At 73.7% G+C, this 47,728-nt stretch carries 47 protein-coding genes and 3 riboswitches (1 of these 50 running past the window's edge); of the genes, 29 read left to right on the forward strand and 18 right to left on the reverse strand.

Going from position 1 to position 47,728, the window contains the following annotated elements:
- The 3 genes from AB0C76_RS21945 to AB0C76_RS21955 all read right to left on the reverse strand — a co-directional run.
- Positions 1 to 138 carry the 5' portion of a Rieske 2Fe-2S domain-containing protein gene (locus AB0C76_RS21945; protein WP_359967866.1) on the reverse strand. 915 nt of this gene lie to the left of the window's left edge, so 138 of the gene's 1,053 nt are visible here — the first part of the coding sequence; it begins with the start codon at positions 136 to 138; the stop codon falls past the left edge of the window.
- A gap of 8 nt (positions 139 to 146) precedes the next feature.
- Complete coding sequence (locus AB0C76_RS21950; RefSeq protein ID WP_329928395.1) at positions 147 to 956, reverse strand: c-type cytochrome; 810 nt, start codon at positions 954 to 956, stop codon at positions 147 to 149.
- A gap of 187 nt (positions 957 to 1,143) precedes the next feature.
- A complete protein-coding gene (locus tag AB0C76_RS21955; RefSeq protein WP_030301107.1) occupies positions 1,144 to 1,764 on the reverse strand; it encodes a heme-copper oxidase subunit III in 621 nt (206 codons plus the stop codon).
- A 397-nt stretch (positions 1,765 to 2,161) separates the two neighbouring features.
- Here AB0C76_RS21955 and AB0C76_RS21960 point away from each other — a divergent pair, with 397 nt between their 5' ends.
- The 3 genes from AB0C76_RS21960 (at position 2,162) to AB0C76_RS21970 (ending at position 5,449) form a co-directional block, all read left to right on the forward strand.
- Complete coding sequence (locus tag AB0C76_RS21960) at positions 2,162 to 2,587, forward strand: hypothetical protein (RefSeq protein WP_359967869.1); 426 nt, start codon at positions 2,162 to 2,164, stop codon at positions 2,585 to 2,587.
- A 117-nt stretch (positions 2,588 to 2,704) separates the two neighbouring features.
- Positions 2,705 to 3,781 (forward strand): anthranilate phosphoribosyltransferase, encoded by a 1,077-nt coding sequence (gene trpD / locus AB0C76_RS21965; RefSeq protein WP_359967872.1) that lies wholly within the window; start codon positions 2,705 to 2,707, stop codon positions 3,779 to 3,781.
- Between the two features lie 121 nt (positions 3,782 to 3,902).
- A riboswitch (SAM riboswitch) is annotated at positions 3,903 to 4,020 on the forward strand.
- A gap of 52 nt (positions 4,021 to 4,072) precedes the next feature.
- On the forward strand, positions 4,073 to 5,449 hold the full coding sequence (locus AB0C76_RS21970) for an aminotransferase class V-fold PLP-dependent enzyme (protein ID WP_359967875.1): 1,377 nt from the start codon (positions 4,073 to 4,075) through the stop codon (positions 5,447 to 5,449).
- A gap of 21 nt (positions 5,450 to 5,470) precedes the next feature.
- On the opposite strand, the gene AB0C76_RS21975 is transcribed toward AB0C76_RS21970, so the two are convergent.
- Positions 5,471 to 5,752, reverse strand: a complete 282-nt coding sequence (locus tag AB0C76_RS21975; protein WP_329928391.1) for an Lrp/AsnC ligand binding domain-containing protein — start codon at positions 5,750 to 5,752, stop codon at positions 5,471 to 5,473.
- A gap of 41 nt (positions 5,753 to 5,793) precedes the next feature.
- The gene (locus AB0C76_RS21980; protein WP_359967878.1) at positions 5,794 to 6,576 is read right to left on the reverse strand and encodes a rhomboid family intramembrane serine protease; all 783 of its coding nucleotides are present in this window, start codon (positions 6,574 to 6,576) and stop codon (positions 5,794 to 5,796) included.
- Between the two features lie 200 nt (positions 6,577 to 6,776).
- Between AB0C76_RS21980 and AB0C76_RS21985 the strand changes: the two genes are divergently transcribed.
- The 6 genes from AB0C76_RS21985 to AB0C76_RS22010 all read left to right on the forward strand — a co-directional run bounded on the left by AB0C76_RS21985 (position 6,777) and on the right by AB0C76_RS22010 (position 13,954).
- Positions 6,777 to 7,040, forward strand: coding sequence for a hypothetical protein (locus AB0C76_RS21985; RefSeq protein WP_359967880.1), 264 nt, complete (start codon positions 6,777 to 6,779; stop codon positions 7,038 to 7,040).
- A gap of 140 nt (positions 7,041 to 7,180) precedes the next feature.
- Positions 7,181 to 8,620, forward strand: a complete 1,440-nt coding sequence (locus tag AB0C76_RS21990; RefSeq protein WP_359967883.1) for an NYN domain-containing protein — start codon at positions 7,181 to 7,183, stop codon at positions 8,618 to 8,620.
- Between the two features lie 200 nt (positions 8,621 to 8,820).
- A complete protein-coding gene (locus AB0C76_RS21995) occupies positions 8,821 to 9,858 on the forward strand; it encodes an NlpC/P60 family protein (RefSeq protein ID WP_359967886.1) in 1,038 nt (345 codons plus the stop codon).
- Positions 9,859 to 10,207: 349 nt separating this feature from the next.
- A riboswitch (cyclic di-AMP (ydaO/yuaA leader) is annotated at positions 10,208 to 10,361 on the forward strand.
- Between the two features lie 10 nt (positions 10,362 to 10,371).
- The gene (locus tag AB0C76_RS22000; RefSeq protein ID WP_359967889.1) at positions 10,372 to 11,496 is read left to right on the forward strand and encodes an NlpC/P60 family protein; all 1,125 of its coding nucleotides are present in this window, start codon (positions 10,372 to 10,374) and stop codon (positions 11,494 to 11,496) included.
- 227 nt (positions 11,497 to 11,723) lie between these two features.
- Entirely contained in the window at positions 11,724 to 12,770 is a 1,047-nt protein-coding gene (locus tag AB0C76_RS22005) for an NlpC/P60 family protein (RefSeq protein WP_359967892.1), read from the forward strand.
- Positions 12,771 to 12,808: 38 nt separating this feature from the next.
- Positions 12,809 to 13,954: a hypothetical protein gene (locus AB0C76_RS22010; protein ID WP_359967895.1), complete on the forward strand. Its 1,146-nt coding sequence runs from the start codon at positions 12,809 to 12,811 to the stop codon at positions 13,952 to 13,954.
- Positions 13,955 to 13,978: 24 nt separating this feature from the next.
- Here AB0C76_RS22010 and AB0C76_RS22015 read toward each other — a convergent pair whose 3' ends face one another.
- Positions 13,979 to 15,340 carry a glycosyltransferase family 87 protein gene (locus AB0C76_RS22015; RefSeq protein WP_359967898.1) on the reverse strand — a complete coding sequence of 454 codons (1,362 nt, stop codon included), beginning with the start codon at positions 15,338 to 15,340 and terminating at the stop codon, positions 13,979 to 13,981.
- A gap of 213 nt (positions 15,341 to 15,553) precedes the next feature.
- Here AB0C76_RS22015 and AB0C76_RS22020 point away from each other — a divergent pair, with 213 nt between their 5' ends.
- Positions 15,554 to 16,696, forward strand: a complete 1,143-nt coding sequence (locus AB0C76_RS22020; protein WP_359967901.1) for a glycosyltransferase family 4 protein — start codon at positions 15,554 to 15,556, stop codon at positions 16,694 to 16,696.
- Positions 16,697 to 16,760: 64 nt separating this feature from the next.
- On the opposite strand, the gene AB0C76_RS22025 is transcribed toward AB0C76_RS22020, so the two are convergent.
- Complete coding sequence (locus AB0C76_RS22025; RefSeq protein ID WP_359967904.1) at positions 16,761 to 18,554, reverse strand: long-chain fatty acid--CoA ligase; 1,794 nt, start codon at positions 18,552 to 18,554, stop codon at positions 16,761 to 16,763.
- Positions 18,555 to 18,889: 335 nt separating this feature from the next.
- Between AB0C76_RS22025 and AB0C76_RS22030 the strand changes: the two genes are divergently transcribed.
- From AB0C76_RS22030 to AB0C76_RS22050, 5 genes are all read left to right on the forward strand, one after another.
- Entirely contained in the window at positions 18,890 to 19,351 is a 462-nt protein-coding gene (locus AB0C76_RS22030; protein ID WP_329928380.1) for an SRPBCC family protein, read from the forward strand.
- 25 nt (positions 19,352 to 19,376) lie between these two features.
- Complete coding sequence (locus AB0C76_RS22035; RefSeq protein WP_359967907.1) at positions 19,377 to 20,549, forward strand: ArsA-related P-loop ATPase; 1,173 nt, start codon at positions 19,377 to 19,379, stop codon at positions 20,547 to 20,549.
- Between the two features lie 91 nt (positions 20,550 to 20,640).
- Positions 20,641 to 21,099 (forward strand): DUF5304 family protein, encoded by a 459-nt coding sequence (locus tag AB0C76_RS22040; RefSeq protein WP_359967910.1) that lies wholly within the window; start codon positions 20,641 to 20,643, stop codon positions 21,097 to 21,099.
- 192 nt (positions 21,100 to 21,291) lie between these two features.
- A complete protein-coding gene (locus AB0C76_RS22045; protein ID WP_359967913.1) occupies positions 21,292 to 22,236 on the forward strand; it encodes an ROK family glucokinase in 945 nt (314 codons plus the stop codon).
- A 141-nt stretch (positions 22,237 to 22,377) separates the two neighbouring features.
- A complete protein-coding gene (locus AB0C76_RS22050; RefSeq protein WP_359967916.1) occupies positions 22,378 to 23,127 on the forward strand; it encodes an endonuclease/exonuclease/phosphatase family protein in 750 nt (249 codons plus the stop codon).
- Here the strand turns inward: AB0C76_RS22050 and AB0C76_RS22055 are convergent, their stop codons facing one another.
- Both AB0C76_RS22055 and AB0C76_RS22060 read right to left on the reverse strand, forming a co-directional pair.
- Positions 23,128 to 23,817 carry a hypothetical protein gene (locus AB0C76_RS22055; RefSeq protein WP_359967919.1) on the reverse strand — a complete coding sequence of 230 codons (690 nt, stop codon included), beginning with the start codon at positions 23,815 to 23,817 and terminating at the stop codon, positions 23,128 to 23,130.
- Positions 23,810 to 24,604, reverse strand: coding sequence for an alpha/beta fold hydrolase (locus AB0C76_RS22060; RefSeq protein WP_359967922.1), 795 nt, complete (start codon positions 24,602 to 24,604; stop codon positions 23,810 to 23,812). The genes AB0C76_RS22055 and AB0C76_RS22060 overlap by 8 nt, the downstream gene beginning before the upstream one ends.
- Positions 24,605 to 24,803: 199 nt before the next feature.
- On the opposite strand from AB0C76_RS22060, the gene AB0C76_RS22065 reads away from it, so the two are divergent.
- The 3 genes from AB0C76_RS22065 to AB0C76_RS22075 all read left to right on the forward strand — a co-directional run bounded on the left by AB0C76_RS22065 (position 24,804) and on the right by AB0C76_RS22075 (position 27,587).
- Positions 24,804 to 25,640 carry a lysophospholipid acyltransferase family protein gene (locus AB0C76_RS22065; protein WP_359967925.1) on the forward strand — a complete coding sequence of 279 codons (837 nt, stop codon included), beginning with the start codon at positions 24,804 to 24,806 and terminating at the stop codon, positions 25,638 to 25,640.
- Between the two features lie 110 nt (positions 25,641 to 25,750).
- On the forward strand, positions 25,751 to 26,917 hold the full coding sequence (locus tag AB0C76_RS22070) for a DUF5931 domain-containing protein (protein ID WP_359967996.1): 1,167 nt from the start codon (positions 25,751 to 25,753) through the stop codon (positions 26,915 to 26,917).
- Positions 26,895 to 27,587 (forward strand): response regulator transcription factor, encoded by a 693-nt coding sequence (locus tag AB0C76_RS22075; RefSeq protein WP_359967928.1) that lies wholly within the window; start codon positions 26,895 to 26,897, stop codon positions 27,585 to 27,587. The genes AB0C76_RS22070 and AB0C76_RS22075 overlap by 23 nt, the downstream gene beginning before the upstream one ends.
- A gap of 84 nt (positions 27,588 to 27,671) precedes the next feature.
- Here AB0C76_RS22075 and AB0C76_RS22080 read toward each other — a convergent pair whose 3' ends face one another.
- Positions 27,672 to 29,630, reverse strand: a complete 1,959-nt coding sequence (locus tag AB0C76_RS22080) for an anthranilate synthase family protein (protein ID WP_359967931.1) — start codon at positions 29,628 to 29,630, stop codon at positions 27,672 to 27,674.
- A gap of 307 nt (positions 29,631 to 29,937) precedes the next feature.
- On the opposite strand from AB0C76_RS22080, the gene AB0C76_RS22085 reads away from it, so the two are divergent.
- Together AB0C76_RS22085 and AB0C76_RS22090 are read left to right on the forward strand one after the other, a co-directional pair.
- Entirely contained in the window at positions 29,938 to 31,272 is a 1,335-nt protein-coding gene (locus AB0C76_RS22085; RefSeq protein WP_359967933.1) for a class II 3-deoxy-7-phosphoheptulonate synthase, read from the forward strand.
- A gap of 185 nt (positions 31,273 to 31,457) precedes the next feature.
- A complete protein-coding gene (locus tag AB0C76_RS22090) occupies positions 31,458 to 31,730 on the forward strand; it encodes a (2Fe-2S)-binding protein (RefSeq protein WP_359967936.1) in 273 nt (90 codons plus the stop codon).
- Between the two features lie 13 nt (positions 31,731 to 31,743).
- Here the strand turns inward: AB0C76_RS22090 and bfr are convergent, their stop codons facing one another.
- Positions 31,744 to 32,223, reverse strand: a complete 480-nt coding sequence (bfr, locus tag AB0C76_RS22095) for a bacterioferritin (protein ID WP_218198113.1) — start codon at positions 32,221 to 32,223, stop codon at positions 31,744 to 31,746.
- 220 nt (positions 32,224 to 32,443) lie between these two features.
- On the opposite strand from bfr, the gene AB0C76_RS22100 reads away from it, so the two are divergent.
- Complete coding sequence (locus tag AB0C76_RS22100; RefSeq protein ID WP_359967940.1) at positions 32,444 to 33,073, forward strand: sulfite oxidase-like oxidoreductase; 630 nt, start codon at positions 32,444 to 32,446, stop codon at positions 33,071 to 33,073.
- A 13-nt stretch (positions 33,074 to 33,086) separates the two neighbouring features.
- Here the strand turns inward: AB0C76_RS22100 and pknB are convergent, their stop codons facing one another.
- The 4 genes from pknB to thiO all read right to left on the reverse strand — a co-directional run bounded on the left by pknB (position 33,087) and on the right by thiO (position 37,180).
- Positions 33,087 to 34,907, reverse strand: a complete 1,821-nt coding sequence (gene pknB / locus AB0C76_RS22105; RefSeq protein WP_359967944.1) for a Stk1 family PASTA domain-containing Ser/Thr kinase — start codon at positions 34,905 to 34,907, stop codon at positions 33,087 to 33,089.
- Between the two features lie 81 nt (positions 34,908 to 34,988).
- Complete coding sequence (locus tag AB0C76_RS22110) at positions 34,989 to 35,786, reverse strand: thiazole synthase (protein ID WP_359967947.1); 798 nt, start codon at positions 35,784 to 35,786, stop codon at positions 34,989 to 34,991.
- A 3-nt stretch (positions 35,787 to 35,789) separates the two neighbouring features.
- Complete coding sequence (gene thiS / locus AB0C76_RS22115) at positions 35,790 to 35,999, reverse strand: sulfur carrier protein ThiS (protein WP_359967950.1); 210 nt, start codon at positions 35,997 to 35,999, stop codon at positions 35,790 to 35,792.
- Positions 35,996 to 37,180: a glycine oxidase ThiO gene (gene thiO / locus AB0C76_RS22120; RefSeq protein ID WP_359967953.1), complete on the reverse strand. Its 1,185-nt coding sequence runs from the start codon at positions 37,178 to 37,180 to the stop codon at positions 35,996 to 35,998. Before thiO ends, thiS begins: the two co-directional genes overlap by 4 nt.
- Positions 37,175 to 37,287, reverse strand: a riboswitch (TPP riboswitch). (Overlaps the previous gene by 6 nt.)
- 128 nt (positions 37,288 to 37,415) lie before the next feature.
- Here thiO and AB0C76_RS22125 point away from each other — a divergent pair.
- The 3 genes from AB0C76_RS22125 to thiE are packed head-to-tail and all read left to right on the forward strand — an operon-like array spanning position 37,416 to position 39,670.
- Positions 37,416 to 38,612 carry an FAD-dependent oxidoreductase gene (locus tag AB0C76_RS22125; protein WP_359967956.1) on the forward strand — a complete coding sequence of 399 codons (1,197 nt, stop codon included), beginning with the start codon at positions 37,416 to 37,418 and terminating at the stop codon, positions 38,610 to 38,612.
- A gap of 42 nt (positions 38,613 to 38,654) precedes the next feature.
- Positions 38,655 to 39,020 carry an Rv2175c family DNA-binding protein gene (locus AB0C76_RS22130; protein ID WP_359967959.1) on the forward strand — a complete coding sequence of 122 codons (366 nt, stop codon included), beginning with the start codon at positions 38,655 to 38,657 and terminating at the stop codon, positions 39,018 to 39,020.
- The gene (gene thiE / locus AB0C76_RS22135) at positions 39,020 to 39,670 is read left to right on the forward strand and encodes a thiamine phosphate synthase (RefSeq protein ID WP_359967962.1); all 651 of its coding nucleotides are present in this window, start codon (positions 39,020 to 39,022) and stop codon (positions 39,668 to 39,670) included. The genes AB0C76_RS22130 and thiE overlap by 1 nt, the downstream gene beginning before the upstream one ends.
- Before the next feature lie 30 nt (positions 39,671 to 39,700).
- On the opposite strand, the gene AB0C76_RS22140 is transcribed toward thiE, so the two are convergent.
- The gene (locus AB0C76_RS22140) at positions 39,701 to 40,807 is read right to left on the reverse strand and encodes a polyprenyl synthetase family protein (RefSeq protein WP_359967965.1); all 1,107 of its coding nucleotides are present in this window, start codon (positions 40,805 to 40,807) and stop codon (positions 39,701 to 39,703) included.
- A gap of 175 nt (positions 40,808 to 40,982) precedes the next feature.
- Here AB0C76_RS22140 and metF point away from each other — a divergent pair, with 175 nt between their 5' ends.
- Complete coding sequence (metF, locus tag AB0C76_RS22145; RefSeq protein WP_359967968.1) at positions 40,983 to 41,897, forward strand: methylenetetrahydrofolate reductase [NAD(P)H]; 915 nt, start codon at positions 40,983 to 40,985, stop codon at positions 41,895 to 41,897.
- 161 nt (positions 41,898 to 42,058) lie between these two features.
- The gene (locus AB0C76_RS22150) at positions 42,059 to 42,925 is read left to right on the forward strand and encodes a hypothetical protein (RefSeq protein ID WP_359967971.1); all 867 of its coding nucleotides are present in this window, start codon (positions 42,059 to 42,061) and stop codon (positions 42,923 to 42,925) included.
- Between the two features lie 30 nt (positions 42,926 to 42,955).
- On the opposite strand, the gene AB0C76_RS22155 is transcribed toward AB0C76_RS22150, so the two are convergent.
- Complete coding sequence (locus AB0C76_RS22155; RefSeq protein ID WP_359967974.1) at positions 42,956 to 44,449, reverse strand: FAD-dependent oxidoreductase; 1,494 nt, start codon at positions 44,447 to 44,449, stop codon at positions 42,956 to 42,958.
- A gap of 10 nt (positions 44,450 to 44,459) precedes the next feature.
- The gene (locus tag AB0C76_RS22160) at positions 44,460 to 45,080 is read right to left on the reverse strand and encodes a DUF4126 domain-containing protein (protein ID WP_359967977.1); all 621 of its coding nucleotides are present in this window, start codon (positions 45,078 to 45,080) and stop codon (positions 44,460 to 44,462) included.
- A gap of 452 nt (positions 45,081 to 45,532) precedes the next feature.
- Here AB0C76_RS22160 and AB0C76_RS22165 point away from each other — a divergent pair, with 452 nt between their 5' ends.
- The 3 genes from AB0C76_RS22165 to AB0C76_RS22175 form a co-directional block, all read left to right on the forward strand.
- Positions 45,533 to 46,081, forward strand: coding sequence for an SAV_6107 family HEPN domain-containing protein (locus tag AB0C76_RS22165; RefSeq protein WP_359967980.1), 549 nt, complete (start codon positions 45,533 to 45,535; stop codon positions 46,079 to 46,081).
- Positions 46,082 to 46,153: 72 nt separating this feature from the next.
- On the forward strand, positions 46,154 to 46,906 hold the full coding sequence (locus AB0C76_RS22170) for a methyltransferase domain-containing protein (protein ID WP_359967983.1): 753 nt from the start codon (positions 46,154 to 46,156) through the stop codon (positions 46,904 to 46,906).
- 430 nt (positions 46,907 to 47,336) lie between these two features.
- On the forward strand, positions 47,337 to 47,728 hold a 392-nt coding region (locus AB0C76_RS22175), incomplete at its 3' end, for a DUF3040 domain-containing protein (RefSeq protein WP_359967986.1).

A 47,728-nucleotide genomic window follows, 5' to 3' on the forward strand; every position in this document is an offset into this window, starting at 1 on the left:
GGCGCGCTTGGCGGCCCGCTCGTCGATGTCGGTGCGACGGGGCTCGTGGGCCGGCAGGCCCGGGTCGGCGAACGGGTCGCCGTGGTGGGCCACCTCGCCGGCGGAGCCGTGGTGCTCCGGAAGCTTCTCTTCTGACATGTCGTGGCTCATGACTTCTTGGCCTTGGTGGTGTGGGCGGCGACCCAGATCGCGACCGCGATGAGCACGCCGAGACCGAAGATCCAGCCGAACAGGCCCTCGGTCACCGGACCGAGGCTGCCGAGCGTGAGACCGCCGGGGTTGGGCTCATCGTTGGTGGTGTGGCGGACGAAGGCCACGATCTGCTTCTTCTGCTCCTCGGGCATGGTGGTGTCCGGGAACGACGGCATGTTCTGCGGGCCGGTCTGCATGGCCTCGTAGATGTGCTTGGCGTCCACGCCCTCCAGCGACGGCGCGTACTTGCCCTTGGTCAGGGCACCACCCTGGCCGGCGAAGTTGTGGCACTGGGCGCAGTTGGTGCGGAACAGCTCGCCACCCTTGGAGATGTCCTCGGGGTTGGTCGAGGTGTACTGCTCCTGGGTCGGCGTCACCGGGCCGGGGCCGAGCGAGGCCACGAAGGCGGCGAGCTGGTCGATCTCCGCCTGCGAGTAGATGTTCTTCTTGCGCGGGACCTGCGCGCCGGGCTGCTGGGCCGGCATGCGGCCGGTGGCGACCTGGAAGTCGACGGCGGCGGAGCCGACGCCGACCAGGCTCGGGCCGTCGCTGCTGCCCTGGCCGTTCAGGCCGTGGCAGGAGGAGCAGCCGACGGCGAAGAGCTTCTTACCCTCGTCGATCGCCAGCGACTGCGCGGCGACGTCGGCCTGCGCCTTGTCGGCGGGCGCGAACACGGCGTACAGCCCCCCGGTTGCCGCCAGGGCGAGAAGTAGGACGACCAGCGCCGCCAATGGGTGGCGCCGTCGTGCGGAGAGCTTTTTCACGGAATAACCCCGGTGTCAGGATCTGGTCGACTGGTGGGTGCACCCGGCTGCCGGTCTGGCCGGCACGAGGCGGCCCGGCTAGGGCTGCGCGCGCGGTCGGTCGGTGGGAGCGTCGGCACCGGCAGAAGCGGCCCTGCGCCGGTGAGGGCGGGGGCCGCAGCCGGTGGCCAGCGACCTGATCAGCTGGTTACTTGATCAGGTAGATGGTCGCGAACAGGCCGATCCACACGACGTCGACGAAGTGCCAGTAGTACGACACCACGATGGCGGCGGTGGCCTGCTCGTGCGTGAAGCGCTTGGCTGCGTACGTCCGTCCCAGGACCAGCAGGAAGGCGATCAGACCACCCGTCACGTGCAGACCGTGGAAGCCGGTGGTCAGGTAGAACACCGTGCCGTACGGGTCGGAGGACAGCGAGAGGCCGTCCTTCTTGACCAGCTCGGTGTACTCGAAGATCTGACCGCCGATGAAGATCGCGCCCATCACGAAGGTGATGACGAACCACGAGCGGAGCTTCTTCACGTCCCCGCGCTCGGCGGCGAACACGCCGAGCTGGCAGGTCAGCGAGGAGAGCACCAGGATCGTGGTGTTGACCGAGGAGAAGGGCACGTTGAGGGCGTGCGCCTTCTCGGTCCAGAACTCCGGCCCCTTGACGGAGCGGAGCGTGAAGTACATCGCGAAGAGGGCCGCGAAGAACATCAACTCGGAACTGAGCCAGACGATCGTTCCGACGCTGACCATGTTCGGCCGGTTGACCGATCCGTGCGCGTGCCCGGTTTCTACTGCTGTTGCTGTCGCCACGACGGACATTATGTCGGTCCCTTATTCCGTCTTCACGCCGGGGGGTCTCCCTCGGAGTGTCCGGTGCGTGCGGTATGCCCGCTTGGGGGGCGGCTGGGTGCCCGGACGGTACCTGAGCAGCGGCGTGTCCCTTTTCTGACGGTTCCTCGGAGGGCCCTTCGACCCCGTTGCCCAGCGTGTCGATGCACGGTCGGCGCAGTGCCCGGAGGTAGGGGGCGGGCCCGGCTGTCGGCCGTCCGGGTGGACTGCGCGGGTCCGGGTGACGGGACCTCCTCCGGGCGGGTGAGCCCCGGGCGCGGCGCCTTGAGAAGGAACGCGCGCGGGGGAGGGCTCGCCCGGGGGTGATCCGGAGTAGCATCCGGGTCAGGCGAACGTGGTCCGGATCACACTTGAGGGAGCAGGGTCAATGGCGTACACGACCGATGAGACGCTCACCGTCCTCGTCTACAGCGACGACCGCAACACCCGCGAGCAGGTGCTGACGGCGCTCGGCCGCCGGCCCGCCGAGGATCTGCCGGAGCTGTCCTATCTGGAGTGCGCGACCACCCCCGCGGTGCTGCGGGCGCTGGAGAAGGGCGGCGTCGACCTCTGCATCCTCGACGGCGAGGCGGTGCCGGCCGGCGGGCTCGGGCTCGGGCGGCAGCTCAAGGACGAGATCTACGGCTGCCCGCCGGTGCTGGTGCTGATCGGCCGGCCGCAGGACTCCTGGCTGGCCGCCTGGAGCCGGGCCGACGCGGCGATCTCGCGCCCGGTGGACCCGGTCGCGCTGGCCGGGGCGGTGGCCACGCTGCTGCGGGCGCGCCTGGCCAAGCGGGCCCCGGCGACGCGCTGAGCGGCGCCGTCTCAGTACTAGAGAAGACGGGGCGGGAGGTACCCCGCCGCTCGATAGGCTGACTCCATCCGTACGGGCGTCCCTCCCCGGGGGAACCGACAACAGCTGGAGTCAGCCATGGTGAACGTGAACCCTGCGAACGGTGGTACCGACCCCGTGCAGGTGGTCCGCACCTGGCCGGACCTCCTGGCGGCGCTGTTGAAGGGGGAGGACCTCGACCGCTCGGCCACCGCGTGGGCGATGGACCGGATCATGAGCGGCGAGGCGTCCCCCGTCCAGGTCGCCGGGTTCATGGTGGCGCTGCGGGCCAAGGGCGAGACGGTCGACGAGATCAGCGGCCTGGTGGACGCGATGTACGCGCACGCCGAGCCGCTGGACATCCCGGGCCCGGCGGTGGACATCGTCGGCACCGGCGGCGACCGCGCCAAGACCGTCAACATCTCCACGATGTCCGCGATCGTCGCGGCGGCGGCCGGCGCCAAGGTGGTCAAGCACGGCAACCGGGCGTCCTCCTCGGCCAGTGGCTCGTCGGACGTGCTGGAGAAGCTCGGCGTCGCCCTGGACCTGTCGGCCCGGCGGGTGGCCGAGGTGGCCGAGGAGGTCGGGCTCACCTTCTGCTTCGCGGCGAAGTTCCACCCGTCGATGCGGCACGCCGCCACCGCGCGGCGCGACCTCGGGGTGCCGACCGCGTTCAACATCCTCGGCCCGCTGACCAACCCCGCGAAGGTCACCGCGCACGCGGTCGGCTGCTTCGACACCCGGCTCGCCGGGCTGATCGCGGGCGTGCTCGCCCGGCGCGGCTCCACGGCGCTGGTCTTCCGCGGCGACGACGGCCTGGACGAGCTGACCGTCACCACGACGTCGCGGGTGTGGATCGTGCGGGACGGCACCGTCACCGAGGCCGCCTTCGACCCGCGGGACGTCGGCATCGAGCTCGTCGGCATCGAGGCGCTGCGCGGGGCGGACGCCTCCTACAACGCCGAGGTCGCGCGCCGGCTGCTGGCCGGGGAGCGCGGGCCGGTGCGGGACGCCGTCCTGCTCAACACGGCGGCGGCGCTGGTGGCGCTGGACCTGACGGACGCGCCGCTCGCCGAGCAGCTGGCGGCCGGCATGGAGCGGGCCGCGGCGGCCGTCGACTCGGGCGCGGCGCAGGAGCTGCTGCGGCGCTGGTCGGAGGCCACCGGCCGGGACTGACAAGCGAGTCGAGGGGCCCGTGGCAGCCGCGACATCGCGTGGGCTGCCGCGGGCCCCTCGGCTGTCCGGATGGTGGATGCCTGTTTGACCACCCGGTGGACGCGACCTAGAGTCTTCGCCAGGTCATGAGTGACAGCGACAAGCCCCAGCTTGCTGTCCGGCAACCCTCCGTCCGTGGCGGGGTGCCCTGGGTGAGGACCGGGCCGCGCGGCAAACCGTCCGCGAGGCAAGCGCGGACGCCCGACGACTAGCACTCCCGGGGTCCCTCGACCTCCGAAGGAGTGCATCCCCATGTCTCTGGCCACCGAAATCTGCGCCCCCCTCGCCGTCCTCGGCCACGACGTCCAGGTGCCGCTCGCCAACGGCGAGAAGGTCGGCTACGCGCCGCTCGACTACGCGGCCAGCGCGCCGGCCCTGCAGCGGGTGTGGGACGACGTCGCCGCGTACGCCCCGTACTACGGCAGCGTGCACCGCGGCGCCGGGTACCTCTCGCAGCTGTCCACCGACCTGTTCGAGCAGAGCCGCCGGACCGTCGGCGAGTTCCTCGGCCTGCGAGAGGGCGACCAGGTGGTCTTCACCCGGGCCACCACCGACTCGCTCAACCTGCTCGCCGCCGCGGTGCCCGCCGGCACCCGGGTGTTCGCCTTCGAGACCGAGCACCACGCCTCGCTGCTGCCCTGGGCCCACGCCGGGCTGGACGTCACCTACCTGCGCGCCCCCCGCTCGCACGCCGAGGCCGTCGCCGTGCTGGACGCCGCGCTCGCCGGGGCGCCCGGGGGCCGGAAGCTGCTGTGCGTCACCGGCGCCTCGAACGTCACCGGTGAGCTGTGGCCGGTCGCCGAGTTGACCGCGACCGCGCACCGGCACGGCGCCCGGGTGGTGCTGGACGCCGCCCAGCTCGCCCCGCACCACCGGGTCTCGGTGGCCGAGCTGGACGTCGACTGGATCGCCTTCTCCGGTCACAAGATCTACGCGCCGTTCGGCGCCGGGGTGCTGGCCGGCCGGGCGGACTGGCTGGACGCGGCCGAGCCGTACCTGGCCGGCGGCGGCGCGACCCGGACGGTGGCCCGGGAGGCCGACGGCTCGGTGGCCGTCCAGTGGCACACCGGCCCGGCCCGGCACGAGGCCGGCTCGCCGAACGTCATCGGCGCCTACGCCATCGCATCCGCCTGCCGGGCGCTGAGCGAGGCCGGCTTCGACGCGCTGGAGGCCCGCGAGCAGGCGCTGATCGCCCGGCTCACGGCCGGGCTGGCGGAGATCCCGCAGGTCAAGGTGCTGAACCTGTTCGGCGAGGACTCCGCGCGGGTGGGTGTGCTGTCCTTCGTCGTCCGGGGCTGGAACAGCTCGCACTTCTCGGCCGCGCTCTCCGCCGAGTACGGCATCGGGGTGCGCGACGGGCTGTTCTGCGCGCACCCGCTGGTGCGCACGCTGATCGGTGACGCGTCCGGCGTCGCGCCGAGTCCTGTTTCCGAGTGCGGGGCGCCGGAGCCGTCGCTGCCGGGCGAGCGGAGCCTGAACGCCATCCGGGTCAGCTTCGGCGCCGGGACCCCGGACGAGCACGTCGACCGCTTCCTGACCGCCGTCCGCGAGCTGGTCACGGACGGCGCGGCGTGGAACTACCGGAACGAGGGCGGCCGCTGTGTCGCCGACACTCGTCGCGAGGACTGAGAGGGGCGGGCCGACCGAGGACTACTCGTCCAGGCCGAGCGCGAACGCGGCCTCCAGGTCGTGCTGGGAGTAGGTGCGGAAGGCGATCTGGGTCTCGGTGTGGGCGACGCCCGGGACCTTGTTCAGCCGGCCCGGGATGACGTCGGCCAGGTCGTCGTGCTTGCGCACCCGCACCATCGCGACCAGGTCGTAGCCGCCGGTCACCGAGTACACCTCGCTGACGCCCTCAATGGAGGCGATGGCCTCGGCGATCTCCGGGATGCGGTCGACACTGGTCTTGATCAGGACGATGGCGGTGATCACTGTTCGGGCTCCTTCGTGGGGTGGCGCCAGCGTATCGGGCCTCAGCCGGGCCGTCTCAGGGGGTGACCGACGACGGTGCAGGCGTAGAGGAAGCCGGCGCAGAAGCCGATCACGTGGACCAGGTAGGCGACCCCGGGCCCGGCCGAGTGCACCGACCACCACTGCAGGGCGAACCAGAGGCCCAGCACCAGCCAGGCCGGGAACCGCAGCGGCAGGAAGAGCAGCAGCGGGACGAGCGTCGTCACCCGGGAGCGCGGGTGGAAGCGCAGGTAGGCGCCCAGGACGGCGGAGATCGCGCCGGAGGCTCCGATCAGGACGCGGGTGGAGTCCGCCGAGTGCGCCTCGGCGAGGGCGAAGCCGTACGTCGCGAGGCTCCCGGCGGCCAGGTAGAAGAGGAGGAAGCGGGCCCGGCCGACCCGCCGCTCGACGGTGGGGCCGAAGACGTGGAGGAAGAGCAGGTTGCCGGCCAGGTGCAGCCAGCCGGCGTGCAGGAAGAGGCCGGTGAGGACGGAGACGGCGGGGCGCTTGCCCGGGGTGGGGGCGGCCGGGCAGCCGGGGACCGGATCCGGGGCCTCGGCGAGCTGTTCCGCCGTCAGCGGGCGCCCGGCCAGCAGTTCGGCGGGGACGGCACCCCAGCGCTGCTCGTACCGTTGCTCGGAGCAGACCCGGGCCTGCCCGGTGCCGTACAGGGGGTTGAGTCCGGCGGCCGGGCCGAGGAGGAAGACCAGCGTGTTGACCGCGATCAGGGCGTAGGTGACCGCCGGAGCGGGCCCCGCGGGGCCGCCGTCCCGCGTGTCGGTGTGGCCGGGGGCCGCGAGCGCCATGCGGCCAAGCATCCCTCCGCGGGCCTTCCGCGACACCGTGCTGTACGGCAGGTGGACTAGGGCTCGATCGCCCGAACCGGTGGCCGCGACGGTTGCCCCAGGCAATAGGCTTGGGGCGGGCATTCCCGCCTCCCGCCGCCGATGCCGGGGCTCCGGGGGGAGCGCCTAGCCCACCCAGGGACCACCCGAGAGGACCCCCGATGACCGTCCCCGCCCTGACCGCCGAGACGCGTTGGCGCTGCACCCTGTGCGGCAACCTCACCCGCTTCGACGTGACCCGCACCGCGCGGGTCACCGAGTTCCTGCACTTCGACCTGGCCGGCGAGTCCAAGGTCGAGGAGACCCAAGTCCTGAGCGAGACGATCGAGACGGTGCGCTGCCGCTGGTGCAACGCGGTGGACCAGGTCGAGCTGGTCGCCCGTCCGGGCGCGGAGGACGCGGCGGTCGAGGCCGAGCAGGGTTGATGCCCCGCCGGTGCGGCGGACGGTGCACGGCACGGCCGTCCGCCGCACGGGACAATACAGACAGAACGCACGGAGCGTGACGACAGGGACGGCGGCCGCGGGGCCGTGCCCGTTGGACCAGGATCGGAGCCGAGGACGTGGTGGACGCAGCGAGGGAGCCCGCCGGACCGCAGGGGCAGCCCGCTGCGGAGCCGGCCGCCGGGGCGGCGGGGGCCGCCGACGGTGCCGCCGCGTCCGGAACCGCAGCGGAGCCGGAGGCCGGTCGTCCCGTCGAGAAGCTCGACCGGCCGCTGCCGGAGGGCGTGCGCCGGCGGGTGGTCGGCCTGGCCGCGGACGCGCTCGGCGGGCTGCCGCCGGGCGAGCTGCCGCAGAGCCTGCGTCAGTACGCCAAGTTCACCCCGGCCCGGCGGGCCAAGTACGCGGCCACGGCGATCGCGGCGGCGCTGGAGTCGGAGCCGGCCTTCCGGGTGCGGATAGCGGAGCGGCTGCGGTTGGGCCAGCCGGACCTGGTGAAGGCGCTGGAGTCGGGCAGCGTCCCCGGCGCCGCCGATCCGATGGACGTCGCCGCCGCCGCCTACCTGGTGCGGTCGGCCGGCTGGAGCCGGCTGGTCGCCGAGGCCGGTGAGGAGGCCGAGCGGGCCGGCGCCGAGGGCGCGGCCGCGGAGGCGGCCCGCCTGGTGGAGAAGCTGCAGGCCGAGCTGGCCGAGGTGCGGGCCGGGGCGCGCGCGGACCTGGACCGGCAGCGGGCCGAGTCCGAGGACGTCCGGCGGGAGGCCGACTCGCTGCGCAAGAAGGTGCGTTCGCTGGAGAGCGACACGCGCCGGGCGCAGGCCGAGACCCGTCGGCTGGCCGCCGAGCTGGAGGCGCTGCGCGCGCAGGCGGCGACCGAGCGCAGCGCGGCCGAGAGCGAGGCGCGGCGGCTGCGGCACCGCGTCGGCGAGCTGGAGACCGCCGCCGAGCAGGGCCGGCGCTCGGCCCGCGAGGGGCGCAGCGTGGAGGACATGCGGCTGCGGCTGCTGCTGGACACCGTGCTGCAGTCGGCTCAGGGGCTGCAGCGCGAGCTGGCACTGCCGGTGTCGCAGATCCGTCCGGCGGACCTGGTGGAGGCGGTGGTGCCGGGTTCGGCCTCGCCGCACGACGTGGCCCGGCGGGGGCTCGCGGAGGACGATCCGGCGCTGCTGGACCAGCTGCTGGCGATCCCGCAGGTGCACCTGGTGGTGGACGGCTACAACGTGACGAAGACCGGCTATCCGACGCTGCCGTTGGAGCAGCAGCGGCTGCGGCTGCTGGGCGGGCTGGCGATGCTGGCCCAGCGCACGCAGGCGGAGGTCACATGCGTGTTCGACGGGCAGGACCTGGACGTGCCGGTGATCATGGCGCCGCCACGTGGGGTCCGGGTGCGCTTCAGCCGGACCGGCGAGACGGCGGACGAGCTGATCAGGCGCCTGGTGCGGGCCGAGCCGCAGGGCCGTCCGGTCGTGGTGGTCTCCGCCGACCGTGAGGTCGCGGAGGGCGTGCGGAAGGCCGGCGCGCGCCCGGTCGCCTCGGTTCTGCTGCTCAACCGGCTGGCGCGGCCCTGATTCCGTGCCGATGGGGATGACGGCTGCTCAGCGCCCGGTTTGCGGCGATGTGCGGATTCGGTGAAGCAGCGTGGGGGAGCGGAGTTCACGCCTTTGGGGGAGTGGCGTAACGCCTGGATGTTCACTAGGGTCTGGCGTCAAACCTATTTTCCGGATTTCTCACCCGAACCGGTGAGTCCATGGAAGAAGGAGCCGGTCTTTTGGCCTCCCACCGCCGTCCCAAGCAGCCGAGTCGCGCGCGGGTCTCCGTGCTCACCGCTGCTGCTGCGACCGCGGTCGCGCTCTCCGCCCAGGTGGCCGCGCACGCCGCGCCGCAGCCGAACAAGACGGACGTCAAGGCGCAGATCGACGAGCTGCAGCAGGAGCAGGAGCAGGCCGCCGAGAAGTACAACGGCGCCAAGGAGCGGGCCGACCAGCTGCGCAAGCAGGCCGACCAGCTCCAGGACCAGGTGGCTCGCGGTCAGGAGCAGATGACCCAGCTTCAGACCGGCCTCGCCGGCGTGGCGGGCGAGCAGTACCGCACCGGCGGCATCGACCCGTCCGTCCAGCTGATGCTCTCCTCCGACCCGAACAACTACCTGGCCAAGGCCTCCAGCGTGCAGCAGGCCACCGCCACCGAGACCGACGCGCTCAAGGGCCTGCTGGACCAGCAGCGCCGCCTGGACCAGGAGAAGGCCGAGGCCGCCGCGGTGCTGGCGTCCCTGGACTCCACCACCAAGGACCTGAACCAGGCCAAGGCGGACGTCAACACCAAGCTCAAGGCGGCCCAGGACCTCCTCAACTCGCTCAGCGCCTCCGAGCGCGCGGCGCTGAAGGCCCAGCAGGCCCAGGACGACCGCGCCTCGCGCGGCACCGACCGGGTCGACCTCAGCAGCCTGCCGCCGGCCAGCGGCTACGCGGCCGTGGCCGTGGCCAAGGCGATGAGCAAGCAGGGCTCGCCGTACGTGTGGGGCGCCACCGGGTCGACGACCTTCGACTGCTCGGGCCTGATGGTCTGGTCATACGGTCAGGCCGGCGTCTCGCTGCCGCGCACCTCCCAGGAGCAGGGCCACTACGGCACCCGGGTGCCCTCGCTGGACCAGGCCCAGCCCGGTGACCTGGTGATCTACGGCCCCGACATGCACCACGTCGCGATGTACATCGGCAACGGCATGGTGGTGCACGCGCCGCACACCGGCGACGTGGTCAAGGTGATGAAGGCCGACGCGATGCCGATCAACACCATCCGCCGGGTCTGACCCCCCGACACGCCGGGGGCCGGCGGAAACGGCCCTGTGATCCGCGCCACCTCCCGACCGGGGGTGGCGCGTTCGCTTGAGCGCGTTTCACTGCGTTTCACCACGTTCGCGTGACAAGTGATCAGCCTTGCGTACTGCCGCGATCACCTTCTGTCATCTTCACAAAAGAACTTGGTTATTCTTCCGCCTTTTTTCTGACAAGGATTTGAACCGATCACGGTTCAGTTACTAGGGTCGTGCCCCGAACCACCGCACTGTCGATCGCCCAGCCAGGGTGGCGGCGGTGGTTCCCGCCGAGTTCGTGAAACAGCGGGACGGGTCGAAGCGACCGTCCGACAGGGGAGCCCAGTGATTGGGGGCGCTGTGGAGCGGAGCCGGGGAACCACGTTCCTCCGGGGTGAATCGGCGCCAGGTCGGCCGGTGGAACGGCCGTGAGGCGTCGTAGGGCATGCTTCCGGCCCGAACCCGTCAGCTCACCCGGTAGGCGGACGTAGGAAGAAGGAGTCCGCCTTCGTGGCGTCCCATCGTCGTCCCAAGCCCGCCGGCCGTGCCCGAGTTTCCTTCCTGACCGGAGTTGCCGCCGCGGCCGTCGCCCTCTCCGCGCAGTCCGGCGCCCACGCCGACCCCGCGCCGACCAAGGACCAGGTCAAGGAGCAGGTCGACCAGCTCAACGAGCAGGCCGAGGTGGCGACCGAGCAGTACAACGCCGCCCAGTCCAAGCAGCAGGAGCTGCAGAAGCAGGTCAGCGGCCTGCAGGACCAGGTGGCCCGCCAGCAGGAGCAGGTGACCGACCTCCAGGGCGGCCTTGCCCAGATCGCCGGTGAGCAGTACCGCAACGGGGGCATATCCCCGACCGTCCAGCTGATGTTCTCGTCCAAGCCGGACAACTTCCTCAGCCAGGCCGACGCCCTGAACCAGGCCGGCAGCACCCAGAAGGGTCAGCTGAAGGAGCTCCAGGACCAGCAGCGCAAGCTGGACCAGGACCGCAACGAGGCCCAGGGCAAGCTCGCCGAGCTGGACGCGACCACCCAGCAGCTGAAGGCGTCCAAGGAGCAGATCCAGGCGAAGCTGAAGGCCGCCCAGGACCTCTTCAACACCCTGTCCGAGCAGGAGCGCCAGGCCATCAAGGCGGCCGAGGACAAGGCCGCCGCCGATGCCAAGGCCAAGGCCGACGCCGCGAAGGCCCAGCAGGCCGCCGCCGATCGCGCCTCCCGCGACAGCAGCCGCACCGACCTCGGCTCGGCCCCGTCGTCCTCGCCGGTCGCCAAGCCGCCGGCGCCGGGCAGCTCGCGCGGTGCCGCCGCGCTGTCCTACGCCGCCACCAAGATCGGCAGTCCGTACGTCTGGGCCGCCACCGGCCCGAACTCCTTCGACTGCTCGGGCCTGATGGTCTGGGCCTTCGACCAGGCCGGCGTCTCGCTGCCGCGCACCTCGCAGGAGCAGGCCAACGCCGGGACCCGGATCGGCACGGACCTCTCCCAGGCCCAGCCCGGCGATCTGCTGATCTTCTTCAGCGACGCCCACCACGTCGGCATCTACGCCGGCAACGGCCAGGTGCTGCACGCGCCCAAGCCGGGTGCGAGCGTCCGCTACGAGGCGGTCACCAACATGCCGCTCACGTCCATCGTGCGGGTCTGATTCCCCGCTCGGCGTCCCGCAGGCCCGGCCCTCCTCCACGGAGGTCCGGGCCTGCGGCGTTTCCTTTCCTCGGGCTGGTGTCCGATTGGGGGTCAAATATTCGGGTTGGGAGAGGTTTGGACTCGGTTGCCCGGACTCGCTAACGTCTGCCACCGGACTCCCGCTCCAGGACCGCCCGCTTGGGTGCGGCGGCGGGACCGGTCCGCAGGATTGGAGCAGCCGCCGCCATGCCCGTGCACCGCCGTTCCCAACTGCTCGCCCGTGCGCTGGTGCTGACCGCTGCCGCCACCACCGCCCTGGGCGTCACGACGGGCGGCAGCGCCCAGGCCGCCCCCGGCAACCCGGACGCGTCCAGCCGCAAGGACGTCAAGGCGCAGGTCGAGCAGCTGTACAACGAGGCCGAACAGGCGTCGGAGAAGTACAACGCCGCTCAGGAGGCCCAGCAGCGGCTCCAGGGCGAGACGACCGTCCTCCAGGGCGAGATCGCCGCCGCCCAGGACCAGCTCAACCAGCTGCGCGGCGACCTCGCCACCGTGGCCGGCGCCGAGTACCGCTCCGGCGGCATGGCGCAGACCGTCCAGCTGATGCTCGCCACCGACCCGGAGGGCTACCTCGCCCGCGCCCGGAGCCTCGACCAGGCGACCGAGCGGCAGAACGAGACCCTGCACGAGCTGGTGTCCCGTCAGCGCGGGCTCGACCAGCGCCGCACCGAGACCGCCGCCAAGCTCGCCGAGCTGGACCAGGCCCGCCGGACGCTCGCCGACAGCAAGCAGGAGATCCAGCAGCGGCTGGCCAAGGCCCAGCGGCTGCTCAACAGCCTGGGCGCCGCCGAGCGCTCCCGGATGGCCGCGCAGGACGCCCAGGAGGCCGAGCAGCGCGCCACCCGCGGCACCGACCGGCTGGACCTCGGCACCACCCCGCCCGCCTCCGAGCGCGGGGCGGCGGCGCTCGCGGCGGCGGTGCGGATGATCGGGTCGCCGTACGTGTACGGATCCACCGGCCCCCGCGCGTTCGACTGTTCCGGTCTGATGTACTACAGCTGGCGGCAGGCCGGAGTGAGCCTGCCGCGCACCTCGCAGGCCCAGGCCTACGCCGGCCAGCGGGTGAGCCTGTCCGAAGCGCGACCGGGAGACCTGGTGATCTTCTACCGGGACATGCACCACGTCGGCATGTACGCCGGCGGCGGGGTGATCGTGCACGCCCCGTACCCGGGGGCCAGGGTGCGGTACGAGAGCGTCAACGCGATGCCCGTCGCGGGGGTGGTCCGGCTCTGAGCCCGACCCCGTCCGGACCGGACGCGATACGGCCCTGCGTGCTGTCCCGGCGCGGCGCCCTGCTGCTCGCCGCCGGAGGGCTGACCCAGCTGTCGCTGCCGCCCGTCGCCCCCTCGGCGACCGGCCGGGGGTTCGCCGGGGCGGACGAGCGGACCGAGGTGGCGGCGGTGCTGGACGAACGCGCGCGCGAGCTGCCGGCGACCACCGGACTGCCGCTGACCGCCGGCTACCGCAACCTGGTCGTCTCCCCGGGCACGGGCCCCGGCCGGCTGACCGCCACGGCCGACCTGGACGTCCGGGTCACCGGCTACGACGAGTACCCCGCCGTCTTCCCCCGCCGCCTCACGCTGACGCGGGCCGGCGGCTGGCGGGTCGAGCGCGAGGACGCCGCGAGCGGGCCGCCGGCGCTCTGGGACTTCGGGCCGGGACGGTCCGCGCGCGGCGCGCAGTGCCTGGTGCTCGGCCTTGCCACCGGACCGGACCCGGCCGGGCCGGCCGCGATCGGCGACCGTGCCGTCCCCGCGGTGAGCGCGGTCTGGGGCACCGGCTGGGCGGGCCGACTGCTGCTGGAACTGCCCGCCACCGAGCCGCAGTTCGCCCGCCTGCTGGAGGCCGACCCAGCCGGCTGGACGGGCATGGCGGCGGTCACCGTGGCCGCCCCCGGGGCGCCCTCGCACACCCCGGCCGACCGGGTGCTGATCAACCCCGAGGCGTTCGGGCGGCTCAGCGACTTCGGTCGCCAGGTCGTCGTCACCCACGAGGCCACCCACGTCGCGACCCGGGCCGACACCCGGGCCTGGACGCCGCTGTGGCTCTCCGAGGGCGTCGCCGACTGGACGGCCTACCGCGACTCCGGCCGCACGGACCGGCAGATCGTCCCCGAGCTGGCCCGGGACGTGGCCGCCGGGAGGGCGCCCACGGCGCTGCCCGCCGATCGCGACTTCGCCGCGGGCGCCACCGGCATCGCCCAGGCCTACGAGCAGGCCTGGCTCGCCTGCCGGCTGATCGCCGCCCGCTTCGGCACCGACCGCCTGGTCGCGTTCTACCGGGCGGTGGGCGGGGCGGACGGCGCGGGGGAGGATCGCGACCAGCGGATGGACCGGCTGTTCCGGGCCGAACTGGGCGTCGGGAAGGACGAGTTCACGCGGCTGTGGCTGGCCGAGGTGGCCGCCCTCAACGCCTAGGACGGGGCGCCGGCGGCCACGGCACTAGCGCCCGGCCGGGGTGTTGGGCCGGTCGATCCCGTCGAGCAGGTCCTGCTCGTAGGCGATGCCCGGGCGGACCGGGTAGGAGCCGGCCGGGACGGGCTCCGGCTGCGTCAGCACCACGGTCGGCGGCAGCCGGTCCGCGCCGCGCGTGGAGCGCCAGAGACGGACGCAGGACAGGACCGTCGCCGCCAGCAGGAGCAGGTTGCGCGCGGACAGGACGGCGATGGCCACCGGGTCGCTCGCGAGGACCTGGGTGAACATCAGCGGGAATTCGAGCAGCGTCAGCGGCGCCGCGAGCAGGATCAGCAACGCCACCGGCCGCTGGCTGCTGCCGCGGACCGTCAGGCAGACCGCCGCGACGCCGATCAGCCAGACCAGGTACTGCGGGCTGATCACCCGGCTGGTGACGGTGAAGATCAGCAGCGCGGTCAGCGCCGCGTCGTACATCGTGGCCGCGTTGCGGCGCTTGGCGGTGTAGCGCCAGAGCAGCAGCCACGCGAAGCCCAGCACGGTGCCGGCCATCATGACCTTGCTGACGACGGTGACCCACGGCCCGAGCATCTCGGCCGAGCCGTAGTTCATCGTCACCCGGCCGTTCCAGCCGCCCGCGATCCGCGCGTAGTGCAGTGGCAGCGCGCCGAGCGACTCGACCTCGACGCCGCGGTCCTTCTGGAACGCCAGGAACCCGAAGGCGCCGTTCATCCCGGCGGCCAGCAGGAAGCCCAGCGAGACGGCGGTGGCCGCCGCGAGCGTCCAGGAACGGCCGGTGCGGCGGCCGGAAGGGGTGCCGATCAGGCCGAGCAGCGGCCAGATCTTGACGATCCCGCCGAGGCCCAGCAGCATCCCGCCGACGGCCGGGCGGCGGATCAGCGCCAGCAGGCCGGCCACGGCGATCGCGGTGACGATGATGTCGAAGCGGTTGTAGATCATCGGGCCGAGCAGCGGCACGGCCACCACCCACAGCCAGGCGCCGGTCAGCGCCCGGCCCCGGCGCAGGCCGGTGCGGACCAGCAGGGCCATCACGAGGGCGTCTGCGACCCCGCAGATCACCCAGAACGAGACCACGTACGACCACGGCAGCAGGCCGGGCAGCAGGATCACCAGGGCGGCGCCGGGCGGGTACTGCCAGGTGACGTCGTCGAACGGGAAGGTGCCGGTCTGCAGGACGCCGTACCAGGCGTGGTAGATCATCCAGACGTCCGCGGTGACGTCGCCGCCCGGCGAGCGCAGCACACCGGTCACGAACAGCACCAGCAGCGTCCGGGTGGCCGCCCAGGTGGCGACGAGTGCCGCGAGCGCCCCGAGCGGGCGGCCCGTGCGGGCACGGGAAGTACCGGTCTCGATGGCCGGGGCCAACTCCACAGCGCTCCCTCGTTCGTCTCGGACGTCCCCACCGGAGGCGTCGCGCGACGGACGCCCGGGCCGCCGTCCTCAGCGGCTCAGGTACTAGGACTGACCCGGGGGTGGAACGGTTGCCGTGCGCGGTTCCGTTCCCGGCGGGTCATGGTGTTGACCTATCGTACGGATCACCCAGCGGTACACCGAGCACCCCCCGACCGAGCGAGCCGTGGCCTGATGCACAGAACCTTGATCGTCACCAACGACTTCCCGCCGCGACCCGGCGGCATCCAGGCCTTCGTGCACAACATGGCCGTCCGTCAGCCGGCCGGGAGCATCGTGGTCTACGCCTCGACCTGGCGCGACGGCGCCGAGGTCGCGCGCTTCGACGCCGAGCAGCCGTTCCCGGTGATCCGGGACCGGACGAAGGTGATGGTTCCCACACCGCGGGTCACCCGGCGGGCCGCCGAGATCCTCCGTGCGGAGAAGTGCGACTCGGTCTGGTTCGGCGCCGCCGCGCCGCTCGGCCTGATGGCGCCCGCGCTGCGCCGCGCCGGGGCCGGGCGGCTGCTGGGCATGACGCACGGGCACGAGGCCGCCTGGGCCCAGCTGCCGGCCGCCCGGCAGCTGCTGCGCCGGATCGGCGCGGGCACCGACGTGCTGACGTACCTGGGCGAGTACACCCGCTCCCGGATCGGGGGCGCGGTGGGACCGGAGGCCGCCGGCCGGATGGTGCAGCTGCCGCCGGGAGTGGACGAGTCGACGTTCCACCCGGCCTCCGGGGGCGCCGAGGTGCGCCGCCGACTGGGGCTGGCGGACCGGCCGGTGGTGGTGTGCGTCTCGCGCCTGGTGCCGCGCAAGGGCCAGGACACCCTGATCGAGGCGATGCCGCAGATCCTCGCCGACGTGCCGGACGCGGTGCTGCTGATCGTCGGCGGCGGCCCGTACCGGGCGGACCTGGAGAAGCTGGCCGACGCCAAGGGCGTGCGCGCCTCGGTGCGCTTCACCGGCTCGGTGCCGTGGGAGGAGCTGCCCGCCCACTTCGGAGCCGGGGACGTCTTCGCGATGCCCTGCCGGACGCGACGCGGCGGGCTCGACGTCGAGGGCCTCGGCATCGTCTACCTGGAGGCCTCGGCGACCGGCCTGCCCGTCGTGGCCGGCGACTCCGGCGGCGCGCCGGACGCGGTGCTGGAGGGCGAGACCGGGTACGTCGTGCCGGGCGGCTCGGCGTCCACGGCGGCCGAGCGGATCGTCCGGCTGCTGCACGACGAGGAGCTGCGGCGGCGGATGGGCGAGGCCGGGCGGCGCTGGGTGGAGCGCTCCTGGCGCTGGGACCTGCTGGCCGGGCGGCTGACCTCGCTGCTCGCGGTGGAGCGGTAGCGGGCACGGACGGCGAGGGCCCGCCTCCTTCCGGGAGGCGGGCCCGTTCGCGCGTCCGGGGCGGCTACTTCTGGTAGATCGCCTCGACGTCGGCCGCGAAGTCCTTCAGGACGACGTTGCGCTTGAGCTTCAGGGACGGCGTGAGGTGGCCGCTCTCCTCGGAGAACTCGGTGTCCAGCAGACGGAACTTCTTGACCGCCTCGGCGTGCGAGACGGCCGCGTTGCCGTCGTCGACCGCGGTCTGGAGCGCGGCCAGCAGGTCCGGGTCCTCGCGCAGCTCGGCGACCGTCGCGGTGGCGGGCTTGCCGTTGAGCTCCTTCCACTTGGGGAAGAAGTCCGGGTCGACGGTGATCAGGCAGCCGATGAAGGGCTTGCGGTCGCCGACCACCATGACCTCGCCGACCAGCGCGTGCGCCCGGATCCGGTCCTCGATCACCGCCGGGGCGACGTTCTTGCCGCCCGCCGTGACGATGATCTCCTTCTTGCGGCCGGTGATGGTCAGGTAGCCCTCGGAGTCCAGCGAGCCGAGGTCGCCGGTGGCCATCCAGCCGTCCTTGAGGCTGTCGGCGGTCGCCTGCGGGTTGTTCCAGTAGCCGGTGAAGACGTGCGGGCCCTTGAAGAAGACCTCGCCGTCCTCGGCGATCCGCACGGAGGCGCCGGGCACCGGCTGGCCGACCGTGCCGATCTTCGGCTTGTCCCACGGGTTGAAGGCGGTGGCCGCGCAGGTCTCGGTCAGGCCGTAGCCCTCCAGGACGGTGAAGCCGATGCCGCGGTAGAAGTGGCCGAGGCGCTCGCCGAGCGGGGCGCCGCCGGAGATGGCGTGGGTGGCCCGGCCACCGAGGGCGGCGCGCAGCTTGCTGTAGACCAGCTTGTCGAAGACCGCGTGCTTGATCCGCAGGCCGAGGCCGGCGCCGCCGGCGTCCAGGGCGCGGCTGTAGGCGATCGCGGTCGCGGCGGCCTTGTCGAAGATCTTGCCCTTGCCGTCGGCCTGGGCCTTGGCGCGGGCGGTGTTGTAGACCTTCTCGAACACCCGCGGCACGCCGAGGATGAGGGTCGGGCGGAAGGAGGCCAGCTCGGCGGTGACGTCCTTGATGTCGGAGACGTGGCCCAGCTTGATCGGGGCCATCGCCGGGGCGATCTCGACGATCCGGCCGAGCACGTGCGCCAGCGGGAGGAACAGCAGCACGGAGCTCTCGCCGGTGCGGAACAGCGGGGCGAGGCGCTCGACGATGTTGCCGCACTCGGCCAGGAAGTTGCCGTGCGTCAGCTGACAGCCCTTCGGGCGGCCGGTGGTGCCCGAGGTGTAGACGATGGTGGCGATCGAGTCCTCGGTGGCGGTCGAGCGGCGCTCCTGGACGGTCGCGTCCGCGACGCCCTCGCCCGCCTCGGCCAGCGCGGCGATCGCGCCGCCCTCGATCTGCCAGACGTGCTCCAGCTCCGGCAGCCGGCCGCGGACCTCCTCGACCACCTTGAGGTGCTGGCCGGTCTCGGTGAACACGGCGACCGCGCCGGAGTCGCCGAGGATCCACTCGACCTGCTCGGCGGACGAGGTCTCGTAGACCGGCACGGTGATCGCGCCGGCCGTCCAGATCGCGAAGTCCAGCAGCGTCCACTCGTACCGGGTGCGGGACATGACGCCCACCCGGTCGCCGGGCCGGATGCCCGAGGCGATCAGGCCCTTCGCCGCCGCGTGCACCTCGACCAGGAACTGGGTCGCGGTCAACTCCTGCCAGCGGCCGTCCACCTTCCGGCTGAGCACCACGACGTCCGGGTACCGCTCGGCGTTCTGGTGCACGAGGTCGGAGAGGTTACCGCCGCTCGGTACCTGATAGAGGGCCGGAAGGCTGAAGTCGAGCAAGACTGCTCCTCGTTCGCGACGCTGCGGGACGGCAGGACGTTACTGCCCGGTAGGCAGCTTCGACCAGGGGGGTCGGCTCCGGTGTTCGAAGTGTCACACCCGGCCGGGTCGGACCAGGCCGTGACCGGGTCGTTCGACTGGCACCCTACGGCAGGGCCGGGCGACCGGCCGGTAACATGCGCCGCCGCCGGGTGCCCGCGGGCGTCCGCCGTCCGTCGCCCGGTGCCCGTGCGGCCGAGTCGATCGCCGGTCGCGATAGCCTGCTCCGGGCGCACCCGGGCGAGCACGCCTCGACCGGAGCGGCAGGCAGAGGGACTGAGTCGGAGGGCCATTCCATGGCGGAGCACACCAGGTCGAGCATCACCATCGACGCGACCCCGGCCACGGTCATGGCCGTGATCGCCGACTTCGCCGCCTACCCGGCCTGGACCGGCGAGGTCAAGGAGATCGAGGTCCTGGAGGCCGCCGAGGACGGCCGCGCCTCGAAGGTCCGCCTGCTGCTCGACGCCGGCGCCATCCGCGACGAGCACGTCCTCGCCTACACCTGGGACGGCGACCGCGAGGTGAGCTGGACCCTCGTGCGCAGCCAGATGCTCCGCTCGCTCGACGGCTCCTACACCCTCGCCCCGCTCGGCGCCGACCGCACCGAGGTCACGTACCAGCTCGCCGTGGACGTCAAGATCCCGATGCTGGGCATGATCAAGCGCAAGGCCGAGAAGGTCATCATCGACCGCGCGCTGGCCGGCCTGAAGAAGCGCGTCGAGGACGGCGGCGGCAAGAAGCCCGCCCAGGGCTGACGGCGCGGAACGGGGGCTCGACGGCATGACGGCGACACGCACCATCCTGGTCAGCGGCGACGCGGGCGCGCCCGCGGTGGCCGCCGCCACCGCCCTGCACGCCGCCCGCGGCGGCCGGCAGGTCTGGCTGCTGGCCGCCGACGATCCGCACCGGGCGCTGGACTCCGTGCTCGGTGTCCGCCTGGAACCCGAACCGCTGCGGTACGCGCCCGGCCTGACCGTCTCCCGGATCGACGAGCAGGCCGCCTTCCGGCACGCCCTCGGCGAGATCGCCGGGCGCCTCAAGCCCGCCCTCGACCTGCTCGGCGCCGAGCCGCTCGACCCCGAGGAGCTCACCGCCCTCCCGGGCATCGCCCGGATCGCCCTGCTGCGCGCCCTGCCCGCCGCCGACGGGGACGTCCTGGTCGTGCTCGCCCCGCCGCCCGCCGAGCTGATCGGCGCCCTCGCCCTGCCGGAGCAGCTGGAGCGCTACCTGGACCGGCTGGTCCCCGAGCAGCGCCAGGCCGCCCGGGCGCTGCGCCCGCTGCTGGCCGGACTGGCCGGCGTCCCGATGCCCGCCGACTGGCTGTACGAGAGCCGCGGCAAGGCCGCCGGCGTGCTCGCCGAGTCCCGGGCCGCGATCAACTCGCCCGGCACCAGCGTCCGCCTGGTCGTGTCGGCCGACGGCCATCCGTTCGACGACCTGCGCCGGATCCGGGCCGGGCTGGCCCTGCACGGGCACCGGCCGGACGCCGTCGTGGTGCACGGCGCGCTGCCGGACGCCGCGTCGGAGTCGCCCGACCCGTGGCTGGCCGCGCTGGCCGGGCGCCGCCGCGAGGAGCTGGCCGCGCTGGCCGCGGCGAGCGACGCCCCCGTCCTCGTCACCGGGCTCGCCGACGTCACCCTGGAGGCCGTCGCCGACCGCCTCTACGGGGACGGGCCCGGCCCCGAGCCGCTCGCCGCCGAGCCCTGGCCGGTGGAGGACCGGCTCGCCGAGGAGGGCCTGCTGCTGTGGCACCTCGCGCTGCCGGGCGCCGAGCGGGCCGACCTCGACCTCGTGCGCCGCGGCGACGAGCTGGTGGTCGGCCTCGGCGCCCACCGCCGGGTGCTCACCCTGCCGTCGGCGCTGCGCCGCTGCACCGTCGCGGGCGCGGGGCTGACCGACGGGGTGCTCACGGTGCGGTTCGCGCCCGATCCGGCGCTCTGGCCCCGGGGCTGACGGGCTCCTGCGTCGCGGGGCCGCGTCGCGCCTCGGGTAGCGTCGGTGGCCGGTGGCCGCGGGGTGCGGCCGCAGCAGAGGAGGCCCCGCGATGACCAGCACCGACCGCACCGAGCCGACGCACGAGCCGACGCACGACGCGACGAGCAGGCCGGCGGGCGAGGCGACGAACGGGCCGGCGGACGCCGACGCGAACGGCGCGGCGGGCGGTCCCGGGGACGCGCAGGCCCACCCCTTCGGCCCGGAGCTCGGCCCGCTGGTGGACGAGGTGCGCCGGTTCGCCGGAGCCGTCGGCCAGAAGGCCCAGGAGGCGAGCGCGGACACCCTGATCACCCTGGCCGGCTTCGCCGACCGGCTGCGCGAGCAGAAGCCGGAGGTCTACGGGCACCTCGCGGCCGCCGGCTCCGGGCTCGCCGCCGCCGGCGCCGAACTGCTGGCGGCCTACCGCGCCGCCGTGGCCGGCCACGAGCGCCGCTGGACCGCCGGCGACGCCGCCGCCACCGAGCGGATCGACCTCGACAGCCCCGACGAGCCGTCCACCAAGCAGTGAATCCGTAACCCCTGAGGGGTGACGACATCATCCCCGTGCGTGACGAACCGGGCATATTCGTAAGACTTTTGAAGTGTCCCGGCCCGGTTTGTCCAGGATTGTCTTCGGCTAATGTATGCGAGGCTGTGTACGAGGGCGTGTTTGGGCGGTACCGTTCCGTCCAGCGGGAACGAGTGAATAGCTGAGGGACACATGGCTCTGACCATCGGCGTCGATGTCGGCGGGACCAAGATCGCGGCAGGTGTGGTCGACGAGGCGGGTGCGATCCTCGCCAGGACCAGGGTGCCCACCCCGGCCGACCCCCAGTGGGCCGTCGACGCCATCGCGCAGGCCGTGCGCGAGCTCAAGGAGCAGCACCCCGACGTCACCGCCGTCGGCGTCGGCGCCCCCGGCTTCGTCGACCGCAACCGTTCCACGGTGATCTTCGCGCCCAACATCGACTGGGAGAACGAGCCGCTGCGCAGCCGGATCGAGGAGCTCACCGGCCTCGACACCGTCGTGGAGAACGACGCCAACTGCGCCGCCTGGGCCGAGTTCCGCTTCGGCGCCGCCGCCGACCACGAGGACATGGTCCTGATCACCGTCGGCACCGGCATCGGCGGCGGCATCGTCCTCGACGGCCGGCTGCACCGCGGCCGGTTCGGCGTGGCCGGCGAGATCGGCCACCTCAACATGGTCCCCGACGGCCTGCCCTGCGGCTGCGGCGGCAAGGGCTGCTGGGAGCAGTACGGCTCCGGGCGCTCGCTGCGCCGCTACGGCCGGGAGAAGGCCGCCGCCGACCCGGTCCGGGGCCGGCGGATGCTGGAGCTCAACGACGGCGTCGCCGAGACCATCCGCGGCATCCACATCACCGAGGCCGCCGAGGCGGGCGACCCGCTCGCCCTGGAGTGCTACGCCGAGCTCGCCGACTGGCTGGGCCGCGGCATGGCCGACCTCGCCGCGCTCTTCGACCCGGGCGTCTTCGTCCTCGGCGGCGGCGTCTCCGACTCCGGCCGCCTGCTGCTCGACCCGGTCGCCAAGGCCTTCGAGCACTACCTGACCGGCGGCGTGCACCGCCCGCGCGCCGAGGTCGTCCTGGCCTCGATGGGCTCGGCCGCCGGCATCGCCGGCGCGGCCGACCTCGCCCGCACCGTCTGACCCGCCCCACCCGCTCGAAGTAGAGAAGAGCCCGCCGGCGGCGGTGCGACCGGACCCCGACCAACTCCGGACGCGCCGCCGCCGTCGCACGTCCCGGGGCTGCCGTACGGTCGGTCCCACCGATCACGGACGGGGAGGAACATGACGACGGCACCCACCGCACCGCTGCCCGGGCCCGGCCCGCGCCGACTGCGGCTGCTCGGCTACAACGTCCGCTCGCTGCGCGACGACCGCGAAGCACTCGTCCGGGTGATCCGGGCGTGCGAGCCGGACGTCGTCTGCATCCAGGAATCGCCGCGCTACTGGCGCCCCGAGGGCCAGGCCGGGTGGCTCGCGCGGCGCACCGGGACGGCCGTCCTCGCCGGCGGCGGCCGGACGGCGGCCGGGCCGCTGCTGCTCGGCCGGCCCGGTGCCGTCGAGGTGCTCGGCGTGCACGACCGCTTCCTGCCCAAGACCCGCGGCCTGCACGCCCGCGGCTTCGCCACCGCGCTGCTGCGGCTGCCCGGTTCGGCACCGTTCACCGTCACCAGCTGCCACCTGAGCCTGGACGCCGACGAGCGGTACGGGCAGTTCGAGCTGCTGCTCGACCAGCTCGGGATCGCCGAACTCGGCGTCATCGCGGGCGACTTCAACGAGCACCCGGACGGCAAGGGGTGGCGGCTGCTGGCCTCTCGGCTCCAGGACGGGCACGTCACGGCGCCCTGGGGCGGCGAGTTCACGTCGGTCCCGGAGCGCCCCTACCAGCGGATCGACGCCGTCTTCGCCACGCCCGGGATCACCGTGCTCGCCTGCGGCGTGCCGCACAGGCTGCCCGGCGTCACCGAGGCGGACCTGCGGGCCGCGACCGACCACCTGCCGGTGCTCGCCGTGCTGGAGATCCCCGCGGCCTAGCTACACGACCGCGCCGTGGTCCGGGTCCTCCGGCTCGTCCTCGTCGCGGTCCTTCATCCGGACCACCAGGGTGACGAAGCCCCCCAGGAAGGCGCTGAACCCGACCCAGGCCGGCCAGCCGGAGATCTCCCGCCACACCACCGCGTCGAACAGCAGCAGTGCCGGGCCGCCGAGCACCGCGAGCCACGCGAACTTGGTGGTCACGTCCGCCGGCGGCAGCGGCTCCGGCTCCGGCGGGATGTAGTGGCCCTCGTCCGTCTCCTCGGACAGCTCGAAGTCGCGCGGGCCCCCGCCGGCGGCCGGCAGCACCGGGCCGCCCGACCGGGAGCGGGGCTGCGGGGCCAGGTCGGAGAGGTCGTCGGGGGCGCCGTCCTTGCGGCCGCCCTTCAGCTCGCCCCGGGCCCGGAGGTTCTCGATCTCCGGCCAGTTCGGGTTGTTCAGGTCGACGGGGTCGTCGAACTGGGCCACCAGGGCGGCGAAGATCTCGTCCTGTTCGGCCTGGCTGCGCTCGGGCGCGCGCCGCGGCCGGGGTTCCGCGGGGGCCTCGCCGGCCGCGTCCGCCACCGGGCCGCCGTCGGCGCCGCTCCCGGTCGTGTGGTTCGTCGCCTCGTCGGTCGCGCCGTCCTCGCGGGGTGCCTCGTCCCCGCCGCCCGCCGTGCTGCTCTCGTGCACTTCCGGCCCTTCAGCCATGGTGATCGTCGGATTCGACCCGGTTGACGCCCGCCGCGTGCGCGGGAGCCAGCCGTCGGATGAAGTCCAGGCCGCCCCTGAATATTTCCGCCGCGTCGTGGTCCAGCGTCGCGACGTGGAAGCTGCGCTGGCACAGCCGCTCCGTCACGTCGGTCGAGGATATCCGGGCCAGCACCAGTGCCGAGTTGGCCGGCGAGACCACGTGGTCCTGCGGGCTGCGGAACAGCAGCACCGGCTGGGTCACCTCCGGCAGCCGCCGCTGGACCTCCTGCCACAGCTTGCCCAGGGACCAGGCGGCGTTCAGCGGCGTCCGGTCGTAGCCGCCCTCGGTGACGCCGGGCCGGGCGATGTCGTCGGTGATCCCCGGGACGCTCGGCACGAGGTGGCGCAGCACCGGAAGCAGCACACTCGCGGGGTTGTCCGAGCGCACCGACGGGTTGACCAGCACCAGTCCGGAGACCGTCGGGCCGTGCAGCGCGGCCAGCCGCAGGGCCAGCGCACCGCCCATCGACAGCGCGAAGACGAAGACCTGCTCGCACTCCTCGGCGAGCACCCGCAGCTCCCGGTCGACCTCGGCGTACCAGTCCTCCCACCGGGTGACCTGCATGTCCTGCCAACGGGTGCCGTGCCCCGGCAGCAGCGGCAGGGAGACCGTGAACCCGGCCGCCGCCAGCTGCTCCGCCCACGGGCGCATCGACTGCGGCGACCCGGTGAAGCCGTGGCACAGCAGCACCCCCACCGGTCCGCCCCGGTGGCGGTACGGTTCGGCACCGGGCAGCAACGGCATGGCGGGCTCCTTCACGGGCGGCGGCGCTGGGGGAGGGGACGCTGGAACTGGAGGCTGCGGAATTCGCATCGTCCCACGCACTCCGCCGGGTCGTACACCCCCGGGCGTGCGGCCCGCGCCCACCCGGCGAGCGGGGCGGGGCGCGGGCCGCGCTCACGGGGCATTAGGATCGACCGGTCCGCAATACAGGAGGCCCGGGTTGTTCTACCGACTGATGAAGATGATCGTCGCGCCACTGCTTCGGATCTTCTTCCGGCCGTGGATCGAGGGTGAGGAGAACATCCCCACCGAGGGTGCGGCGATCATCGCGAGCAACCACCTGTCCTTCTCGGACTCGTTCTTCTTCCCGGCACTGATCAAGCGCCGGGTCACCTTCATCGCGAAGGCCGAGTACTTCAACACACCGGGCCTCAAGGGCCGGCTGACCGCCGCCTTCTTCAAGGGCGTCGGCCAGCTGCCGGTCGACCGATCCGGGGTGCGCGGCGCCGGCGAGGCCGCGATCCGCAGCGCGATCGCGGTCCTGGACCGCGGCGAGCTCTTCGGCGTCTACCCCGAGGGCACCCGCTCGCCCGACGGCAAGCTGTACCGCGGCAAGGTCGGCGGCCTGGCCCGCGTCGCGCTGGCCACCGGCGCGCCGGTCATCCCGGTCGCCATGATCGACACCGAGAAGGTGCAGCCGCCCGGCCAGGTCGTCCCCAACTTCGGCATCCGCCCCGGCATCCGGATCGGCCGCCCGCTGGACTTCTCCCGCTACCACGGCATGGAGAACGACCGCTTCATCCTCCGTTCGGTGACGGACGAGGTGATGTACGAGATCATGCGCCTCTCGGGCCAGGAGTACGTCGACATCTACGCGACGGCCGCCAAGCGGCAGATCTCCGACGACAAGAAGCGCGCCGACGCCGAGCGCAAGGCCGCCGCCAAGGCGGAGAAGGCCGAGGCGGAGAAGGCGGCCGAGGCGGAGAAGGCCGCGGAGGCCGAGAGGGCCGCCGAGGCGGAGAAGGCGCAGGAGCAGAAGGACACCGGGTCGGCCTGACGGACCACCCGGAGGCCCAGGGGAGGGGCGGGCGGATGACGGACGGCGGCAGAACCGGGGCGGTCGGCGCCGGAGGCACGGGGCTCGGCGGCACCGTCGCGGCCGGCGGAATGTCGGTCGAACTCCCGCTCTGGCGGGCGATGTCCTACTTCCGCGTCCTCGCCCTCTGCTACGCCCTGCTCCGCTACTTCCACTCCTACCTGCACGTCCTGCACCCCGTCGCCGGCTGGATCTACCTGGGCGCGCTCACCCTCTGGACCCTCGCCAGCACCCGGGCCTTCGCCGGCCCGCAGCGCTGCACGTGGTACGTCCTCGGCACCGACCTCGCGATGGCCGTCACCGGCATCGTGATGAGCGGCCAGACCGACGACCCGGTCCGGATCAGCCACGGCTCGACCACCCTGCCGACGATCTGGGCCGCGGGCACGGTGCTCGGCTTCGCCGGGAAGGGCGGCTGGCGCTGGGCCGCGGCGTCCGGCTCGGTGATCGGCGTCGCCAACATCCTCGGCCACGGCGGCATCACCGCCGACAACGTCCACAACATCGTGCTGCTGATGGTGGCCGGCTGCGCGATCGGCTACGTCATCGAACTCGCCCGCGCCAGCGAGGCCGCGCTCACCCGCGCCCTCCAGGTCGAGGCCGCGACCCGCGAGCGCGAGCGGCTCTCCCGGGACATCCACGACGGAGTCCTCCAGGTGCTCGCGCTGGTCCAGCGCCGGGGCGCCGAGCAGGCCGAACACCCCGGCGGCAGCGCCGACTTCGCCGAGCTCGGCCGTCTCGCGGGCGAACAGGAGCGCGCACTGCGGACGCTGATGACCGGCGGCCCGGTCCCCGCCCGGCGCTCGCCGCGGGCCGGGGAGGAGCCGGGTGACCTCACCGCGCTGCTGCGCCCGTACGCGGACGAGCGGATCACGCTCTCCGCCCCCGGCACGCCCGTCCTGCTGCCCGCGCCCGCCGTCGGCGAACTGGCCGCAGCGGTCGGCGCCGCCGTCGACAACGTCCGCAAGCACGCCGGTCCCGCCGCCCGCGCCTGGATCCTGGTCGAGGACGAGCCGGAGGCCGTCACCGTCAGCATCCGCGACGACGGCCCCGGTTTCGCCTCCGGGCGGCTCGGCGAGGCGGAGCGGGCCGGACGGCTCGGCGTCAGCCAGTCGATCCGCGGCCGGCTGGTGGACCTCGGCGGTACCGCCGAGCTGTACTCGGTGCCCGGGGAGGGCGTCGAGGTCGAACTGCGCGTCCCGAGGAAGGGTTCCGATGACCGACCAGCCGACGACTGACCCGGCGGCCGAACGGCCGTTGCGGGTGATGGTCGTGGACGACCACCCGATGTGGCGCGACGCCGTCTCGCGCGACCTCGCCGAGGCCGGGCTGGACGTGGTGGCCACCGCGGGCGAGGGCGAGGAGGCCGTCCGCCGGGCCCGCGCCTGCACGCCGCAGGTGGTCGTGCTCGACCTCAACCTGCCCGGCCTGCCCGGCGCCGAGGTGTGCCGGCAGGTCGTCGCGCACGACCCGTCGGTGCGGGTGCTGGTGCTCTCGGCGAGCGGCGAGCACCAGGACGTGCTGGAGGCGGTGAAGTCCGGCGCGACCGGCTACCTGGTGAAGTCGGCCGGGCGGGAAGAACTGCTGGACGCGGTGCGGCGCACGGCCGTCGGCGACGCGGTCTTCACCCCGGGCCTGGCCGGCCTGGTGCTCGGTGAGTTCCGCCGCCTGGCCGCCGAACCGTCCCCGGCCTCCGCCCCGGCCGTGCCCCAGCTGACCGCCCGCGAGACGGAGGTCCTGCGGCTGGTGGCGAAGGGCCTGTCGTACCGCCAGATCGCCGAGCGCCTGGTGCTGTCGCACCGGACGGTGCAGAACCACGTGCAGAACACCCTGGGCAAGCTGCAGCTGCACAACCGGGTGGAGCTGGTGCGGTACGCGATCGAGCAGGGGCTGGACGACGAGATCTGAGCGGCGCCCCGGCGGTTCGGCGGAGGGTCGGGGCGGTCGGGGCGGGCCCGGCGACGATGCGCTCGGGGCCCGCCTCCGTCCCCCTCAGTGGCGCGCGGCCGCCGTCTGGCGGAGCAGGGCGGCGACGATGTCCACGCCCTCGCGGGTCAGCACCGACTCCGGGTGGAACTGGAGGCCGGCGAAGCCGCGCCCGCGGAGCGCGTGCACGTCGCCGGTGGCCGCGTCGCGCGCGAGTTCGACGCCCTCGGCGGCGAGCCGGGCCTCGTCGGCGTCCGTGCAGCGCGCGGTGAACGTGTTGTAGAAGCCGACCGTGCGCTTCGTTCCGAAGAGGTCGACGGTCTCCTGCGCGCCCTGGTACGGGACGGCCTTGCGCGCCAGCCCGAGCCCGAGCTCGGCGGCGAGCAGCTGGTGGCTCAGGCAGACCGCGAGCAGCGGCGCCGTCCGGGCACCGGAGCGGACGGCGGCCAGGGCGTCGGCGACGATCGGCCGGAGCACGGCCATCTTGGGGTCGTCGGCGAGCCGGGGGTCGCCCGGCCCGGGGCCGAGCACGAGCGCTCCGGGGTGGGCGGCGACCCGGGCGCGCAGCCCGGGTTCGTCGTAGCGGACGACCGAGACCCGGTGGCCGAGCGAGGTGAGCAGGTGGGCGAGCATCGCCGTGAAGGTGTCCTCGCCGTCGACGACGAGGGTCGGCTCGGGCTCGGTGATCTCGGCCGGGGCCTGCATCCGCAGCCAGAACGGCGCGAGGCCGCCGCGCCGGGCGCCGAGCGCGGCCTGGACGCGGTGGTCGTCGCCGAGGCGCGGCCCGCCCGGGTTGGGCAGCCGGGTGGGCGCCGGCCGGGCGCCGATCGCGGTGAGCACCCCGGCGGCCTTGGCGTGCGTCTCGGCGACCTCGGACTCCGGGTCGGAGTGCCGGACGAGGGTCGCGCCGACCCGCACGACGAGGCGCCCGGTGGCCGGGTCGATGTCGGCGGTGCGGATGCAGATGGGGGAGTCGAGCTGCTGGCCGCCGCTGGCCGAGCGGCCGATGAGGGCGAGCGCCCCGGAGTAGTAGCCGCGTCCGCCGGGCTCGTAGCGCCGGATGACGCGGGTGGCGTTCTGGACCGGGCTGCCGGTGACGGTGGCGGCGAACATCGTCTCGCGGAGCACGTCCCGGACGTCCAACGAGGTGCGGCCGCGCAGTTCGTACTCGGTGTGCGCGAGGTGGGACATCTCCTTGAGCCGGGGGCCGAGCACCTGGCCGCCGAGGTCGCCGACGGTGCACATCATCTTCAGCTCTTCGTCGACGACCATCGTGAGCTCCTCCAGCTCCTTCGGATCGTGCAGGAACCGGAGGAGCGAGTCGATGTCCGAGCCGCCCGCCGGATAGCGGTAGGTGCCGGAGATCGGGTTCATCACGACGGTGCCGCCGCTCTGCCGGACGTGCACCTCGGGGGAGGCGCCGACGAGGCAGCGACCCGGCTCGCCGTCGGCGAGACGCTCCCCGGTGTGGACGAGGAACGTCCAGTACGCGCCGCGCTCCTGGTCGAGCAGGCGGCGGAACAGGGTGAGGGCGAGCTCGGGCGAGAAGTCCTCGAGGGTGGCGCTGAAGTCGCGCCGGATCACGAAGTTGGCGCCCTCGCCGTTGCCGATCTCGTCCCGGATCACCCGGCGGACGATGTCGGCGTACGCGGCGTCGTCCACGTCGAACGAGCCGTCCGTCAGCGTGACCGGCAACTGCGGTAGCGCGGAGGCGAATTCGGCCAGCGGCAGGGCGTACTGCTCGGTCACCGCGAGGGCCTGGAGCGGTGTGCCGTCGTCATGCGCCTCGAAGCCGCGCTCGCGGATCTGCCGGTAGGGGACGAGCGCGAGCAGGTCGTGGACCGGGCCGCCCTCCGGCGCGCCGGAGCGGACCGGCAGGTCGGCCAGGTGCTCGTACGTGCCGACGGTGCCCAGCAGCACCTCGACGGTGTCCGGGGCGAGCCGCGGGGTGCGGCGGTGCAGCAGGGCGAAGGCCGGGGCGTCGGGGCCGGTGAGGCGGGCGAGCAGGTCGGCGGTGGTGGTCACGGTGCGGCTTCCTTCCGGGAGGACGTGCGGGGTGCGGTGCTGGGGTGTTCCGCTCCCGGAGGGGCCGTCTGCTCAGACGCACGACGGCCGCCCCGAGGGGCGGCCGTCGTGTTCGTCTAGGAACGCGCGATCGGTGGGCCACCCGAGGGGGAGGCCCACCACCAGGAGTGGTTGTGGGGCGCGTGCATGGGTCGAGCGTAGCGGATTGGGCGGACCGGGTGAGCCCGGTCACTTCTTTGTCCGAGATGTGTCTCACCCATCGGGCATTGGTCACGAATCGCTGGTGTCACCCCGTAGCCTTGGCCGTGTGACCGTGACGAATCTCCACTCCTGGCAGTCCCTGCCCGCGGCGCAGCAGCCTGAATGGCCGGACCAAGAGGCTCTGCGCAAGACCCTTGCGGAGCTCGCCTCCTATCCGCCCCTCGTCTTCGCCGGCGAGTGCGACCAGCTGCGCGCCAGGCTCGCTGCCGTGGCACGTGGTGAGGCGTTCCTCCTGCAGGGCGGTGACTGCGCCGAGGCCTTCGACGGCGTCTCGGCCGAGCACATCCGCAACAAGCTGAAGACGCTGCTGCAGATGGCCGCGGTGCTGACGTACGCGGCCTCCGTGCCGGTCGTGAAGGTGGGCCGGATCGCCGGCCAGTACTCGAAGCCGCGCTCGAAGTCGACCGAGACCCGGGACGGCGTGACCCTGCCGGTGTACCGCGGCGACTCGGTGAACGGCTTCGAGTTCACCCCGGAGTCCCGCATCCCGGACCCGGAGCGCCTGAAGCGGATGTACAACGCGTCCGCCGCGACGCTGAACCTGGTGCGCGCCTTCACCACCGGTGGTTACGCCGACCTGCGCCAGGTGCACGCCTGGAACCAGGACTTCGTCCGCAACTCGCCGGCCGGCCAGCGCTACGAGCAGCTCGCCCGGGAGATCGACAACGCGCTGGCGTTCATGAACGCCTGTGGTGTCGCCCCGGAGGAGTTCAAGACGGTCGAGTTCTACTCCTCGCACGAGGCGCTGGTCCTCGACTACGAGACCGCGATGACCCGCGTGGACTCGCGCACCGGCGAGCTGTACGACGTCTCCGGCCACATGGTGTGGATCGGTGAGCGCACCCGTCAGCTGGACCACGCGCACATCGAGTTCGCCTCGAAGATCCGCAACCCGATCGGCGTCAAGCTCGGGCCGACCACCTCGGTGGACGACGCGCTGACCCTGATCGAGAAGCTGGACCCGGAGCGCGAGCCCGGCCGCCTCACCTTCATCACCCGGATGGGCGCGGGCAAGATCCGCGACCACCTGCCCGCCCTGGTGGAGAAGGTCACCGCGTCCGGCGCCCAGCCGGTGTGGATCTGCGACCCGATGCACGGCAACACCTTCGAGGCCTCCAGCGGCCACAAGACCCGCCGCTTCGACGACGTGCTCGACGAGGTCAAGGGCTTCTTCGAGGTGCACCGCGCGCTCGGCACCCACCCGGGCGGCATCCACGTGGAGCTGACCGGCGACGACGTGACCGAGTGCGTCGGCGGCGGCGACGAGGTGCTGGTCGACGACCTGCACCAGCGCTACGAGACGGCCTGCGACCCTCGCCTCAACCGCAGCCAGTCGCTCGACCTGGCGTTCCTGGTGGCGGAGATGTACCGCGGCCAGTAGGCCCCGGACGTGCCGTAGCCCCCGGATGTGACGAAGGCCCCTCCGGTTTCGGGATTCCCGAGGCCGGAGGGGCTTTTCCGTACCCGGAACGCCGGGTAAGGTGAGGCTTAGTGAACTAAGGCAAGCCTTAGTCAAGATCCACTGCAGTCGAGAGCCACTGCACCACACCCCCGGGAGCGACCGCGATGTACGTGTGCATGTGCCATGCGGTCACCGAGGACCAGGTGAAGAAGGCGATCGACGGGGGCGCCAACACCCCGCGGCAGATCGCCAAGGGCTGCAAGGCCGGCACCGACTGCGGCTCGTGCGTGCGCCGGATACAGGCGCTGCTCGGCGAGCACGGCGCCCGGCCCTGCCCGACCGCACGGCTGGCCGCCAAGCTCGGCCTCGCGGACTCCGAGGTCCCCGCCGCGCCGGCGCCGGCCCCGGCGCCCGTCCTCCCGCTGCGCGCGGCCTGACCGCCGCGGCGGTTCAGGACTCCGGCTGCTCGATCAGCTGGGCGATGTAGAGCGCCTCGCCGAGCTTCTCCAGGAGCTCCAGCTGGGTGTCGAGGTAGTCGATGTGGTGCTCCTCGTCCGCGAGGATGTCCTCGAAGATGTTCGCCGAGGTGACGTCGTTCTTGGCGCGCATGACCACGATCCCGCGCTTGAGCCGGTCGATCGCCTCGACCTCGATCTGGCGGTCGGCCTCGAACATCTCCTTGACCGTCTGCCCGATCCGGACGTGGAACAGCCGCTGGTAGTTCGGCAGACCCTCCAGGAAGAGGATCCGGTCGGTCAGCACCTCGGCGTGCTTCATCTCGTCGAACGACTCGTGCCGGGTGTACTTGGCGAGCTTCGTCCAGCCGAAGTTCTCCTGCATCTTGGCGTGCAGGAAGTACTGGTTGATCGCGGTCAGCTCGGCGGTGAGCTGCTCGTTGAGGAACTCGATGACCTCTGGATCGCCCTGCATGACGGTGCCTCCCTGCGCTGGGGCCTGCTGTGAGTGCTGCGCTGCGCATCCTGGCACCGAAATGGGACGAACTTCCAGTAAGTTCACACTCACTAGGACATGTGTCGGAATATCCGATTTGGGGAAACGACTGTCGGCCGTTGACCCGTACGGGCGGGGCGCGCAGGGCACCCAAAGGGGCGCGCGCCGGGGGCCGGACGCCGTCTGTCACCATGGAGCCATGGGTCAGTCCGAACAAGAACAGCTTCCGCCGCCTGACCCGAGGCTCCCCCCGGGGCAGCGTGTCCAGCGCGGCTGGCCGGCCCTGCACTACGGTCCCGTGCCCCGCTTCAAGCCGCTGACCTGGGACCTCCAGGTGTTCGGCGCGACCGCCTCGGCGGAGAAGCACAGCTGGGACTTCGAGGCCTTCACCGCCCTGCCCCGCACCACCGTCCGCGCGGACCTGCACTGCGTCACCAAGTTCTCGGTGCTCGGCAACGAGTGGACGGGCGTCCCGGCCTCCCTCGTCCTAGACCTCGTGCCCCCGGCGCCCGGCGTCACGCACGTGATGGTCTGGGCCGAGTACGGCTACAGCGCCAACCTGCGGCTGGCCGACTTCGCCGATCCGCGCACGCTCTTCGCGACCCACCGCAACGGCGAGCCGCTGACCGCCGAACACGGTTTCCCCGTCCGGCTCGTCGTTCCGCAGCTGTACGCGTGGAAGGGCCCGAAGTGGGTCCGCGCGGTCGAGTACATGCGGGCCGACCGGCGCGGCTTCTGGGAGGAGCGCGGCTACCACAACCTCGCCGACCCGTGGCGCGAGCAGCGCTTCACCCACCAGGAGGAGCCGGGGGACGGCCCGCTCCGCTGAGCCCCCGACCCCCTCAGATGAAGGGGAAGTTGACCGTCACCGCGGTGTGCTGCGGTCGCCGCTCGCCGGCCGCCGGGAACTGGCTGCTCGCCTTGCCGCTGCCGAACAGGTTCACCCCGGTGGCCTGCATCGTGAACCCGGCCGCCGCGAGCGCCTTCTCCGCCGCGTCCTTCGTCATCCCGGTGACGTCCGGCACCGGAACCATGCCCTTGCTGACCACCAGCGAGACCGGGGTGTTCTCCGCCACCTGCTGGCCGGCCACCGGCGAGCTGCTGATCACCGAGCCCTCGGGCACGGAGTCGTTGTACGTCTCGGTCACCGAGCCCCTCGCCAGCTGTGCGCCGGTCAGCGCGGACGTGGCCTGGTCGGCGGGCTTGCCGGTGACGTCCGGCACGGCGATCCGGTGCGGCCCCTTGGAGACGGTGACCGTCACGGCGTCGCTCTTGCGCGACCGCGTGCCCACCCCGGGGTCGGTGGAGATCACCTGGCCGGACGGCACGGTCTCGCTGTACGCGTCCACGAACTTCCCGTGCATGCCGTCCTTGTCCAGGATCCGCTGCGCCTCGGCGCGGTCCTTGCCGAGCACCCCGGGCACCGTCCCGTACAGCGACTCGGACAGCCCGTACGTCACGCCGCCGACCAGCAGCACCAGGACGGTCAGCGCGGAGGCCCAGATCACCGGCTTGCGCGGGACGCGGCGCAGCGGGTTCGCACGGGGCGGGCGGACGGGGGTGGGCTCGTCGTACGGGCGGGGCTCGACCAGCAGCTGGTCCATCAGGTCCGGCGGGACGTCGAGGACGCTGGTGCGCTCGGCCGCGGGCGGCTCGACCGGCTGGGGCAGGGGGAGCGGCAGCTGTTGCGGTGCGGCCTGGGGCATGCGCTGGATCACCGAGGTCGGCTCGCCGGTCGGGTAGCGCGGGCTGGGCCGGGTGGAGGCCGGAGGCTCGGCGTCCAGCTCGGCCGGGCCGAGCTCGCGGCGGACCCGCTGGAGGGTGGCCAGCAGCTCGACGGCGTCGTACGGGCGGGCGTCGGGGGTCCGGGCGCAGGCGCCGAGCACTATCGCGTCGAGCGCCGGGGGGACGGTCGGGACGGTGCGCGACGGCGCGGGGACGTCCTCGTGCAGGTGCTTGTACATGACCTGGACGGGGTTGTCGCCGGTGTGCGGGCGCGTGCCGGTGAGCATCTCGTGGAGCAGGATGCCGGCCGCGTAGACGTCCACGCGCTGGTCGGTGGGGGCGTCCGGGAGGATCTGCTCGGGCGCGAGGTAGGAGACGGTGCCCATGACGGTGCCGCCGGTGGCGGTGGTCGTCGAGGTGGGGGCGCCGTCGGCGCTGCCCAGGACCCGGACCAGGCCGAAGTCGGCGACCTTGACCAGGCCGCCGTCGGTGATCAGCACGTTCTCCGGCTTGACGTCGCGGTGGACCAGCCCGGCCCGGTGGGCGGCGCCGAGCGCGGCGAGCACCGGCTCCATGATGTCCAGCGCGGCCCGGATCGACAGCGCGCCGCGGTCGCGCAACAGGTCGCGCAGGGTGCGGCCGGGCACGTACTCCATGGCGAGGAAGACGTTTCCGTGGTCCGCGCCCTGGTCGAAGACGTTGACCACGTTGGGGTGGGCGAGGCGGGCGACGGCCTTGGCCTCACGGATGAAGCGGGCGGTGAAGCCCTCGTCCCCGGCGAGGTCGGGGTGCATCACCTTGAGGGCGAGCACGCGGTCGAGGCGGGTGTCGGTGCCCTTGTAGACCGTGGACATGCCGCCGGTCGCGATCCGCTGCTCGACCCGGTACCGGCCGTCGAGCAGGGTACCGATCAGGGGGTCGTGCCATGCCTTGTCCACCCGAGGAGTGTAGTGCGGCGGGTGGGGGCCGGTCCCGGCGGACTTCGCCTCCGGGACCGGCTTGTGACAAGTGGGGCGGGCTCAGAACGCCGGGTGCTCGCGGGTGTCGAGGTCGGCGCGGCCGGCCATCGCGGAGGAGGCCTCCGCGTGGAAGCGGCGCGGGATCCGGCCGGCCCGGTGGGCGAGGCGGCCGGCCTCGGTGGCGTGCCGCATGGCCTCGGCCATCAGGACCGGGTCCTGTGCGCGGGTCACCGCGGAGGCGAGCATCACGGCGGAGCAGCCGAGTTCCATCGCCAGGGCGACGTCGGAGGCGGTGCCGGCGCCCGCGTCCAGGACGACCGGGACGTTCGCGCCCTCCACGATCAGCTGGAAGTTGTGCGGGTTGCGGATGCCGAGGCCGGAGCCGATCGGCGAGCCGAGCGGCATGATCGCCGCGCAGCCGACGTCCTCCAGCTTGCGGGCCAGCACCGGGTCGTCGTTGGTGTACGGGAGCACCGTGAAGCCGTCGTCGACGAGGGTCTCGGCGGCGTCCAGCAACTCGATCGGGTCCGGCAGGAGGGTCCGCTCGTCGGCGATGACCTCCAGCTTCACCCAGTCGGTGCCGAGCGCCTCGCGCGCCAGCCGGGCGGTCAGCACGGCCTCGCCGGCGGTGAAGCAGCCGGCGGTGTTGGGCAGCACCCGGATGCCGTTGCGGGTCAGCACGTCCAGGACGGAGCCCTGGGTGGTCGCGTCGACCCGGCGCATCGCGACGGTGGTCAGCTCGGTGCCGGAGACCCGCAGGGCCTGCTCCAGGACCTCCAGGCTGGGGGCGCCGCCGGTGCCCATGATGAGCCGGGAGGTGAAGGTCGTCCCGGCGATGGTGAGGAGGTCGTCGGCCATGGTTCAGCCTCCCTGCACGGCGGTGAGGATCTCGATCCGGTCGCCCGCCGAGAGTCGCGTCTCGGACCACGAACCACGCGGCACCACGGCCTCGTTGAGCGCGGCGGCGACGCCGGTGTTGGCCTTGCTGAGGGTGGTGACCACCTCGGCGAGGGTGGTGGCGGCGGGCACCTCGCGGGGCTCGCCGTTGACGGTCAGTGCGATGTTGGTCATGCGACGGCCTTCGTGGTGGAGCGGGCGGGGGAGAACCGGGAGGGTGCGAACGGCCGTGCGAGCTCGGGGACTTCACCGGTCGCCAGGTACTCGGCGAGCAGGTCGGCGGTGACCGGGGTGAGCAGGACGCCGTTGCGGTGGTGGCCGGTCGCGGCGACCAGGCCGGGCAGCTCGGTCGGTCCGAGCAGCGGCGCGTTGTCCGGCGAGCCGGGGCGCAGTCCGGCCGAGGTCTCGACGAGCGGGAGTTCGGTGATGCCGGGAACCAACTCGTGGGCGTCGCGCAGGAGTTCGTAGACCCCGCCGGCGGTGACGGTGGTGTCGTAGCCCTGTTCCTCGGTGGTCGCGCCGATCACCAGCTCGCCGTTCTCGCGCGGCACCAGGTACAGGTGCTGCCCGCGCACGACCGCGCGGACGTTGCGGTTGAGGAACGGCCGGTAGGCGTCGGGGATCCGCAGCCGCAGGATCTGTCCCTTCACCGGACGGACCGCCGGCAGCACGCCCTCGGGCAGGCCGGGCAGCCGGTGGCTGTGCGGGCCGGCGGCGAGGACGACCTGGTCGGCGGTGAGGGTCTCGCCGGTGCCGAGGCGGGCGCCGACGGCGCGGCCGTTCTCGACCAGCAGCTCGGTGGCCTCGGTGCGGTGGATCACGACGCCTGCGCGTTCGCAGGCGTGGACCAGCGCGGTCAGCAGCCGGCGGGGGTCCACCTGGTGGTCGTCGGCCACGTGCAGGCCGCCGCGCACGCCGGGGTCGAGCATCGGCTCCAGCTTGCGGGCCTCCCGGCCGGTGAGCCAGGTCGAGTCGAGGCCGAGCCGCTCGTGGAAGGCGTGCAGTTCGCGCAGTTCCGCGCGGTCGTCGGAGTCCAGCGCGACGGCGAGCGTGCCGCACCGCCGGTAGCCGGTGTCCTCGCCGCCGCTCGCCTCGGTGAGCTCGGCGGCGAAGGCCGCGTACCGCTCGTTCGAGGCCATCCCGAGGCGCAGCAGCGGCTCCTCGCCGTACTGCAGCTCGGTGACGGGGGCGAGCATCCCGGCCGCGACCGCGGCGGCCCCGCGACCGGGGGAGGGGTCGACCACGACGACGTTCCGCAGGCCGCGCTGTGCCGCCCGCCAGGCGACGGCGAGGCCGATGACGCCCCCGCCGATCACCAGCACGTCGGCGCGGGTGCCCGGTGCCAAGCGTGTCAAAGCTGCTCTTCTCCCTTCGCCGGTATGACCCGGATCAGGTTCGGACGGTCGCGGGCCGTGCCAGCCCGCCTCTCAGCCCGGTACGCCGGGCTCCCGTGATGGTGTCCCCACCATAACTCCGGTGGTCCGCCCGGCCGAAGGCCCGTACGCAGGGTGGACGGGCCCGGCGCGGCCCGCCCGTGCGCGGGGCGGACGGCCCGCCGGGGCGTGCGGGGCGGCTGAGTACAGTGGCGCCGTGGCAGAGCTGAGCGGAACTGATCGGGTGGTCGTCGTCGGGGCCGGGCTGGCCGGCGCACAGTGCGCGCTGGGGCTGCGGCGGGGCGGGTGGCAGGGGCGGATCGTGCTGGTCGGGGAGGAGCCGCACGCGCCGTACGACCGGCCGCCGCTCTCCAAGGACGTCCTGCTCGGCAAGAGCGACGCCACCACGCTGGACATCGACTTCCCGCACCTCGGCGTCGAACTGCTCACCGGCCGCCGCGCCACCGGACTCACCCCGGGCGTGCTGCACACCGACGCCGGCGACCTCCCGTACGGATCGCTGGTGATCGCCACCGGCGCGACGCCGCGCGCCCTGCCCGGCGCCGAGCGCGCCCACCTCCTGCACACCCTGGACGACGCGCTCGCCCTGCGCGCGCTGCTGCGGCCCGGCCTGCGCCTGGTGCTGGTCGGCGCGGGCTGGATCGGCGCGGAGGTGGCCACCGCCGCGCGGGAGACCGGCTGCGAGGTGACGGTCGTCGAGGCGGGCCCGGCGCCCGTTCCCGGTGCGCTGCCGAGGGAGGTCGGCGCGGCGATGGCCGCCTGGTACGCCGGGGCCGGGGTGGACCTGCGCTGCGGCGTCGGCGTCGCGGCCGTCGAGCCCGGCGCGGTCCTGCTGGCCGACGGTTCGCGCCTGCCCGCCGACGAGGTGGTCGTCGGCATCGGCGCCCGGCCCGCGACCGACTGGCTGGCCGGCACGGGCGTCGGACTGGACGCGACCGGGGCGGTCGTCGTGGACGAGCGGCTGCGCACGAGCCTGCCGGGCGTCTTCGCGGCCGGCGACTGCGTCAGCTACCCGTCGGCCCGCTCCGGCGCCCGGCTGGCCGTCCAGCACTGGGACCACGCGCTGCAGTCCGGCGAGGCGGCGGCCGCCGCCGTCCTCGGGGTGGACGCGCCGTACGACCCGGTGCCGTACTTCTGGTCGGAGCAGTTCGGCCGCATGGTGCAGTACGCCGGGCGGCACGCCGAGGGCGACGAGCTGCTCTGGCGCGGCTCCCCGCAGGACGCGACCTGGTCGGTGCTGTGGCTGCGCGACGGCGTGCCGAGCGCGCTGCTGGCCGTGGACCGCCCGCGCGACCTCACCCAGGGCCGCCGCCTGATCGAGCGCGGCACCGCGCTGGACCCGGCCCGGGCCGCGGACCCGGCGGTGGCGCTGAAATCGGCGGTCGCGGGGTAGCGGCTGGTGCGCGGCGGGCTGTGGAGGTGGCAGTCTGGTGGCGTGAGTGAGATCGAAAGCAAGATTGAAGCCCTGGTCGCCGAGTGGATGTACCTGCCCGACATCTCGGAGCAGTGGGGTGTCCGCGTCACCGAGGTGCGCGACCTGGTCCGCAACGGCGGCCTGATCGCCGTCCGGCGGGGCCCGAACAATTCGCTGCAGGTCCCTGCGGCGTTCATCGACGGCCAGGGGCTGGTCAAGCACCTGTCCGGCACCCTGACCGTGCTGCGCGACTGCGGGTACAACGACGTGGAGATCCTGGAGTGGCTCTTCACCGAGGACCCGTCGCTGCCCGGCAGCCCGATCCAGGCGCTGCGGGAGAACCGTGGCACCGAGGTCAAGCGCCGCGCCCAGGCGATGCTGATCTGATGGCGGCGGACACGCCGCGTCAGCGGCTGGCCGAGGCCCGGCTGTACCTGTGCACCGACGCGCGCCGCGAGCAGGGCGACCTGGCCGAGTTCCTGGACGCGGCGCTGGCCGGCGGGGTCGACATCGTCCAGCTCCGGGACAAGGGCCTGGAGGCCAAGCAGGAGCTGGAGGCCCTGGAGGTCTTCGCGGACGCCTGCCGTCGCCACGGCAAGCTGCTCGCGGTCAACGACCGCGCCGACGTCGCCCACGCGGCCCGGCCGGACGTCCTGCACCTCGGGCAGGACGACCTGCCCGTCCCGGCCGCCCGGGCGATCCTCGGCGAGGACGTCCTGATCGGCCGGTCCTGCCACGCCGAGTCCGAGGTGGACGCGGCGGTCGCCGAACCCGGCGTGGACTACTTCTGCACCGGCCCGGTCTGGCCGACCCCGACCAAGCCGGGCCGCCCGGCCCCGGGCCTCGGCCTGGTCTCGTACGCGGCGAAGCAGCCCACCGACCGCCCGTGGTTCGCCATCGGCGGCATCGACCTGGGCAACGTCGACGAGGTGCTCGCCGCGGGCGCCCGCCGGATCGTCGTCGTGCGCGCCATCACGGCCGCGGACGACCCGCGGGCGGCCGCCGCCGAGCTCTCCCGGCGGCTGCGCCAGGCCTGACCCCGGCGGGGCCGCCGTCGGCCGCGAGGCTCAGTACTTGCGGACGGTGGCGGCCTCGGCCAGGGCCAGCAGCACCTCGCGGGCGCGCCGGTCGGCGAGCGGCGCCGCCTCCAGGGCGGCCAGCGACTGGCGCATCAGCTCGTCGATCCGGGCCTCTACCAGCTCCGGCGCCCCGCTGCGCGCGACGAGGTCCCGCAGGCCGGCGACCTCGTCGGGCGCGAGGTCCGGCGCGCCGAGCCGCTCGTCCAGGTGCCGCGCGTCGGCGGCCGGCAGCCCGCGCATCGCGTGCGCGACCAGCAGGGTGCGCTTGCCCTCGCGCAGGTCGTCCCCGGCCGGCTTGCCGGTGACCGCCGGGTCGCCGAAGACGCCGAGCAGGTCGTCCCGCAGCTGGAACGCCTCGCCCAGCGGCAGGCCGAACGCGCCGTACGCCGCGACCAGGTCGGGCCCGGCGCCGGCCAGCAGCGCGCCGACCTGGAGCGGGCGCTCGATCGTGTACTTCGCCGACTTGTAGTGCAGCACCGTCTGCGCCCGGTCCAGCGCGCCCTCGTCCGTCGAGTCGCCGGCGACCGGCTCCAGCACGTCCAGGTACTGGCCGAGCATGACCTCGGTGCGCATCAGGTCGAACGCCGGCTTGGCGCCCAGCACCGCGGCGGGGTCCAGACCGGAGCGCAGGAACAGCTCGTCGCACCAGATCAGCAGCAGGTCGCCGAGCAGCACCGCGGCCGAGGCGCCGTACTGCTCGCGGTCGCCGCGCCAGCCGCGCTCGCGGTGCATCGCCTCGAAGCGGCGGTGGATCGACGGCAGACCGCGTCGGGTGTCGCTGCGGTCCATCAGGTCGTCGTGGACCAGCGCGCTCGCCTGGAGCAGCTCCAGGGCCGCCGCCGCGTTCGCGATCCCCTCGCTCTCGGCCGAGCCGCCGGCGCCGCGCCAGCCCCAGTAGCAGAACGCCGGGCGCAGCCGCTTGCCGCCGTCGAGGAGGAAGTCGCGCAGCGCGTCGGCGGCGGGTGCCAGCTGGGGCGAGATCCCGCCGAGCAGAGCGGACTGGCCGTCCATGAACGCGGCGAGGGCGGCGTTGACGCGCTCGCGGACGTCCTCCACGTCAATGGGGTTGGCCGGCCGGTTGCTGGACGAGGTCACGATGAGGCTCCGGTGGTTCGCTTGGGGTGCAGCAAGCGTAGCGGGGCGGCCGGGAACACCCGTGCGAGCAGGGCGACGGGGCGGGCGGGACGGCAAGCGGAACGGCGTCCATTCTTTGTCTCAATCCGTGGAACCGAGTTGTCCCGGTCCTTCGGACGCCGGATAACCTGCCAGCATGGCTCTCGGTATCGCTTCCACCCGATCGGACCGCGCGTTGACGGTCCGCGAGCTGCTGGCGGCAGGCAAGCGGTCCTTCTCCTTCGAGTTCATGCCCCCGCGCACCGAGGTCGGCGAGCAGAAGCTCTGGGACGCCATCCGGCGGCTGGAGCCCCTCGACCCGAACTTCGTCTGCATGACGTACGGCGCCGGCGGCTCCTCGCGCGAGCGCACCGTCAACATGGTCGGCCGGATCGCCACCGAGACCACGCTGACGCCGGTCGCCCACCTGACCGCGGTCGACCACTCGGTCGCCGAGCTGCGCAACATCATCGGCCAGTACGCCGACCAGGGCGTGCGCAACGTCCTCGCGGTGCGCGGCGACCCGCCCGGCGACCCGATGGGCGAATGGGTCAGTCACCCGGAGGGCGTCACCTACGCCTACGAGCTGGTCGAGCTGATCAAGGGCATCGGTGACTTCTGCGTCGGCGTGGCGGCCTCGCCGAACATGCACCCGCGCTCGACGGACTGGGACGACGACATCCGGCACTTCGTGGCGAAGATCCGCGCGGGCGCCGACTACGCGATCACCCAGATGTTCTTCGAGGTCGACGACTACCTCCGGCTGCGCGACCGGGTGACGGCGGCGGGCTGCGAGACGCCGATCATCCCGGAGATCATGCCGGTCACCAACGCCAAGCAGCTGGAGCGCTTCCCGCAGCTGAGCGGCTCGGCGTTCCCCGCCGACCTGGAGGCCCGCCTGCGGGGCGCGATCGACGACCCGGCCGCGCTGCGGGCGATCGGCATGGAGCACGCCACCGCGATGGCCGAGCGGCTCCTCGCCGAGGGCGCGCCCGGCCTGCACTTCATCACGCTCAACCACTCGACCGCGACGCTGGAGATCTACCAGAACCTCGGACTGCACCAGCGCTGAGCGTTCACGGGCCCGTCACCGCGCCGATGGTGGCGGGCTCGGTCGTGTGCACTCCGGTGCCACGGACGGCGGGAACGCGATGCGGTACCCCGGCCGTTGAACCGGTACAGTCGCCGCACACGCGCGGCGCGCGCGGGCACGCGACTGGAGGTATCGGGCGGATGGGCATCGGATACCTGCTGCTGTACGCCGCGTTGGCGGTGGTGGCGCTCTGGCTGGTCGCCGAGCTGCTCCTGCAGAACCGGGCCCCGCTGCACTGGCGCGCGCTCGCCCTGGTCGGCTTCCTCGGGGTGGCCGGCGGGATGGTCCTCGGATCCGTCCCGGTGATCGGCGCGGGCGCGGCGCTCTTCGCGGTCGGCCAGACGTTCGTCACCCTCTCGGTCAAGCGCGGCTACAGCGGCGGCTGGTCGCTGCGTGCCGCCGACGGCTCCCTGCCGGGACCGCTCGCCAAGGTGCCGCTGCTCGGCGCGCTCACCGGCGGCGCGGCGGTCGCCGCCGTCGCGGTGGCGGCCCAGACGCGGGTCGGCGAGGTCAGCGCGGTCGAGGAGACCCCGGAGCCGGACCCGGTCGGCCCGGCCGGCGAGGCCGTCCCGGAGGTCGAGCAGACCGCCGCCTTCGAGATGCAGGAGCTCGCCGCGGACGGGGTCTACACGCCCGGCTACTACGAGCAGCACCAGCAGCAGGACCCGTACGCGGAGGCCTACCAGGCCGGTTACGACGTCCCGCAGCAGCAGCCCGCCTACGACCAGCAGCAGTGGCAGCAGCCGCAGCAGCAGCCCGCCTTCGCGTACGACCAGGGCTACGGCACCTACCCGCAGCAGCAGGACCCGTACGGCTACCCGCAGCAGGACCCGTACGGCGGCTACCCGCAGCAGGCTCCGGCCTGGGACCCGAACGCCCAGCAACAGCAACAGCAGCAACAGCAGTGGCAGCCGCAGCCCGAGCAGCACACCCAGGGCATCCCGCAGCAGCCGACGTACGACCACGGGTACGGCTACCAGCAGCAGAACACCTGGCAGCAGGGCTGAGCCCGGCTCCGTCGTTCGGGCGGGGCCCGCTCAGGCGGGGCCGACGAGGTCGGCCACGATGCAGGCCGACATGCCGACCCGTGCCAGCCCGCCGCCGGGGTGGGCGGCGCCGCCCACCAGGTAGAAGCCGGGGGCGTCCTCCGTCGGCGCCTGGAGGAACGCGCCACGGCCGCCGGGCAGCGCCGGACGGGGGACCGAACCCTGCCACGAGCCCGTCTCGCGCTCGGTGTCGGCCGGGGTCCGGACCACCCGCCACAGCGCGCGGCCGGCGAGGCCGGGGACCGCCGCCTCCGCCTGGGCGACCATCCGGTCGGCGAAGCGGTCGGCGACGCCCGGCTGTGTCCAGTCGACGCCGCCGGCCGGCACGGTGGCCGTCAGCACGGCCGTCTCGTGGTCGGCGGGGTGCAGCGACGGGTCGTCCGGGCGCAGCACCTGCACGGTCGGGCGCTCGGGGAGCGGGCCGGGGCCGAAGATCCCGGCGAGCTCGGCGGCCGGGTCGGCGGCGTGGACGACCGTGCGGTGCGCGGTGCCCGCCGGGCGCCCGCCGCGCAGGGCGAGCAGCACGACGGCGCGGCCGGGGACGCCGTCGGCGTGGGCCGCCGAGTCCGGCCAGTGGTCCTGGTCCCGCGCCATGCCCGTCCACTCGCGGTACTGCCGGTTCGCGTCCGCGGAGTGGATGACGACGTCCGCCTCGACCGTCCCGGCCGTCGTGACGACCCCGGCGGCCCGGCCGTCCTTCTCCAGCACCTCCTCGAAGCGGGTGTCGAAGCGGAACTCCACCTTGCGCTGCTCGCATCGCCTGTACACCGCGTCCGCCAGCGCGCGCATCCCGCCCTTGACGTACCAGACGCCGAACGACTGCTCCATGTACGGCAGGACGGTCGCCGCGGCCGGGGCGGTGCGCGGGTCGAAGCCGAACCGCACCGCGTGCTCGTGCAGCAGGGCGGTGAGCCCGGGGTGTCCGTCGAGCTCACGCGCCGCGACGTCGGCGAGCGTCCAGCGGCCGGACGGGCGCAGCCGGGCGAGGCCGCGCCGGGGCGGGACGGGGTACGGGTCGGCGTGCAGCGGCCTGGGGTCGGCCGGCAGCGGCTCCTCCAGCAGCGGGCGGCGGGTGGCCTCCCAGACCGTCCGGCCGCGGTTGACCACCGCGTTCCAGCGGGCGCCCGACCCGGCGCCGAAGGCGTCGTCCAGCGCCTGGGCGACGCCGCCGCGCGAGGCGTTGGGCAGGGTGAGGGCGGTGCCGTCCGGGAACAGGTGCCGGCTCTCCGGGTCCACCGGGGCCAGCCCGACGAGCTGCTCCAGCGGCTCGCGGCCGGTCTTCAGCGCGAGGTCGCGGTAGACCGCGGGGAGGGTGAGCAGGCCGGGGCCGGTGTCGAAGGCGAAGCCGTCGCGCTCGTACCGGCCGACCATGCCCCCGTACGTGCCGCTCGCCTCGCAGACCGTCACCCGGTGTCCGAGGGTCGCCAGCCGGGAGGCCGCCGCGAGCCCGCTCATTCCTGCGCCGATGATGACGATCCGTGCCATGGCACAGATCCTATGGCTGTCCCGCGTACACCCCCTGAGCCGCCCGCGCGCGGGCGGCCCTGCGCTCGCGACGGCGGGCGCGGAACGCGCGGATCCTGCTGATCGCCAGCCACACCAGCAGCACGCCGATCGCCAGCAGGACGGCCGAGATCGAGGCGGCCAGCCATGGGTGGAAGATCGCCAGGGTGACCAGGCCGGCCACCGAGAGGTCCTCGGCCAGGCTGACCGCGATGTTGCTGGCAGGCTCGGGGGAGGTGTTGACGGCCATCCGCAGCGAGGCCTTCACCAGGTGGCTGACCAGCGCCGTCGTTCCGCCCATCGCGCCCGCCGCGACCTCGCCCAGCGAGCCCGGGTGGCTGCTCGCGATCAGTGCGGCCACGGTGGCGCCGGCGACCGGGCGGATCACCGTGTGCACGACGTCCCACACGCTGTCCACGTACGGGATCTTGTCGGCCACCGCCTCCAGCAGGAACAGCAGGGCGGCCGCGACCAGCACGTCGGTGCGCTCCAGGGCGGGCGGCACCGAGTCGGCGCCCCCGAACCGGCCCAGCAGCCCGAGCAGCGGCACCACCGCGTACGCGTTGATGCCGCTGGCCAGTCCGCTGGTGAAGATCAGCGGCAGGATCGTCATCGGGTCGCCTCCTCGGAACGGCCGGGTCCGCCCGGCCTCGCCGTACCGTACCGGGACGCGGCCGGGCACCCCGCCGGTTCCGGCGCGGCGGCGCGGGCGCGGAACTGAGTACGGATACTCAGATCCGCGATTGAGTACTTCTGCGGATAGCCCGCCGACCTGCGCGGACGCCACAGTGGTGGCACCCGGGCTGCGGGGCGCGTCGGGCGCCGCGCACCCCGGACGGCGGACCCGTCCGTCCGCCGGCCCTGGGGAGCCGGCGGACGGTCGGCGCAGGGCCCGCCACCGGAGCCGGCCGGGACGCCGCGCACCGCCGACACGGGGCGGCGGAGCGCGGCGAGGGGGAGCCGGCCACCGGGGTGACCGCACCGGCGGGAATTGTCAGTGGTGCCGTTCACGATGGAGGAGCACGGACCACCCGGTCCGCGCGCTGCCTCGGAACGGGGGAGACCATGACCATCAGCCACCCTGAGCCCGTCACCGCCCGCCTCCACTCCGCCGCCCTGCCGCACTCCCCGGTCCCCCGCCCCGGCGGCGGGGACGTCCACCCGGTGCTGCGCCGGGTCGCCGCACCGCCGGCCGCCCTCGACCTGCTCGCCGACGCCCACCGCACCCTCGCCGGGGCCCGCGCCCTGGAGGACCCGCTGGAGCGGTACGCCACCGCGCACCTGGCCGCGCTGCGCACCGTCGCGGCCGTGCTCGCCGTGCGCGGGCGGCCGGAGAAGAACCCGCGCCGCCGAAAAGCCATCCGCAGCGCCTGGGAGGTGCTGCCCGAGGTCGCGCCGGAGCTCGCCGAGTGGGCCGTCTACTACGGCGCCGGCGCCCGCCGCCGGGCCGCCGCCGAGGCCGGCATCCGGAGCGCCGCCTCGGCCCGCGACGCCGACGACCTGGTCCGCAACACCGCCCTGTTCCTGCGCCTGGTCGAGCGCCTCCTCGGCCTGCACCCGACCCCGCCCGCCCCGCGCCTGCCCCCGGCCGGCGACTCCCCGCACGAGGCGTGACGGGCGGTGCCACCCACCCGGTCTAAGGTGGTGACGTTCCCGATCGATCTGCACGTGCCGAGGAGTCCCGCCTTGTACCCGACGCGCCCCCGCAGCGCCCTGCGCACCGCCGTGGTCTGGGAGGTGGTGCGGGCCGCCCTGGAGAAGCGGGCCGCCGAGCTGGACCAGCCCGTGCTCGACGTCGTCGACACCGGCGGCGGCACGGGCAACTTCGCCGTGCCGGTGGCCAAGCTCGGCCACCGCGTCACCGTGGTCGACCCGAGCCCGGACGCCCTGTTCGCGCTGGAGCGCCGGGCCGCCGAGGCCGGCGTCACCGACCTGGTCCGCGCCGTCCAGGGCGACACCCAGACGCTGCCCGAGGTGATCGCCCCCGGCACGACGGACGCGGTGCTGTGCCACGGCGTCCTGGAGGTCGTGGACGACCCGGCCGAGGCGCTCGGCAGCCTGGCCGGCACCCTGCGCCGCGGCGGCCTGGTCAGCCTGCTGGCCGCCAACCGCAACGGCGCCGTGCTGGCCCGCGCGCTGGCCGGCCACTTCACCGAGGCCCGCACCGTGCTGTCGGCCGCCGACGGCCGCTGGGGCGAGCAGGACCCGATGCCGCGCCGCTTCACCGGCGAGGAGCTCGCCCGCCTCGCCGAGGGCGCGGGCCTGCGGGTCGAGTCGGTGCACGGCGTCCGGGTCTTCTCCGACCTCGTCCCGGGGGTCCTGGTGGACACCGAGCCGGGTGCGATGGAGGCGCTGCTGAAGCTGGAGGAGGCCGCCGCCGCGCAGCCCGCGTTCCACGCCGTGGCGACCCAGCTGCACCTGCTGGCCACGCTCGGCTGAGCCCTTCGGCGGCCCCTCCGGACGGCCGTCCGGAGGGGCCCCGCCGTGTGCTCCGCACATCGTGCGGCGGCGGTTCGTCTCCCCTCCGCTTGCCGGCCACCCGGCGGTGATCGCCGCAGCTCCCCAGGTCCGGGCCGATTCCACCGGATCGGGCACTAGTTCGCCGTCCGCCGCGTTGGGAGGAGTGCGGTCGGCCCCGGCCGAAGTGGCCCGGCCCACGCGCCGCGGACCACCCCGGAACGGGCCCACGGACCGTATGATCTGGGTAAAGCCGGAAAGCATGACAGCCGGACGCATGGGGCATATGGACGACACGGGCCGGGTCCCCCGCACAGGCGTCCGACCGCGTGCCCCGAAGGCCGAATGGACTTGCCTCCCCGACCGGGGCGGCGGACCGGTCGCACCCGCGACCGACGAGTAGGAGGACTCCGTGCCGCTCTCGGAGCACGAGCAGCGACTGCTCGACCAGATGGAGCGAGCGCTGTATGCCGAAGATCCCAAATTCGCGTCGGCGCTTGAGGGAACCGGGCTGCGCACCTACACCCGCCGACGGGTCTACCTGGCCGTCGCGGGCTTCGTGGTGGGCGTCGTCCTGCTGATGGGCGGCATGGTCGTTCCGGACCAGATCTGGGTCAGCGTGGTCGGGTTCCTGGTGATGCTCGGGTGCGCGGTGTTCGCCGTGACGGGCTGGCGCCGCGGGCCCGCGGGCCAGGGCTCCGGCCCCAAGCACTGCACGCACCGACCGCCGGGGAACCCCGTCCCGTTGCCCCGCCGCCGGACCGGAGCGGGGGGAACGGTGGGCGGAACTTCTCGTTCCCGTAC

Origin of the sequence: Kitasatospora sp. NPDC048722 (genome assembly GCF_040650235.1) — a bacterium.
Taxonomy (GTDB): domain Bacteria; phylum Actinomycetota; class Actinomycetes; order Streptomycetales; family Streptomycetaceae; genus Kitasatospora.

Coding starts and splice junctions, on each gene's coding strand:
- AB0C76_RS21955 (WP_030301107.1), bottom strand. CDS start 1,764: ATGTCCGTCGTGGCGACAGCAACAGCAGTAGAAACCGGGCACGCGCAC.
- AB0C76_RS21960 (WP_359967869.1), top strand. CDS start 2,162: ATGGCGTACACGACCGATGAGACGCTCACCGTCCTCGTCTACAGCGAC.
- trpD (WP_359967872.1), top strand. CDS start 2,705: ATGGTGAACGTGAACCCTGCGAACGGTGGTACCGACCCCGTGCAGGTG.
- AB0C76_RS21970 (WP_359967875.1), top strand. CDS start 4,073: ATGTCTCTGGCCACCGAAATCTGCGCCCCCCTCGCCGTCCTCGGCCAC.
- AB0C76_RS21980 (WP_359967878.1), bottom strand. CDS start 6,576: ATGGCGCTCGCGGCCCCCGGCCACACCGACACGCGGGACGGCGGCCCC.
- AB0C76_RS21985 (WP_359967880.1), top strand. CDS start 6,777: ATGACCGTCCCCGCCCTGACCGCCGAGACGCGTTGGCGCTGCACCCTG.
- AB0C76_RS22005 (WP_359967892.1), top strand. CDS start 11,724: ATGCCCGTGCACCGCCGTTCCCAACTGCTCGCCCGTGCGCTGGTGCTG.
- AB0C76_RS22020 (WP_359967901.1), top strand. CDS start 15,554: ATGCACAGAACCTTGATCGTCACCAACGACTTCCCGCCGCGACCCGGC.
- AB0C76_RS22030 (WP_329928380.1), top strand. CDS start 18,890: ATGGCGGAGCACACCAGGTCGAGCATCACCATCGACGCGACCCCGGCC.
- AB0C76_RS22035 (WP_359967907.1), top strand. CDS start 19,377: ATGACGGCGACACGCACCATCCTGGTCAGCGGCGACGCGGGCGCGCCC.
- AB0C76_RS22040 (WP_359967910.1), top strand. CDS start 20,641: ATGACCAGCACCGACCGCACCGAGCCGACGCACGAGCCGACGCACGAC.
- AB0C76_RS22045 (WP_359967913.1), top strand. CDS start 21,292: ATGGCTCTGACCATCGGCGTCGATGTCGGCGGGACCAAGATCGCGGCA.
- AB0C76_RS22050 (WP_359967916.1), top strand. CDS start 22,378: ATGACGACGGCACCCACCGCACCGCTGCCCGGGCCCGGCCCGCGCCGA.
- AB0C76_RS22055 (WP_359967919.1), bottom strand. CDS start 23,817: ATGGCTGAAGGGCCGGAAGTGCACGAGAGCAGCACGGCGGGCGGCGGG.
- AB0C76_RS22060 (WP_359967922.1), bottom strand. CDS start 24,604: ATGCCGTTGCTGCCCGGTGCCGAACCGTACCGCCACCGGGGCGGACCG.
- AB0C76_RS22070 (WP_359967996.1), top strand. CDS start 25,751: ATGTCGGTCGAACTCCCGCTCTGGCGGGCGATGTCCTACTTCCGCGTC.
- AB0C76_RS22075 (WP_359967928.1), top strand. CDS start 26,895: ATGACCGACCAGCCGACGACTGACCCGGCGGCCGAACGGCCGTTGCGG.
- AB0C76_RS22090 (WP_359967936.1), top strand. CDS start 31,458: ATGTACGTGTGCATGTGCCATGCGGTCACCGAGGACCAGGTGAAGAAG.
- bfr (WP_218198113.1), bottom strand. CDS start 32,223: ATGCAGGGCGATCCAGAGGTCATCGAGTTCCTCAACGAGCAGCTCACC.
- AB0C76_RS22100 (WP_359967940.1), top strand. CDS start 32,444: ATGGGTCAGTCCGAACAAGAACAGCTTCCGCCGCCTGACCCGAGGCTC.
- AB0C76_RS22110 (WP_359967947.1), bottom strand. CDS start 35,786: ATGGCCGACGACCTCCTCACCATCGCCGGGACGACCTTCACCTCCCGG.
- thiS (WP_359967950.1), bottom strand. CDS start 35,999: ATGACCAACATCGCACTGACCGTCAACGGCGAGCCCCGCGAGGTGCCC.
- thiE (WP_359967962.1), top strand. CDS start 39,020: ATGGCGGCGGACACGCCGCGTCAGCGGCTGGCCGAGGCCCGGCTGTAC.
- metF (WP_359967968.1), top strand. CDS start 40,983: ATGGCTCTCGGTATCGCTTCCACCCGATCGGACCGCGCGTTGACGGTC.
- AB0C76_RS22150 (WP_359967971.1), top strand. CDS start 42,059: ATGGGCATCGGATACCTGCTGCTGTACGCCGCGTTGGCGGTGGTGGCG.
- AB0C76_RS22155 (WP_359967974.1), bottom strand. CDS start 44,449: ATGGCACGGATCGTCATCATCGGCGCAGGAATGAGCGGGCTCGCGGCG.
- AB0C76_RS22160 (WP_359967977.1), bottom strand. CDS start 45,080: ATGACGATCCTGCCGCTGATCTTCACCAGCGGACTGGCCAGCGGCATC.
- AB0C76_RS22165 (WP_359967980.1), top strand. CDS start 45,533: ATGACCATCAGCCACCCTGAGCCCGTCACCGCCCGCCTCCACTCCGCC.